This is a genomic window from Photobacterium sp. R1 (assembly GCF_054600795.1).
In genome coordinates, this window is record NZ_BAAHZP010000020.1 from 1 (window position 1) to 57,671 (window position 57,671).

A 57,671-nucleotide genomic window follows, 5' to 3' on the forward strand; every position below is an offset into this window, starting at 1 on the left:
GATTACTGATAAATTGACTGTGCCGAAGTTCTTAAAGAACTTTCGATTGGTCACTCAGTTCACTGATAAAATCTTTTGACTGTATCATTGTCGAGTGCCCACACAGATTGCATGGTCAAATTGTTAAAGAACTTTGCTATCCCGTTGAACCGTTTGGTTTATCGTGACAACGGAGGCGCATTATAGAGACCTCCTCAGAGAGCGCAATAGTTTTTTTGAATTTTATTTTCAAAAGGTCAACATTTAAACAAAAAGAGATAAACAAGTTCGATTTGATTATTTTGAGACCGATTTCAAGGCTATTTTCGGGGTTGATTGGATGATGTCCTGTCGCTGCCGGGGATGCGTAATCGGAATCGCAGATAATAATGTCTTGGTATATTCCGCCTGAGGTGATGAATAGATCTGTTCTGCCGAGCCAATCTCGACAATCTTTCCGTAATACATCACCGCGACCCGATCGGATACATGTTTCACCACGGATAAATCATGCGAGATGAAAATCACGGAAAGATCCATTTCCTGTTGCAAGGACAGCAGCAAATTCAGGATTTGTGCCTGCACTGAAACATCCAACGCAGAAACAGATTCATCACAGATAAGTAGTTTGGGTTTTAATGCGATGGCCCGGGCAATCCCAATCCGCTGACGCTGGCCGCCGGAGAACTCATGCGGATAGCGATTGACAGCCGAAGCCGGTAAGTCCACTTTCTGTAGTAACTCCAGGACCCACTTTTTACGCTCAGCCGCACGACCAATCTGATGGATGATGAAAGGCTCCTCAAGAATCATGCCGATGGTGTGTCGCTGATTCAGGGATTCCAGCGGGTCCTGAAAAACGATTTGCATGTCTTTTCGTAATGGCCGCATCTGACGCGGTGAGAAATCCGTAATATCTTGCCCTTCAAAGATGATACGGCCGTCTGTTGGCTCAAACAGTTTGAGAATGCTTCGGCCTAAAGTGCTCTTGCCGCAGCCAGACTCCCCCACCAGCCCGAGCGTTTCCCCTCTGGCTAATGAGAAAGACACACCATCAACCGCTTTGATGGTATAGCCCTTCTTAAAAATCCCCTTCCCAGAGATAAAATGCTGTTTGAGGTTATCGATACGAAGAATTTCATCCATTGAACTGCACCTGATGTTGGCAACAATGACGGTCTGTCATGACTTCCTGAACTCCGGAAACAATGTCGGGTCTATCGGTTCAAACGGGATCATCTGCTTGCCGGGTCTGTTTAAATCAGGCATCAATCCCAACAAACGCTTGGTATATGGATGCTGCGGATGATCAAACAACTCAAAAACGTCGGCGGTTTCCAGCACTTTGCCCCCATACATAACGGCAACATCGTCGCAAATCTCAGCGACGACACCTAAATCATGGGTAATGAAGATCATGGCCATGCCCGTTTCTTCCTGAAGTGCTTTCATCAGTCTCAGGATTTCAGCCTGAATGGTGACATCCAGCGCAGTGGTTGGCTCATCACAGATCAGAATATCCGGCTGACAGGCCAGCGCCATTGCAATCATCACCCTTTGCCGCATCCCTCCGGACAAATGATGCGGATACTCATAGAGCCGCTTTTCGGCCATCGGGATACGTACCTTTTTCAGCATTTCCAGCGAGTAAAGGCTGCGTTCCTTTTTCTTCAGCTCCGGCCGGTGCAGTTCCAGCACTTCGTTCAACTGCTTTCCAATGGTATGGACCGGATTGAGCGCGGTCATGGGATCCTGAAAAATCATCGAAATGCGATCCCCCCGCATCGCGTACATTTCTCTGGCCGACAGCCGGAGTAAGTCTGTATTCCGGTAAAGTACCTTTCCCCGGGTCACCCGCCCATAGGGCTGCGGAAGCAGCCCCATAATTGACATCGCCGTCACACTCTTTCCTGAACCCGATTCCCCGACCAAACCCAGGGTACGGCCCTTTTTGACATCAAACGAGACACCGTGCAGCACTTTCACAATACCGTCATCGGTACTGAATTCCGTCTCCAGATCCCGGACTTGCAGAATCAGTTCTTCATTCGCCATACAACACGCCACTCCGCTCAGAGCTTGTATTCCTCTTCAACTATGGTCACCGGCTCAAAATGCCGGCCTGATTTCATGGCCGCTTTGGTTTCCTTTTTACGCGATTCATCAATCCAGAAGGTACCAAAATCCTGGAAAGTGCCGGACGGAAAAAGAAATTCGGTTAATTTGGTCATGGCAGGTTTGGGGATCTGCAACCAGCGCCAGTAAGCCTCCCGGGCATAAGGACGCATGTAACCCGGAACAATCACGCTGGCATCAGCAATAATCGACTGAATCTGCCTGGCTTCAGCTTTCTTCTTCTCCAGATCAAACTCAGAGCGGTACGCCAAGATCAGCCGGTCAAGCTCCGGCGTGCTGTAGTTGGTGAAGTTGTTGTTTTGCGGTTTATTGGCATTGGCTGAATAAAAATACTCCCAGTACTGGGGAATTTCGCTGGTTCCCATATTATGGAATGACAATTCATGCTTCTTCTCAAGGACATACTTGAACGCAGATGAGCCATCGACCAAATTCAGGGTAAACTCCAGACCGGCCAGTTTTGCCTGTTCTTTCAGGTAAGCAATCTGAGGAGTGAGGTAGCCATAACTGTAAGTGATCGCAAAAGACAGCCGCTGTCCTTGCTGATTCACCCGAATCCCATCCGGGCCAATCTGGCTGAATCCCGCTTTTTCAAAATGCTGGATTGCAAGCTCGGGATTAAACGGCGGCGCCTTGATATCGGTATTGGTGTAATCACCATGTCCGACCCCCATAGGATTCGGTTTCCGGATCACATCACCGCGCAGCACTTTGTCAATCAGGCCGTCAAAGTCACTGGCCAGCGCAATCCCCTGACGGACGTCTAGGTTATCCAGCAGCGGCTTGGCCGTGTTGATCCAAAGTCCTCCGGCTCCCATTGGGGTCTGGTTGTATCCCCAGAACTTGTGAATATAGCCATTTTCAAAGTTCGGTGTTTGCGCTTTCTCTCGCCAGAGCTCCGGCGTGTCCAGCCAGAAAGAATCCAGATCCCCTTTTTCAAAATGCTGACGGGCAATGTCTTTGTCGCGAATAACTTTGATACGGATTTTTTCCACATTATAGCGATGCTGGTAATAAGGATTGGTATACCCCCACCAGTCTTTCCCGACATGTTTGAAGGAAATAGATTTTCCTTTTTTGATCTCATCAACGTAATAAGGTCCGGCAGACGGCTCCGGCTTGAAGTTGTAATAGCGGACAAAATTGTCCTGAATGCCGTCGTTATTTTTATCGGTTTTGGGCTGATAGAAATGTGCCGGGATAGGTCTCAGATTGGCATAAAGCATCAGTTCTTCAGCATTACGCTTTTCAGCCGACACCACGGCAAATGTCAGGTCATCGTACTTAATCACGTCCTCTATCTGCTGGTTGTAAAAGGTATTGTACCAGGGGGCAACAATATCTTTGGAACGCATGAAGGTCAGCACAAAGGTAAAGTCGTCGGCAGTAATCGGTTTCCCATCGGACCATTTCGCATTGGGATTGATCCGGAAATACACGGTCTTATCATCATCGCCATACGCCCATTCGGAGGCAATATCCGGGATCCACGCATAGGTATTGGGGTGACGGGTGACCGCAGCCGGGCGACTGTCTAGCAGCCATGACCTGAATCGTCCGTTGGAATCCGGACCGACCGTACGGAACGTTTGCGGGAAACTCTCGATGTAGGTATGAAATGTCCCGCCAAACTTTGCTTGCGGAGAAGCAAACAGCGGTTCATGCAGATTCGATTGCCATTTCAGCCCCGCAGGTAACTCAGCAGCGGTCAGCAACGGGCAGCCCAGAGTCATGGCGAGAAATGCGGATATGCTCAGCGTCTTTTTCATCATACGTCCTTGTTGTATGGCTACTCTGTTAACTATAACGGGTAAATTTCTTAGGATCGAAAGCAGCCCTGACACTTTCACCGATGAACGTCACCATCACCAGGACAGCCACTATAGCCGTGACGACCGTCGTCACTATCCAGGGTGCATCCAGGTTCGATTTTCCCTGCTGCAATAAATCTCCCCAGCTCGGTGTCGGCGGCATCAGGCCCAGACCGAGATAATCCAACGCCGTCAGAGCCGTAATATTGGCCGCAATAGTAAAAGGCGCCAGTGTCACAATCATCACCATCACATTCGGCAAAATATGCGCATAAAGGATGCGCCAGTTCGATGCGCCTATCGCCCTGGCTGCCATCACGTAATCTCTGGCAACTTCCTTGTAAGTCATTGTTCGCATATACCAGGTCATTCCCATCCAGCCAAACAGCACATTGATAGCAACGAATAAGGTAAAAGACGGCTGGGTAATCGACACCAGAATCATGATGACGTAAAGGAAAGGTACCATCGACCAGACTTCGATAAAGCGTTGCACCAGCAAATCAAACTTGCCGCCCCAAAACCCCATCGCACAGCCGACCATGGTTCCGATAGCGTAGGAAATCGCCATCGTCAGCAAGGCAAACCCCATGGTAATGCGAAAGCCGTATACAAGCCGGGCCAGAATATCCCGCCCGATGGTATCAGTTCCCAGATAATGCCGAGATTCTGCATCCGGTGCCGTCGGAGGAAAATCGCCACTGAAATCCTGCTCCAGCGGATTCCAGGGCACCAGCGGCATGATGACGTAGTCGCCTTGTCCTGCTTCTGTAAATCGTTGCTTTAAGTCCCGGTACTGGGCTTCGCTCTGATAGTCTTCACCAAAGATTGTCCCGGGCAGCACATCACTCATGACAGGGAAAAAATAGGCCCCCTGATACTTCACAACCAAGGCCTTGCTGTTAATCAGAAACTCAGCAAATAATGAAAGCACCAACAAAGTCGAGAGGATCACCAAAGACCAGTAGCCACGCCGGATCTCTTTAAATCGTTTGATTTTTTTCTGGGTTAATGGGCTCAGCGACAACATATCAGGCTCCGAATCTCACACGAGGATCCACCAGCGCAACACAAATATCCGAAATAATATTGCCCAGCATTAATAAAACGGCATTGATCGCAACGATCCCCATCACAACCGGATAGTCCCGTTCCATAATTGATTCATATCCTAATAAGCCAACGCCATCGATATTAAAAATAACTTCGATCAGAAACGATCCGGTCATGAAAAAGAGCAGCGAGTTCCCGAAATGACTGGCAATGGGGATCAGACTGTTTCGCAACGCATGCCGACGGACCGCCTGAGAAAATGGCAGCCCTTTTGCGATGGCTGTCCGGATATAGTCAGCCGATAACGTCTCCATCATATTATTTTTCATAGTCATCGTGAGGGTGGCAAAATCACCAATGAGGTAACAAATTAAAGGTAAACACGCATGCCAGAAAATATCTTTGATTTGCAGCCAGACGCTTTCGTAGTCCTCAAATTCGTCACTGACAAAACCGCCCATGGGGAACCATTCCAGCTGATAACTGAAAAACGTGATCAACAGGACACCAATCACATACCCCGGAAGCGCGTAACCGATAAAGATAAGAATCGAAGATGCCGAGTCAAAATGACTACCGTGTTTCAGCGCTTTGTAGTAACCCAATGGGATGGAGATAAAGTAACTGAGGAAGAACGTTACTCCGCCGTAAAACAAAGAAATCGGCAGGCGTTCCATAATCATGTCCCAGACCGGTTCGTAGTAACGGGTTGATAAACCGAAGTCCAGTTGCACCAGTTTTGTCAGCCACTCACTGTAGGCTTCAAAAACCGGTTTATCCAGCCCGTAGAAAGCATTCAGTTCTGCCAGTTGCTCTTCAGAAAGCGCATTACTCTCCCCGGCCATGGACGGTGACGATGACATCCCTTGCTGGGCCTGAATATTCGCCAGCATCCGCTCGACGGGTCCGCCCGGCACAAACCGGGTCAGCGTAAAGATCAGTACAGTTATCCCGATAAAAGTAGGGACCACTAACGCCAAGCGGCGCAAAAAATACGACAACATCCGCTTCCATGACTCCCTGTCATTGCCACAATTCCTTTCAATCGCAGTATAGCACCAGTCCAAATTTGCTATCCGTCAGACGAGAGCAATCCAATCGCCTCTTTCACCAAACGGAATGTTCAACTTAATCTCATTAATGTTATGAATCAACAATCAAAATCAGCACCTCCCCGGATCATTCAGGTTGAGACAGATGAATAACGTCGGTTCAGTAGAACCGACAATACAAAACATGAAAGCTCAGACTGAATGGTTCTGTTCAAATACTCTGAAGCTATTTCACTGGTTCGATTGCCGCCGATTCCGAGACATAAAAAAAGCAGGCCGTTGGCCTGCTCAGAAAAATGCATCACGAACTTGTTTATTTCACAGACGCCAGCCATTTCGGCACATCAGCAACACTATCCAGCACCACAGTGGCCAGCGCTTCTCCGGCTTCAGTCACCGGCTTACCGGTACGGACCAGAATCTTCGTGCCGACCTCTGCCGCTTCAGCCGCTTTCATGTCATCGGTTTTATCACCGATCATGACTGAACGCGCCATATCAATCTTCAGAAAATCGCGGGCAGAGATAAACATTCCCGGTTTCGGTTTGCGGCAATTACAGTCCTGCAGGTAATCACCCTGCCCCTCACTCGGATGATGCGGGCAATAATAAATTCCGTCAAACTCCACACCATTATCGACAAAGTTCCAGTCCATCCACTCTGTCAGACTCAGAAATTCATCTTCCGTGTACATCCCTTTGGCAATACCAGCCTGATTGGTCACCAGTACCAGAAGATATCCCATTTCTTTGAGCTGCTTACAGGCGTCAAACACACCTTCAATATATTCAAAGTCATCCACGGTATGAACATAACCATGATCAACATTAATCACGCCATCACGATCGATAAACACAGCAGGCTTAGCCAAGCGACCACCTAAATCTCGAAACCAAAATTGACTAAATTATGGCATGGCTGCCAGCCGGATTCATCTCTTAATCCGCATCAGGACACAAACCGGTTTCGCGAACAGATTTCAGCTCAACGTCTGAAAAACCTCATTTGGACGTCTAGACGTAAAAATATCTATTGACTTAGCCATCTAGACACCCTAGCATCAGGCAACAGAAGGCACGGAAAAAATCCGCGAACACAAACAAATAACAAGGTCATGCGCCAATTCAGCATACAAAATCACTAAAACAGGCGAAGTAATGACCGCAACGCTATGCTGGATACACATTTTCTGGCACGTCAAAAGTAGTAGCAGGACACAGAATGATAGAAATCAACAGGGTCAATAAAGTCTTCAAGGTCGGGGATAAAGACATCCACGCCCTGCGCGATATCAATCTCAGTATCGGGGAAGGAACCATTTTCGGCGTGATCGGTGCGTCCGGTGCCGGTAAAAGTACTCTGATCCGTTGCGTCAATTTGCTGGAAAAGCCAACTTCCGGCCATGTGATTGTCGACGGAGTCGACCTGACACAACTCTCCAGCCAGGAACTGACGCTGGCCCGCCGTAAAATCGGCATGATTTTCCAGCATTTCAATCTATTGTCTTCGCGGACTGTTTTTGACAACGTGGCTCTGCCACTGGAGCTGTCCGGCACAGATAAAACCGAAATCCAACGAAAAGTCTCCGAACTGCTGCAACTGGTTGGCCTGGCCGACAAACACCATGCTTATCCGTCGAATCTGAGCGGCGGTCAGAAACAGCGTGTGGCGATTGCGCGGGCACTGGCTTCAGACCCGAAAGTCCTGCTGTGTGATGAAGCCACCAGCGCATTGGACCCGGCCACCACCCAATCAATTCTGGAACTGCTGAAAGAAATCAACAGCAAACTGAACCTGACCATTTTGCTGATCACCCATGAAATGGATGTGGTGAAAAGCATCTGCTCTGAAGTGGCCATTATTGGTCAGGGCGAATTGGTTGAAAAAGGCCCGGTCGGCGATATTTTCGCTCATCCGAAAACAGAACTGGCACGTGAGTTCATTCGCGCAACCCTGGATCTTTCCATTCCGGAAGACTATCAAGCACGACTGGAGAGCACCCGCACGGAAAGCAACTATCCGCTGATTCGCCTTGAATTTACCGGCGCCTCCGTGGATGCCCCCCTGCTCAGCCAGGTGTCACGCCAGTTTGGTATTGATGCCAACATTCTGAGTGCCGACATGGACTACGCCGGCGGCGTGAAGTTTGGCTTGATGCTGGCAGAATTTTTCGGAACAGAGGAAGCGACACAACAAGCCATCGCTTTCCTTCGCGAACATAAAGTTAATGTAGAGGTGCTGGGTTATGTTGCTTGATTCTATCGCCGCCTGGTGGCAAACCAACGAACGTCTGGTCGGTCTTTTAACGGAAGCTCTGGGTGAAACCCTGATGATGGTGTTTGCCTCCGGTGTGATTGGCTTCGCGATTGGTATTCCGCTGGGTGTTGCCCTGCATCTGACCAAACCCAAAGGTCTGATGGCAAATCCAGGCCTGAACAAAGCCTTGGGCACGGTCGTCAATATTGGCCGCTCGATCCCGTTTATTATCCTGCTGGTTGCTATTATCCCCTTTACCCGCTTTGTGGTGGGCAGCTCAATCGGCACCGCTGCGGCAATCGTCCCGTTGACCGTCGGCGCAATTCCTTTCATTGCCCGCCTGGTTGAAGGCGCGCTGCTGGAGGTACCGAGCGGGCTGGTTGAAGCTGCGCAAGCCATGGGCGCCACCCCGACCCAGATTATCCGCAAGGTGCTGCTGCCGGAAGCCCTGCCGGGCATTATCAACGCAGTCACCATTACGCTGGTCACGCTGGTGAGTTATTCGGCCATGGCCGGTACCGTCGGCGGCGGCGGTCTGGGCGATGTCGGTATCCGTTACGGTTATCAGCGCTTTGACGGCACCGTCATGATGATTACCGTGGTCATGCTGGTGATTCTGGTCCAGTTGATTCAGTCTGCAGGTGACCATCTGGTCCGCCGCGTCGACCACAGATAAGTTAACGAGAACAAGACAGAAAACTCACATTCGCCGGACATCATATTCAGGCGATACCGATAAGTTAGTGAAATACAACGACAACAAAGTACAGGGATACCCTGAACATAGGAGATGTACAATGGCACTGAATATTAAACACTTCTTCGCAGTGGCGGGACTTGCTTCAGCTCTGGCTCTGACGGGCTGCGGAGAAAAAGAAGCCGCAGTAGACAACAGCAAAATCAAAGTCGGTGTGATGGCCGGTTCTGAAGCACAGGTTGCTGAAGTTGCCGCTAAAGAAGCCAAAGACAAATATGGTCTGGATGTTGAGCTGATCACTTTCACTGACTACGTATCGCCAAACGCAGCACTGGAAGAAGGTTCCATTGATGTGAATGCATTCCAGCATAAACCTTATCTGGATCAGCAGGTCAAAGACCGCGGTTACAAGTTCGCCGTTGCCGGTAACACCTTTGTTTACCCAATCGCAGCCTATTCAAGCAAAATCGCATCAATTGATGAGCTGCAGGACGGTGACCAGATTGCCGTGCCAAACGATCCGACAAACCTCGGCCGTTCCCTGCTGCTGCTGCAACAACAAGGTCTGATCAAACTGAAAGAAGGTGCTGGCCTGACCGCAACCGTACTGGATATTGTTGAGAATCCGAAGAATCTGGAAATTGTGGAACTGGAAGCGCCTCAGCTGCCGCGTTCTCTGGACGACGTCAAACTGGCGATTATCAATAACACCTATGCCAGCACAATTGATCTGACGCCGGAGCATGACGGCATCTTCGTGGAAGATAAAGAGTCACCATATGTAAACCTGATTGTGGCGCGTGAAAACAACGTGAATGCAGAAAACGTGAAAACGTTCGTGAAAGCATACCAGTCAGATGCGGTGAACGATGCAGCCATGAAAATCTTCAAAGGCGGTGTGGTGAAAGGCTGGTAATCCACCTGACACTATATTCCCTTTCAACATCAGAAAGCCCCTTCCAGGGGCTTTCTTTTTATCGCTTACTTTGTATCAATTACTTTTTCTTTTTCACCTTTCCCTGCACCGCTTTCAGGCGCGGATTCGATTTACAAATCACATAGATCCGGCCTCGGCGTTTCACCACCTGACAATCCCGATGACGTTGCTTGGCACTCTTTAATGAACTTAATACCTGCATGAGTTTTCCTTATTTGCTGAATGCCGCAAAGCGACGCTGATAGTTCGCCATCCGGCCTTCCGATTGAATAATACGCTGCTTCCCGGTGTAAAACGGATGTGATTCAGAAGAGATGTCCAGTAAAAAGTACGGGTACTCTTTCCCATCTTTCCACCGGATCGTCTTGTCTGTTTTCAGGGTGGATCCAATCACGAAATACTGATCCACGCTGGTGTCGTGAAATACCACTTTCCGGTATTCAGGATGAATGTCTGGTTTCATAAAGCCCCCTCAATCAAATGTTACATTATAACATAACATTTGATATTCGTTCTCAACAAGCATTTTTTCTTCGGGCTTTGCGGCAGGCTCTTATGTTATGGTCTGCGGGATCTTTTACTCAGCCTGAAAACACCATGACAGAGACATTCCAGCTACAGCCCGTTGGCATCATTCATTCTCCCTACAAAGAAAAATTTGCCGTTCCGCGCCAGCCCGGACTGGTTCCCAGTGCCAGAGCGACATTGGCCCTGTGTGGCGATGCAAACAGTCCTGAATCAGTCCGGGGTATAGAACAGTTCAGTCACCTGTGGTTATTGTTTTTGTTTGATCAGAACCTGTCGGCAGGATGGCGGCCGACGGTGAGACCTCCCCGGCTGGGCGGAAACGAACGCATTGGCGTATTTGCGAGCCGGTCGACTTTTCGTCCGAACGGGATTGGGATGTCCGCCATTCAGCTGTTGGGAGTCCGTCAGGAAAACGGGCAGGTTTTACTGGATCTGACCGGCGTCGATTTAGTCGATGGTACGCCCGTGATTGATATCAAACCTTATATTCCATATTCAGACAGCCTGCCTGATGCTCTCGGCGGTTTTGCTGCGGAAACGCCCGCTTTGCTGCCCGTTGAGTTCTCCGCGGCAGCCTTGTCAAAGCTCAGCGGCAACGATGCGGCATATCACCGGGCCGTAATTGAAGAAGTGCTAGCACAGGATCCCCGTCCGGCATACAAAAAAGGCAAACAAGACGACAGACTGTATGGCGTCCTGCTGTTCAGCTACAACGTTCAGTTCCGGTTTGAAGGAAATCAAGTCCGGGTCGAAGATTTGGCATCGCCCGAATAATCACACCATACTTACCCTATTTTCCGGTGACTGACGTCACCGGAAAGCCAATAAGCGTCGGGTTCCCTTTGGCGAAAGGCCGATACGCTGCTAATATACTGCTTCCAAATCAATCCTCATAATTACCAACGGATACCATCAATGCGTACCAGTAAATATCTTCTTTCTACTTTGAAGGAGACTCCAAACGACGCAGAAGTGATCAGCCACCAGCTGATGCTGCGTGCAGGTATGATCCGTAAGCTGGCCTCAGGTTTGTACACCTGGCTGCCTACTGGTCTGCGCGTTCTGCGTAAGGTCGAAAATATTGTTCGGGAAGAAATGAACAAAGCCGGTGCAGTCGAAACGCTGATGCCTGTCGTTCAGCCATCTGAACTGTGGCAGGAAACAGGCCGCTGGGACAAATTTGGTCCTGAGCTGCTGCGTATCGCTGACCGTCACGACCGACCGTTTGTACTGGGCCCGACCCATGAAGAAGTCATCACTGATATGGTGCGCAACGAGGTCAAATCTTACAAACAGCTGCCGCTGAACCTGTATCAGATTCAGACCAAATTCCGTGATGAAGTTCGTCCGCGCTTTGGTGTCATGCGCTCCCGTGAGTTCATCATGAAAGATGCTTACTCTTTCCATCTGGATAAAGAGAGTCTGCAGGAAACCTACCAGGACATGTACCAGGCGTACAGCAATGTCTTCAGCCGTATGGGTCTGGACTTCCGCGCAGTACTGGCAGACACCGGTTCAATCGGTGGCAGCGGCTCGCACGAATTCCACGTTCTGGCGGAAAGCGGTGAAGACCTGATTGCCTTCTCGACCGAGTCAGAATACGCAGCGAACATCGAGAAAGCCGAAGCGCTGGCACCAACCACTGAGCGTGCTGAGCCAACGGAAGAGATGAAGCTGGTTGAGACGCCAAACGCGAAAACCATCGCTGAGCTGGTCGAACAATTTGGCCTGCCAATCGAAAAAACAGTGAAGACATTATTTGTGAAAGCTTCTGAGGAAGCTGATGCTGAGCTGATCGCCCTGATCGTCCGCGGCGACCACGAGCTGAACGAAGTCAAAGCTGAGAACCTGGACTGTGTGGCCAAGCCACTGGAATTCGCGAGCGAAGAAGAAATCCGTGCGGTTGTAAACGCAGGTCCTGGCTCTCTGGGCCCTGTCGGCCTGAGCATTCCGTTCATCGTTGATCGCAGCGTTGCAGTGATGAGCGATTTCGGTGCCGGTGCGAACGTAGATGACAAGCACTACTTTGGGATCAACTGGGGCCGTGACGTCGAACTGGGCCGTGTCGAAGATCTGCGTAATGTGATTGAAGGCGACCCAAGCCCATGTGGTCAAGGTACCATCATGCTCAAGCGTGGTATTGAAGTCGGCCACATCTTCCAGCTGGGCACCAACTATTCTGCCTCAATGGGTGCAACAGTTCTGGATGCCAACGGCAAACAAGCCGTGATGGAAATGGGATGCTACGGTATCGGCTGTACGCGTGTTGTCGCAGCAGCTATCGAGCAGAACAACGATGAAAACGGCATCATCTGGCCAGACGCTATTGCACCGTTCCAGGTTGCGATTGTACCAATGAACATGCATAAGTCTGAAGAAGTTCAGCAGGCAGCAGAGAAGCTGTACGCCGATCTGACGGCTGCCGGTATTGAAGTCCTGTTCGACGATCGTAAAGAACGTCCGGGTGTCATGTTCGCGGATATGGAACTGATCGGTGTCCCGCACACCGTGGTGATTGGTGACCGCAGCCTGAAAAACGGTGAGGTGGAATACAAAGACCGCCTTACCGGTAACAAAGAACCTGTTGCAGCAGACAGCATTGCGGATTTCATTAAGCAAAAGCTGGCATAATTGCCGAAACAATTCTTTCAAGCCTCCTTCGGGAGGCTTTTTCGTATCTGTGCCACAGAAATTCAGTCTAAGATAGGCATAAACTGAGTCTTATCATCAGACTAGACGCCACCAAAGTCTGCGATTTCTGTTTTTACCATTGGAGTGGAAGTGCAAGTATGGGCAAGGAAAAGCCAAAAATCAGTCTCCTGCTTTCCGGCGGCGGTGCCCGGGCTGCCTATCAGGTAGGTGTGCTGAAAGCGATTTCCGAATGGTATCCGAGGAACCACCACAGCCCATTTGACATTTATTGCGGCACATCAGCAGGAGCGATCAATGCGACAGCAATCGCCTGCTATGCGTCCTGTTTTCGCCTGGGTGTCAAAAAGCTCGAATGGATATGGGCAAGACTCCACAGCCGTCGTGTATTCCGCTCCAGCACTGTCGGGATAACACAACACTTATTCCACCAGCTGCTTGCCCGACTGCAGGCGCCTTATCATCCCAGACCGCCGTTTGGGCTGCTGGATAACCGGCCTTTGCGTCAGCTGCTGAATCAGGCAAACAATTATGCCCGCCTGGAGCAACAGATCCTGGCGGGTAACCTTCACGGTATTTCCGTGACGACGTCCAGTTACAAAAGCGGAAAAACAATCAGCTTTTTTCAGGGCCAGCAAAGTATCGAGCCCTGGACGCATTCGACATCGAAAGGACGCCGGTCACTGATCACGACTGAGCACCTGCTGGCATCATCGGCGATCCCTTTTGTCTTTCCGGCCAGCCGGATTGGTCAGGCTTATTATGGTGACGGCTCGATCCATCAGCTGACACCGCTGCGCCCGTCGATGAAAATGGGGGCAGATAAAATCCTGATCATTGATTTGATCAACCAGCGGCTCAAACCCAGAGATCCCACTCAGGCTCCCGGTTTAGGCATGCTGACCGGCCACCTGATGGACACCATCTTCAGCGATACCATGGCCGCCGAACTGGAGCATTTGGAAAATACCAATCTTCTGCTCCACAAACTGCCTGAGGAGGAACGCAAAAACATGGCCACCAAGGCAGTCGAAACCCTGCACCTGTTCCCCAGCCAGTCTTTTGAACCGCTGGCTCAGGCGTTCTATCATCATATGCCACTGGCGGCGAGAAGCCTGATGAGGCTGTTAGGGATCAGTCCAAAAGACGATTCCGCACTGACCAGTTACATCCTTTTTGAGCCGAATTATATTCACGCGCTGATTCATTTGGGCTATGTGGATGCGCAGGAACGGGAAGGTGAGCTACGTTCGTTTTTAGAATAAAAACAATGAGAGATTTTCATTTTGTTCCATTTTCTATTGATCTGGTTCTAAAATCTCCTATATTAAAACCCTTACTAATCAACAACATTAACCATGGATCCGATTATCTGGCAAAAATCGCTGGCTGATTCTTCACCAACCCGAGCCAAACCACTGGGGGCTGATCAGCGCTTGCTGATCCTGCAAAAATTGCAGGGGAAACCAGAATTGTCAGTCTTGCTGGAAGTCTTTGCCATGGAAGTGGAAAAGCAAATTGACGTCAGCCGGATGCTCTGGCGTCAGGACACCACGACCACCCTCGTTCGCCATGGTCCCTCAACCGACAACCGCCAGTGCTTTATCCTTCGCTATGCGGATCAGCCGCTGGGAGAGCTCCAGTATGATACGCCTTATGCGCTGGATCAGGATGAAGTCAATTTGCTTCACACCTATCACAGACTGCTGGCCGGTCCGCTGTTCAGCGCAATGGAATATCGCCGGGTCAAAGAAATGGCGATGCGGGATCATTTGTCCGGCCTGCGAAACCGCAGTTGTCTGGATCAGGACATCCTCCATGCCATTGCCATGAGTGAACGCCGTCAGGTGGGTCTGGTTTTGCTGTTGTTTGATCTGGATAACTTCAAGCAAGTGAATGACAAATACGGTCATCTCGATGGTGATAATGTGATTCGCCGTTTTGCTTCTATTCTGAAACATTCCGTTCGTACTTCCGATCGCTGTTACCGGATGGGGGGAGATGAGTTTGTTCTGCTGCTGCAACCCGCTTCGGAGCAGTCTGCCCATAAAGTCATTCAGCGGGTGATGACCCGGATGACACGCGACCATACACTTCGCAGTCTGGAGATCGGTACCTCCATTGGTGCCAGCCAGTATCACCAGGGTGACTCTCCGACCAGCCTGCTGGAACGTGCAGACAAAGCCCTGTATCAGCACAAACGCTCGAAATAGCCTCTCGATCTCCCCTATCGTTCGCGGTAAGCTCAAAACTCTTTTTCTTTTGTCGTCAATCAGGAGACACCATGAAAGTCGCCGACTGTTGCGAGCTTGTTCGTCAAAGTTACAGCCAAATCGGCAGCGGAGATCAGGGCTATATCCCCGCTGCAATCGCCTGTGCCGTTCGTGCTTTAAATGACATCGCCGCCAATCCGGAATTGCCAGTCCAGGTTCGAGAGCAAGCAGCCTTTGCTGCGGCCAACCTGCTGATCAGTGACCACGAGGACAACTGATGGATTTGAAAAAATTTGAAACCATGGATCCAGTGATGCTGATGAGCATTGTGAATATGAAGATTCGTGATGAATTCGGGGATTTAGAAGCATTAACGCGATTCTATGAAATTGACCAGGCTGTACTGGTCGCCAGACTGGCAGCGGCCGGTTTCGATTATCTGCCGGAAGCCAAGCAATTCCGCTAAGGCTTATCGGGCATAAAAAACGGAAAGCACCCGCTTTCCGTTTTTTTGATGATTCATGACGATGTATCGCTTAACTGAAGGAAGAGACCAGCACCGTTGCCACCAGCACCGGACAGACAAACTTCACATACAGCGGCCAGATTTTCCAGAACAGTGACTGCTCCAGTTCCGGATTACCGGCACTCAGTTCTTTCAGCTTACTGTGCCGTGACCATACCCAACCGCCAAACAATGTGAACAACAGTGCCGCAAACGGCTGGAAGTATTGTGTGGCGACCGTTGCGACCAGGCCAAACAGCTCACCGAAGTTAAAAATAATTACTGCACTGAAGATCGCGATTACACCACCCAGCACCCAACTGGTCGATTTACGGCCGGTGTCGAAGCGCTCACTCACCAACGCAACCGGACATTCCAGCATAGAAATCGATGAGGTCAGGGCCGCAATGGTCATCAGCACAAAGAACACCAGCGCAATCAGCTGACCGGCAAAGCCCAGGCTGTCAAACAGCATTGGCAACACAGTAAAGACCAGGGTATCTGAGCTCAGCAGTGAGCCGTCATCTGCATAGATGGCCACACCTTTTTGCATGGCTACAAACATGGCAGGCAGCACCACCAGACCGGCGATAAATGCCACCGCAGTATCAACCAGCGTCACACTCAGCGCCATTTTCGGCAGGCTTTCTTTCTTGCTCAGGTAAGAGCCGTAAATCAGCATTGAGCAGCCACCAATGGTCAGGGAGAAAAAGCCCTGTCCCATCGCGGCAAGCAACAACTTGGGTTCCAGTACTTTACTGAAATCCGGGATCAGATAATGCTTCAGACCTTCCATCGCGCCGTCTTGGGTCATGATATAAGCAAACAGCAGCAAGAAGAGCACAAACAGCGCCGGCATCAGTCGGGTCGACCACTTCTCGATCCCCTCTTTGACCCCGCTCTGTACGATCAGAATGGTCAGCAGATAAAAGATTGCCGCACCGAACAGGTTACGAGAAACCGAAAAGCCTTTTAACCAGGCCGTCAGATCCGTCAGACCAAAAATATCCGTCACTGCAGCCATCATGAACGTCACCAGCCAGCCGGCCACGATGCTGTAGAACGCCAGTACCAGACAAGGCACCATCAGGCCAATCCAGCCGACCAATGCACCGGTGCGTTTCGCTACCGGGTTATCACTCAGATGGCGCATACTGTCGACCGGGTTTGCCTGCCCGTGGCGACCAATGGCCATTTCCACAATCAGCATCGGGAAGGCAACCACCAGGATCATCAGCAAATAGACCAGCAGGAAAGCGCCACCACCATTGCTGGCAGCCTGGGTCGGAAACCCCCAGATATTCCCTAGTCCAACCGCAGCACCTGCCGCAGCCAGAATAAAGCCCATCCGTGAGCCAAAATGTTCTCGCGTTCCTGCCATGATTCACAACCTCAATGTATCAGCGGACTAGTACAATATATTTAATCAAGGTCATTATCAATGCCAGCGTAACCAACTGGATAAATATTAATCAGGCAGAGAAATGTTCATACAATATATCGACAGATAAAAAAATATCCGCCCTCAGGCGGATATCCGTACGGCTTATTTCATCTGGGAGAAATATGCAGCGACATTCTCCATATCCGTGTCGCTCAGCATTGCCGCCTGGGGCTGCATCACCATGGCATTCCCGCCGTTACGATCTTTGTTCTTATACGCTTTCAGTGCATTGACAATATACTGTGCATTCTGGCCTTTCAGATTCGGATAGCCGGGAATCACCGCGATACCATTCGCGCCATGACAAGCGGCACAAATTGCAGCTTTGGCTTTTCCGGCCTCGGCATCACCCGCTGCCATTGCCGGCAGGGAAAAGAACGTCGCGATGAGTGTCAGCGTCAGTGCTTTTTTCATAGGATCCTCATTTTTCTAGTTTTATCGACATTTAAACACTGACTGACTATCTACATTCCTGCCCCCGATGTCAGTGTAGGGGATCACACTTCCAGACCAACCGGCATGCATCGCCTTCAAACCCTTTCACCACGAACAAACCAGCCACAGCTGCCAGCTGCTCACCGTAGAACAGCAATGGGGTCTGTCGCCGCCGCCAGCTCGGAACGCCATACTCCTGAAACAGTTTTTTCAGTTTGCGGCGACCAGCCCGGTCGACAGGGTGCGCGCTCAGACCGCCGGGATCAAACCCCACCCAAATGTGTTCATCCGGTTTGGGTAACCGCATGGCCTCACCCGATTGCTGCCCGGTTTCCGGACCATCCGCGGAAAGTGTCAGGCTTCCCAAGGACGACGGCAACAGACAGGACTGATTCAGCACCATGTCCGCTCGCCACTGGCTGATATCCGGCAGCGGCCGAATCGCACACAGCTGCTGCTGGTAACGGCGGAGATCATAACCATTCAGGGATACACAAGGATTCGCGTCTTCACGGGCAAGACAGACACTTTGCCAGACCTGCACCAGTTGTGCCTTTGTCGGCAACGGCAACCCTTGCTGCTGCAACCACAGACGGATCAGAGCCCTCCCCTGAACCTCATCCTGCAATCCCGCCAGATTCAGACTGCCGTCCGGTAAACGGTGCTGGCTGAGCTTATCCGCCAGCAGTCCTTCCAGCAGCGCCTGCTGCTCTCCGCACAGCGCCGCACTGCGGGTCGCTGACTGCCGCAGTCCCGGCCAGCGCGAAGTCAGCAGTGGGAGAATATCCTGACGCAGGAAATTACGGTCAAAACGGGTGTCTTGATTACTTTCATCCTCGACCCAGCACAGATTGTTCGCCCGCGCATACGCTTCCAGCGTCGCCCGACTGGTATCCAGCAATGGCCGCAAATGAATCCCCCCGGCAAACGCCTTACGTACCGGCATTGCAGCTAGCCCGGCCGGCCCGCTGCCACGCTTCAGCGCCAGTAAAATGGTTTCCAGTTGATCGTCAGCATGCTGGGCCGTCAGTAAATACGTCCCCTGCGCCATGTATTGAGCCAGCGCCTGATAGCGGGCATCTCTGGCCGCCTGTTCAAGACTGATCCGGCTCCCGGTCTGTACGCTCACGCTTTCAGCCTGAAAAGGAATACCATCCTGCTTCGCCCATGCCTCACACTGTGCCATCCAGTGGTCTGCATTCGGACTGAGGCCATGATGGACATGCACCGCTGTCACCGGATATTCAGGAAAATCACGGACAAACCGGCTTAACAGATGCAACAGCACCCGGGAGTCAAGGCCGCCGCTGAACGCCAGGACGAGTGGCGCAGGTTCAGGACATAAACGTCGTAATGTGTCGGCAAATTGATTCAACAGCATGGGATTCCGTGGGACTGTACAGGATGGATAATTCAACACTCTTATCTTATCGCAGGGTAACCCGAGATGGTAACCGCGCGACATGCAGAGAAGCCCGAAAACAAAACGGGCCGCACTTGGCGACCCGTTTTCCTGGTATTCAATTGAATCGATAATCAGCAGTAACCGTAGCCCAGCAGACGCTGATAACGACGCTCCAGCAGGCTCTCTTCGTCCATTGCTTCCAGTTCGTCCAGCGTCTTCAGCAACTGCTGCTTGATGCTGGCAGCCATCGCCGTAACATCGCGGTGTGCACCACCCAGTGGCTCACCAATAATGTTATCGATCAGACCCAGTTCTTTCAGACGCTCTGCTGTCATACCCATCGCTTCAGCTGCCTGAGGGGCTTTGTCAGAATCACGCCACAGAATGGATGCACAGCCTTCCGGAGAAATAACAGAATAAGTTGAGTACTGCAGCATGTTGACACAGTCACCCACGCCAATGGCCAGCGCGCCACCGGAACCGCCTTCACCGACCACATTACAAATCACAGGAACCGTCAGGCCCGCCATAACTTTCAGGTTCATCGCGATGGCTTCAGACTGGCCGCGTTCTTCAGCACCAACACCCGGGTACGCACCCGCAGTATCAATGAAGGTAATGATTGGCATACGGAAACGCTCGGCCATACGCATCAGGCGCAGGGCTTTACGGTAACCTTCTGGCTTTGGCATCCCAAAGTTACGCAGTACTTTTTCGCGGGTTTCACGGCCTTTCTGATGACCGATTACCATCACCGGGCGGCCATCCAGACGAGCAATACCACCAACCAGCGCTTTATCGTCCGCAAAAGCACGGTCACCTGCCAGCGGGTCGAACTCAGTAAAAATATGCTCGACATAATCCAGCGTGTAAGGGCGCTGCGGGTGACGGGCCAGTTGGGCAACTTGCCATGCACCCAGATCACCAAAAATTTTCTTGGTCAGTTCCAGGCTTTTTTGCTCAAGCTGAGAAATTTCTTTGTCCAGATCCACCGAGGCCGATTTGTCACGGTGTGACACATCGCGCAATGCTTCAATTTTGGCTTCTAGTTCGGCAATCGGTTGTTCAAAATCCAGGAAGTTCAGGCTCATACGACTTGTAATCCTTTGTCCATGTTAAGCGACCTGCCATTACAGGTGCCGGACGCATTAATTAAACTCAAATTCGACTTGCTGCTCGCCCAATAGCACTTTGAGATCAGTGATGAGATCATCATTCGGCGTAATCCGCCACTCCGTGCCCAGGGTAATTTTAGCGCGCGCATTCGAACGCTGATAATAAATATTCACCGGGACAGTACCTGCCCGGTGCGGTTCCAGCGCTTTGCTGAAACGCTCAAAAAATGTGTGATCAATTTGCCTTTCAGTCAGCGAGATGGCAAGACCCCGCAGATGCTTTTCTCGAGCTTCAGAGATATCAAGGACTTCACGTGCGGACATTTTAAGGCCGCCATTAAAATCATCAAAGCTGACCTGTCCGGAAACAACCAGAATCCGGTCTTTTTCAATCAAATCGAGATATCGATCCAAAGCCTCGGAGAACAGCATCACCTCCATCCGGCCCGATCGGTCATCCAGTGTCAGCACGCCAATACGTGTGCCACGTTTGGTTGTCATCACCCGGGCCGCAATGACCAGCCCGGCAACCGTCACCACTTTATCCCGCCCCGTCGGATGAGCATCTTTCAGCCGCCAGGTGACATAATGCTTCAGTTCACGAACATAACTGTTAATCGGGTGGCCGGTCAGATAGAGTCCCAGCGTATCCCGCTCCCCTTCCAGCCAGATTTTCTCCGGCCATTCAGGAATATTGGCATAAGCTTTTTCGACCTCTTCCGGTGCAGCGGTCAGTACACCAAACATGTCGGCCTGACCAAAAGCTTCGGCCTGATGGTGCTGACCTGCCGCTTTCAGCGCATCATCCAGCGTTGCCATCATGGCAGCACGGTTCGGTCCCAAACGGTCCATCGCCCCGGCCTTAATCAGCCGTTCCAAGACCCGCTTGTTCACTTTCTTGGTGTCTATTCTGGCACAGAAATCAAACAGATCTTTAAAATGTCCGTCTTTTTCACGCGCCGCAATAATATTTTCAATCGGGCCTTCACCCACGCCCTTAATGGCGCCGATGCCATAAACAATCGCACCCTCTTCATCAACCGTAAAACGGTACAGCCCCTTATTCACATCCGGCGGCAACATTTTGAGGTTCATGCGCTGGCATTCTTCCACCAGCCCGACCACTTTGTCGGTATTATCCATATCCGCGGTCATGACCGCCGCCATGAACTCTGCCGGAAAGTGGGCTTTCAGCCACAGGGTCTGATACGAAACCAACGCATAAGCTGCTGAGTGCGATTTGTTGAAGCCGTAACCGGCGAATTTCTCCACCAGGTCGAAGATCTTCATTGCCAGTTCGCCGTCAACGCCGTTGTTGACCGAGCCCTCTTCAAACGTGGCCCGCTGTTTGGCCATCTCTTCCGGTTTTTTCTTACCCATCGCCCGGCGCAACAGGTCCGCGCCACCCAGGCTGTAACCCGCCAGAACCTGGGCAATCTGCATGACCTGCTCCTGATACAGGATGATGCCGTAGGTCGGTTCCAGAATTTCTTTCAGCGATTCGTGCTGATAGGTCGCATCCGGGTATGAAATCTCTTCACGACCGTGCTTCCGGTCGATGAAGTTATCTACCATGCCTGATTGCAGCGGTCCCGGACGGAACAGCGCCACCAGTGCGATCATGTCTTCGAAACAGTCCGGCTGCAGCCGCTTGATCAGATCTTTCATCCCGCGGGATTCGAGCTGGAATACCGCTGTAGATTCTGAGCGCTGAAGCATGGCAAAGGACTTGGCATCGTCCATCGGAATCGCGGCGATATTGACCGGCGGTTTGCCCAGCTTTTCGAGACGCGGGTTAATCATCCCCAGCGCCCAGTCAATGATGGTCAGTGTCCGCAGACCCAGGAAGTCGAACTTCACCAGACCCGCAGTTTCCACATCATTCTTATCAAACTGAGTCACCGGATGGTGACCTTCCGAATCACAGTACAGCGGAGCGAAATCGGTGATCGTCGTGGGTGAAATCACCACACCACCCGCGTGCTTACCGGCGTTCCGGGTTACCCCTTCCAGCACCCGGCACATATCAATCAGTTCTTTGACTTCTTCGTCCGATTCATAGACTTCGCCAAGCTGCGGCTCGGCATCAAAGGCCTTCGCCAGCGTCATGCCCGGCTCAGCCGGGACCAGTTTGGAGATCCGGTCGACAAAGCCATACGGATGCCCCAGGACCCGGCCCACGTCCCGAATCACCGCTTTCGCAGCCATGGTACCGAACGTGATGATCTGGGACACGGCATCCCGGCCATACATCTCGGCTACGTGATCAATCACCTGATCCCGCTTGTCCATACAGAAGTCGATATCGAAATCGGGCATGGAAACCCGTTCCGGGTTCAGGAATCGTTCGAACAGCAGGTCAAATTCCAGCGGGTCCAAATCAGTGATATCCAGTGCATAAGCCACCAGAGAACCGGCACCAGACCCCCGCCCGGGACCCACCGGCACGCCGTTCTCTTTTGACCACTGAATAAATTCCATCACGATCAGGAAGTAACCGGGGAATCCCATCTGGTTGATCACTTCCAGTTCGATGTCCAGACGCTCGTCGTACTCAGGGCGGCGCTGCTTGCGGACTTCTTCATCCGGAAACAGAAATTCAAGACGTCGCTCCAAACCTTCCTTGGATTTCAGGACCAGGAAGTCTTCCGTCGTCATATCACCGGTCGGGAAGTTCGGCAGGAAGTATTCGCCCAGACGGACCGTCACATTACAGCGCTTGGCAATCTCAACGGAGTTTTCGAGTGCTTCCGGGATGTCAGCAAAGAGCGCGCACATCTCGTCCTCACTGCGCAGATATTGCTGAGCACTGTAGTTTTTCGGGCGGCGGGGATCGACCAGCGTATAGCCGTCATGGATACACACCCGGATTTCATGAGCATCAAACTGTTCCGGACTGATAAAACGCACATCGTTGGTCGCCACCACAGGCAGCTCAGCCTCTGCGGCCAGCTCAACCGCGAAGTGCAGGTAAGCTTCCTCATCCGGACGGCCGGTTCGGACCAGCTCCAGATAATAACAATCCGGGAAATACGTTTTGTAGAAGGTGACACAGCGTTCAACAGCCGCCTTGTTGCCTTTGAGCAACGCCTGACCGAGATCACCACCCTTCCCGCCAGACAACAGGATCAGCCCTTGCTTGTGCTCAATCAGCCAGTCCCGGTCAATCACCGGCATATGCTGAACATGACCACGCTGATAAGCTTTCGAGATCAGCAGAGTCAGATTTTTATAGCCATCATTATCGGTCGCCAGAATGGTCAAATCCGTCAGATCATCGCCATTCTCATCACTGCGCACTTTAAAATCAGCACCAATGATCGGTTTGATTCCGGCACCATGCGCCGCAAAGTAGAATTTCACCAGACCACAAAGGTTCGTGAAATCCGTCAGGGCCATTGCCGGCATACCCAGCTCTGCTACTTTTTTGACCAGTGGCGGGACCTTACTCAGGCCATCGACCATCGAAAAGTCACTGTGGATGCGCAGGTGTATAAAGCGTGGTTCTGCCATGATGATGTCGTCAATTCAGCCGTTAAGACACAAACAGAGGTTGAGTCTAAAATGATTTCCCGGCAACGCAAGTACCGGGAAACTGTTACTTCAAATTTTGTGCAATTCGCTCTCGAACTGGCTTAAAACTTTTCCGGTGCTCATCAATCGCACCGAACGCCTCCAGCGCAGCAAAGTGCGCTTTCGTCGGATAGCCTTTGTGCTGAGCGAAGCCATAAACCGGGTAGCGGGCATCCAGTTCGACCATTTCCTGATCGCGGGTCACTTTAGCCAGAATCGACGCAGCGCTGATTTCAGCCACCCGCAAGTCACCTTTCACCACCGCCTGAGCTGGCATTGGCAGCTGCGGGACCTTGTTCCCGTCAATCAGGACAAAGCCAGGCTCAACAGACAGTCCGGCGACCGCACGCTGCATGGCAACCATCGTCGCCTGCAGAATATTGAGCTCATCGATCTCTGACGGCTCGCAGCGGCCCAGTGACCAGCTCAGTGCTTTTTCTTTGATTTCATCAAACAAAGCCAGGCGTTTTTTCTCGCTGAGCTTTTTGGAGTCCGTCAGCCCTTCAATGGGATTGGCCGGATCGAGAATCACCGCGGCGGTAACAACCGCACCGACCAGAGGGCCGCGACCGACTTCATCGACACCGGCAATCAATGGAGCATCAGGGTAAATAAAAGGTTCGTATTGCATGATTGGTTCACTCTGGCCGGTCTACAGAACCGGCCATGGTTTAACTTATTTGCCGATCAGCGTCAGCACCGCATTGGCGGCCTGCTTATCGGCGTCACAACGGATCAACTGATGCAGACGGGTAAATTCAGCCATCAGTGCTGAATTCTCAGATGCCAGGCTTTGCTCAACCGCAGCGGCCAGTTTTTCTGGCACGCAGTCTTCCTGCAGCAGTTCAGGCACCAGCTCACGATCCGCAAGAATATTCGGTAAGGAAACATACTTGGTTTTCAGCATCCGCTTGGCAAGCCAGGCCGTCAGAGGCTTCACTTTATAGCCAACCACCATCGGACGCTTCACCAGCATACATTCCAGCGCGACCGTGCCCGACGCCAGCAGGACCGCATCCGAAGCTGTCATCACATCCCGGGCCGTATCATCCACCAGCACAAAATCCAGTTCAGGCGCTGTGGCTTTCCAGGCCTGCTCAAACTGTTCTCTGCGTTTCTGATTCACCAGAGCCACAACAAATTCCAGCTCAGGATACTTTGCTTTCAGGATCTGACAGGTCTGAATGAAAGGCTCAGCCAATAAGCTCATCTCGCCGCCACGGCTGCCAGGCAGCACGGACAACCAGCGCTTCTCCGGATCCAGTCCCAGTTTTTGCCGGGCGGCGACTTTGTCCGTTTCCAGCGGAATCGCATCGGCCATGGTATGGCCGACAAACTCACAGGGCACGTTATATTGGTCGTAAAACGCTTTTTCAAACGGCAGGAAGGCAAGGACCAGATGAGTTGCCGCTTCAATCTTAAAGATACGCTTTTGGCGCCAAGCCCAGACAGAAGGACTGACGTAGTGGACGGTTTTGATGCCCTGCTGCTTGAGATCTTTTTCAAGTCGCAGGTTAAAATCAGGGGCATCGATCCCCACGAAAACATCCGGCGGATTGTCGGTGAAGTATTTCACCAGCTCAGCTTTGATATGAAACAGGCGAGGCAGTCGGCCGATCACTTCGACGATGCCCATAACCGCCAGTTCTTCCATATCAAACAAGGCTTTACAGCCTAAAGCCTGCATACGCGGCCCCGCGACGCCGACAAACTCAGCATCAGGATAGCGCGCTCTGACCGCCTCGATAAAACCGGCCCCTAAAATATCGCCGGAGATCTCTCCGGCGACTATTCCTATACGAAGTGGTTTCGTCATATCAGCGAATTATTCCACGCGTGGTGTTATTCAGCATGTCGAGGAACAGGCCGACAGAAGGCCAGTCTTTCACCATTTCTTCCAGCACTGGCTTCACTTCGGCCTGCGTTTTACCTGAACGGTAAATCTCTTTATAAGCACGACGAAGCGCATGCAGTTCAGGCTTTTCAAAACCATTTCGCTGCAAGCCGACAATATTCAGACCAAATGGCGTCGCGTGGTTTCCCTGAGCCAGAACGTATGGCGGAACATCCTGCACCACTGCAGAACAGCCACCGACATAACTGTAAGCGCCCACAGTACAAAACGGATGAATCGCCGACAGTGCCATCACGCCAGCATAATCGCCGACGGTCACGTGACCACCCAAAATTGAGTTGTTGCCAATGTGGGTGTGGTCACCAATCACAACATCATGCGCAACGTGAGCATTCACACACAGCAGGTTATCATTGCCGACAATGGTCACGCCTTTGTCCTGCACTGTCCCACGGTGAATTTGCACACTTTCGCGAATCACATTGCGGTCGCCGATTTCTACACGGGTCGGTTCACCGTTGTATTTCTTGTCCTGACACTCTTCACCAATAATGGCATAAGGAAAAATTCGGTTATCCTTGCCGATGGTCGTCGGGCCTTTAATCACTACATGCGACATGATTTCGTTGCCGTCGCCGATTTCTACATCTTTCGCGATGTAGGTAAATGGGCCTACGGTAACGTTGGCACCGATTTTCACACCATCTTCGATCACCGCCGATGGATGGATCTGTGCTGTTTCGTGAATCATGAAAACTCTCGTCTTGCGCATTTCAGCTCAGCAGAACAAACGACATCGCCGTCTACTTTCGCCACACCATTAAACATAGCGATGCCACGGCGTTCTTTCAGAAATTCCACTTCGATCACCAGCTGATCACCAGGGCCAACCGGCTTACGGAATTTGGCATTGTCGATGCTGGCAAAGTAATACAGTTCGTTTTCAGCAGGTGCGCCGAAGGTTTTAAACGCCAGCAGACCTGTTGCCTGCGCCATCGCTTCCAGGATCAGTACACCCGGAAATACCGGCATTTTCGGGAAGTGGCCGGTAAACTGCGGCTCATTGACGGACACATTTTTAATCGCCGTCAGGGTCTTGCCTTCTTCGTAGTTCACCACTTTGTCAACCATCAGGAATGGGTAACGGTGTGGTAGAAGTTCTTGGATTTCGGTGATATTCAGCGTTTTGTTCTCGCTAGTCAAAACTGCATTCCTGTCTAAAAAGTTAATCAAGCGCCGGATAAAATATAAAACGGCCTACGTAATTCAATAACGCAGGCCAGCTCGCGGCGCAGAAAGAAAAATTGGGTTACTGAGCGTCTTCTTCGAGTTTTTTCTCAACAGATTTCAGGCGCTTATTCATTTCTTCAATTTTCAGAACCCGTGCCGCAGTCTTGCGCCATTCCCGGTTCGTCTGAAGCGGAATTCCCGATGAATAAACCCCTGGTTCAGTAATCGGTCGCATCACCATGGCCATGCCCGTCACGGTCACACCATCAGTAATTTCCATATGGCCGTTGAACACACTGGCGCCGCCGATAAAGCAGTGTTTACCCACTTTCAGGCTGCCTGCCATCACAGTTGCACCAGCAACAGCGGTATTCTCGCCAATAGAGACGTTATGGGCAATCTGGCACTGGTTATCAATAATGACACCGTCCGCAATAATGGTATCTTCCAGCGCACCACGATCAATCGTAGTACATGCACCGATCTCGACCCGGTCGCCAATACGGACAGAGCCCAACTGAGGAATTTTTTCCCAACGTCCCTTATCGTTGGCATAGCCAAAGCCATCCGAGCCAATCACTGCACCCGACTGCACCAGACAATGGTCACCCATCACCACATTGTGGTAGATGCTGACGTTCGCCCACAGCTTCGTCCCCTGACCAATGCGGGCATTTTTGCCAACGAAGCTTCCCGGACCAATCTGGACGTTATCACCGAGCACCACGCCGGATTCAATGACAGCATTGTGGCCAACCGCAACGCCCTCTCCCAGAACAGCATCCGGTGCGATATAAGCAGATGGCGCAATTTCAGTCGCGCTGGCCGGTGTGCTGTCCAGCATTTGCGCGACTTTGGCATACGCCAGATAAGGATCTTTGACAATCAGGGCGTTGCCGTTGAAAAATTCAGCGTCAACGTCTTTTAAAATCACCGCAGTCGCCTGGCATTCGTTCAGATGCTGGCGATATTTACTGCTGGAAAGGAAAGTGATCTGGCCGGGACCGGCCTGACCCAGTCCTGCGATTGCTGTGACTTCGGCAGCTGCGTCACCACGCAGCTCCGCACCTAATTTCTCTGCTAATGCAGCAAGCGTCAATGCAGCCATTTGTTACCTTAATATTTCATCGTTTTTATCGCACTGCGCATTATTATCTGTGGTCGGCGAGACAATGCAAAGGATATGCGCAGGAACGTCTACAATTTGAACAATGTTCACATAATACTGTCATTTTTCATTACGGCAGACCCTACCAGCTGACACGCCAGCAAGCCCCTCATGCCTGCTGACGTTGCGATACATGGCCGCCGGTTTTCAGACGGTTACTTCACCGCTGACAATACTTTTGCAGACAGATCATCTTTCGGGTTCGCAAACAGGACGGCCTGACCGTCGACAACCATGTCATAACCTTCACGTTTGGCCACATCCTGAATGGCTGTACGCAGCTTCATCGCCAGCTTCTGCTGTTCTTCAGCGCCGCGACGCGCCTGATCTTCCTGCAGTGCCCGTGCTTTTTGCTTAAACTGTCCGTCCAGCGTTTGCAGCTCTGACTGCAACTTAGACTTGTCACTGGCACTCATCAACTGACCATCACGTTTCAGTTTTTCCAGCTTGGTTTTGATGTTGGTTTCCAGTGTGCGCAACTCAGTCACCCGACCCTGAAATTCGTTACGCAGTTTGTCTTTCACATTGTAACGCTGTACCAGTTGTGCCATAGCCTGATTCGTGGCGACATAGCCCACCTTCTCTGCGGCAACCGCAGCTTGGGCATACATTGAAGATGACAAGACGGCCAGGCTGAGGCTGGCTGCTTTAATCCACTGTTTCAAAGGCTCTCTCCTTAAAGGGTTAGAATGTGCGTCCAATGGTGAAGGTGAAGAATTCCTCATCATCGCCATCGTATTTCTTAATTGGTTTCGCGACAGAGAAGACCAGAGGTCCCATCGGCGACATCCACTGCAGAGCAGCACCATATGAGGCACGGATCAGGAATGGATCGGAATAATCGTACAGATATGCGCCGTCCTCATCGGTCAGATCATATTCGGTGTCCCACACGTTACCGGCATCAATGAATAAACTGGTCCGGATCTGATTCCTGACTTCATCGGATGCAAATGGTGTCGGAACAATCAGCTCCATACTCGCCAGCGCCACAGCGTTACCACCGGCGGCATCATCCGAGCCCGTCGCACAGCTGTTGTTTCCGCCAATTCCACTCCCGGTATCACAGCCGCCGACATACACCGCTTTCGGACCCACGGTATTTGAACGGAAACCACGCAGGGTTGAGAAACCACCCGCGTAGAAGTTTTCATAGAATGGCAACAACTGATCGCTGCCATTTTCTGTGGTGCCGTAACCATTACCATAGCCCAGTCGGCCGCGAAGCAACAAGGTAAAGTCCTGCTTCTCAGTCAGAGGATAGTATTGACGAACATCATACTGCGCCTTGAAATACTGGGCATCAGAACCCGGTACTGTCATCCGGAAAGTCGCGCGCTGATGGTTACCAGCTGTCGGGAAGAAACCACGGTTAAGGTTGTTTCGTGTCCAGGAGACAGACCAGTCAAAATCATCCAGCTCGATCGAAGTATTGGCCTGATCGAAGTCGTGAATACGCTTGAATTTTTCGATCTGATAATACTCTTCAGTATTTGAGATCTTGTTGTGATCGTAGCCGACGCCGAATTCAAAGAAATTCAATTCATCATATGGGAAACCCCAGGTCAGGCTGGCGCCATAACTTTGGTTGGTATAGTCCGAGATGTTGGCATCAGAGGCTTCAAACTCGTTGTAATAGATCTTTCCGCCCAGACTGATCCCATCCAGCGTGAAGTACGGATCCCGGTACTCCATGCTGACGTTTTTCTGGTAATCGTTCATCATCGCGCTGATGCCGAAACGATTCCCGGTTCCCAGAAAGTTATCCTGCTGGATCCCGGCCTGGAAAGACACACCAGACTCGGTACCATAGCCCACACCAAAGTTGATATTACCGGCATTGGCTTCCTTAACCTTGTAATTCACATCAACCTGATCATCCGTACCAGGCACGCGCACCGTCTGAACATCCACGGTTTCAAAGAAACCCGTCCGGCTCAGACGCTCTTTCCCGCGTTCGACAGACTTGGAATTCAGCCAGCTGCCTTCCATCTGACGCATTTCACGACGAAGAACTTCATCTTTGGTTGAGGTATTTCCAGAGAAAGCAATATTACGTACGTAGATACGTTTGCCCGGTTCTACATTGACTAAGAGCGACACCTGCTGATTTTCATCATCAAATTCAGGAATCGTCTTCACCTGAGGATAGGCGTAGCCCAGCTCACCCAAACGGCGTTTAATTGACTCTTCAAGAGCCGTCACCTGGGCGCCGTTATAAATATCACCGTCTTTGAAAGTGATCAGACCGGCCAGCTCGCCGGGTTCCCCGACCAGGTTTCCGCGGAACTTCACACCTTTCACTTTATATTGCTGGCCTTCGTCAATATTCAGTGTGATATAGACGCCTTTCTTATCTGGCGAAATGGAAACATGGGTCGATTGCAGCTTGTATTTCAGATAACCATTGTTCAGGTACTGAGAGCGCAATGTCTCCAAGTCACCGGCCAGAACCTGCTTCTGATATTTTTCATCTGCCAGGAAGTTCCACCAGGGCACATCCGCCTGAAGGTTAAATTTGTCACGCAGCTCTTCATCCGAAAAAACACGGTTTCCGATAAAGTTGATTTGCTGAATTTTGGCAGAAACGCCTTCAGTAAACACAAATTTCAGATCAGCACGGTTCCGCGGCAAAGGCGTCACAACCGCCTTCACGCTGGCATTGTATTTACCCACGCTGTAATAGAAATCTTCCAGGCCTTTTTCGATCTTGCTCAGGGTTGTCCGGTCCAGCGCTTCACCGACCCGGATTTTCGAAGCATTCAGATTTTCCTGAAGCTGTTCATCCTTGATCGCCTTATTGCCCGAGAAAGTAATACTGGCAATGGTTGGACGTTCGACAACCTTCACGACCAGAGCATTGTTATCCCGGTAGACCTGAATGTCCTCGAAGTTACCGGATGCAAAAAGCGCCTGAATCATATCCGCGACATCACGCTCGTCTACCGTGTCGCCGACTCTGACCGGCGTCTTCAGTAACGCCGCACCCAGAGCCACGCGCTGCAGCCCCTCAAAGCGGATATCGTCCACCACAAATTCTTCCGCATGTACCACACTGCTTCCAAGCAAGAGGGACGCGACTAACAGTTTCTTCATCGCCATTACTGTTCTGATTATTCCTTGCTAAAAACGCACTTATTAAAGGCGTGTAAAGTCATTTATGAGCGCCACAGCCATCAAAACGACCAAAATCGCTGAGCCAAGCCGGTAACCAATCTCCTGAATTCGCTCTGAGACCGGACGTCGCGTCACTGCTTCAATGGCAAAAAAGAGCAGATGACCACCATCCAGTACCGGCAGAGGCAACAGGTTCACAATACCCAGGTTGACACTGATTAAGGCCAGAAACCCTAGAAAGTACACAATGCCATAGTCGGCGGTTGTTCCGGCGCCTTTGGCGATGGAAATCGGACCGCTTAAGTTTTTCAGTGCTACGTCACCGGTCAGGAGTTTCGCCACCATATCAAAGGTAAGCGTCACCAGTTGCCAGGTTTTCTCCGTTGCCGCACCGATCGCATCCAGTGGCCCATACTTTAACTGAAAACGTTGCTCAGCCGGCCATGCTTCAACGACCGGGGCAAAACCAGCATAACCAACCAGCTCTCCGCTGGACAGCTCTTTGGTCCGGGGGGTCAGTGGTGCATGAATCAGCTCTCCGTTACGACGCAGCTGAATATCCAGCACTGTCTCCGGGTTCGATCGGATAGCATCGACAACCTGATTCCAGTTTGTTATTGGCTGGTTATTGATCGCGACAATCACGTCACCGACCTGAAAACCGGCTTGCTGTGCCGCGCCCTGATCCACCAGCTGACCAATTTCCAGCGTAATCGGTGGTGAAAAAGGCGTGATCCCAAGCGTTGTCAGTATGAGTTCCTTCTCCGGATCAAAAGACCACTCACGCAAATCCAAGCGAAGCGTTTCTTCATAATTTTCATCCGGCGGAACGACGGTCAGGGTCATCTCGTCATCACCAATATGGCTGATCATTGCCATATTGACCGATTCCCAATCCGGAGTTTTGATACCGGAAACAGACTTAAGTTCCATCCCGCTTTCAATCCCCGCCTGCGCAGCGATGGACTGAGGCGCAACGTCACCAATGACAGGTTTGACGGCTGGCACACCTATCAGATACACCACCCAGTAGGCAAAAATGGCAAACACAAAGTTTGCAAGCGGACCTGCAGCCACAATGGCACTACGTTGCCAGAGCGCTTTATTATTGAAGGCCTGATGACGACGCTCTTCAGAAACGGCTTCAACCCGCTCGTCGAGCATCTTGACGTAGCCCCCCAGCGGGATCATCGCCAGAGTGTATTCAGTGCCCTGCTTATCGACCCGGCGCCACAATGGCTTACCGAATCCGATCGAGAAGCGTTCGACATACACCCCGCAACGACGTGCAACCCAGAAGTGTCCGTACTCGTGTACGGCAATCAGAATGCCTAACGCAACGAGAAAGGCTCCCAAGTTCCACAAAATACCAATCATTTAGTCACCTTATGAATCACTTGCTGCGCAAGCTGTCGGGCTGTTGCATCCAAAGCTAAGACACAATCCAGACTACGAGGCTCACTGAAATCAGCCCGTTCCAGTACCTGCTGATTGACACGCGCGATATCGGTAAACCGTATCGAACCGGCAAGAAAAGCAGCCACGGCTACTTCATTGGCGGCGTTCAGTGTCGTTGTCGCAGCCTGTCCACTGTAACACGCGTCAATCGCCAGTTGCAGACACGGATAACGCGACATGTCCGGTGCCATAAACGTAAACTCGCCAATCTTTGTAAAGTCGAGCGGTTTCACCCCGGCTTCAACCCTTTCCGGATAAGCCATCGCAAATGCAATCGGAGTCTGCATATCCGGCAGTCCCAGCTGCGCCAGTACCGAGCCGTCTCTGTACTGTACCATCGAATGAATCACCGACTGAGGATGAATCAGGACTTCAAGCTGTTCTCTTGAAGCATTAAACAGCCAGTGTGCTTCAATGTACTCCAGCCCCTTATTCATCATAGTGGCCGAATCCACAGAAATCTTTGGCCCCATCGACCAGTTCGGGTGGGCAATTGCCATTTCTGGTGTCACCGCATCCAGCTCACGCACATCCGTATAACGGAAGGGGCCGCCGGAACCTGTCAGTAAAATCTTGCTGATCCCGGCCTCAGCGAGATCGCATCGTCCCGGGTTTTGCTGCACTTGTACAGGTAGACACTGAAAAATAGCATTATGTTCACTATCAATGGGTAATAATTCTGCCCCGTATTTCGTCACGGCATCGATGAACATCTGTCCGGACATCACCAGTGCTTCTTTATTTGCAAGCAGAATTCGTTTTCCGGCTTTCACCGCTGCCATGGTCGGCAACAGACCGGCAGCACCAACAATCGCCGCCATGACCGTATCGACTTCATCCAGTGCCGCCACTTCACACATCCCGGCTTCACCGGAGAGGACCCGGGTATTGATCCCCTGCGCTGACAGTTGCTGCGCCAGGTCTCTGGCAGCCTGCTCACACGCCATGGCTGCATATTTCGGTTTCCACTGGCAGCAGAGTTCAAACATTTTTCGGCTGTCCGTTCCGGCAGCCAGTGCAACCACTTCAAAACGGTCCGGGTTCGCAGCCGCGACTCCCAGTGTACTGGTACCAATCGAACCGGTTGCGCCAAGGATGGTTAATTTACGCATATCTTCACTACTTAATATATACAGACGACTTATAGCCGATATGCCACCGACCAGCTCACACGCCGCTCTCCGGCCTTAAAATCAAAACGGGGGAAGTGGTTACCCGCTTCCCCCGAATCAGGCATTAAATCAGCCAGAGATAGAGCAATGCAAATACAGGCAGTGCCGCAGTCAGACTATCTATTCGGTCAAGGATACCACCATGTCCCGGTAAGATCTGTCCGCTGTCTTTAATTCCCGACACTCGTTTGAGCATACTTTCGACCAGGTCGCCAAAAACCGAGGCAATGACGGTCAGCACCACGGTCGCCAGCAGCGCTCCGCTGTGGCTGAATGGAATACCAAACACCGCAGCTGCGCCCCAGGCCACAACAACAGCCAGGACCACACCACCCGCCAAGCCTTCCAGTGTTTTATTCGGGCTGACCTTCGGCGCCATTTTATGGCGTCCAAAACGTTTACCGGCAAAATAAGCCCCGCTGTCAGCGGCCCAGACCAGCAGACAGACCAGCATCACCAACTTGGCGCCATAAAACGGAGACTCTGCATAATTGACGGCACGAAGCATCACGACGCCCCAAAAGAAAGGAATCAGCGTCAGCAGACCAAAACAGTAACGAAGCAAAGTCGAGCGGGTCCAGAAGCCGGATTTATCCGGATAAGTGACCACCAGCAGGCAGGCAAACAACCACCAGGCGCCACCCAGACCCAGCATTGTGTGGTGAGCGGTGTGCAACTCGCCCAAAGCGATCGCATCCGTCGGCAACGCCAGAAAAGATGCCAGAAGAACCAGTACAGGCGGCACCATGGCTAACAGGCGGGAGCGGGTATTTACAAACTGGGTCCATTCCCAGAATCCAGCCAGGGTAATTCCGGCCAGTGCAAACATAAATCCCGAAAAAGGGAGCAGGAAGATCCCGGCAATCACAACAGGGGCCAGAACCAATGCAGTCAAAATTCGTTGCTTAAGCAAGCTTGTTCCTCTCGTTATAATTTATCTTTGTCGCTTCTCAGCAATATCTTGCTCGGTCGCAATTCAACAAGCTACGTGCTTGTTACCAGAATGGCAGCGGGATTCCAGTTTCCACTGCCTCTGGTGCTGCTACTGGCTATTTAGTAGCATTTTTATTTGTTCACCCGTACAGCCAAAACGACGTTCCCTGTTCATAAACCAGGCAATGGCATCAGAGAATGTATCTTCATCAAAATCCGGCCAGAACTGTGGGGTGAAATACAGTTCCGCATAGGCGGTCTGCCAGAGCATGAAATTACTGATCCGGCATTCGCCACTGGTGCGAATGAGCAGATCAACATCAGGAAGCCCGTGGGTCGTCAAACGTTCGGCCAGCATCGCTTCGGTAATATCTTCCGGGGCTAACCCCTGTTCAGCAACTTCACGCGCAAGTGCCTGCGTTGCCTGAATGATATCCCATTGTCCACCATAATTGGCAGCCACGTTCAAAACCATTCCGGTATTGTTAGCCGTCAGTGTTTCTGCCGCCGCAATTTTATCTTGCAGGCGCTGACTGAAACGGCTGATATCGCCGATAATTTTCAGGCGAATGTTATTTTTGTGCAGGCGCTTTACTTCCCGACCTAAGACAGTCAGAAATAGCTCCATCAACAGAGACACTTCGTCTTCCGGGCGACGCCAGTTCTCACTGCTGAATGCAAACAGTGTGATTACCTGAATCCCAAGGCGGCTCGCAACAGAGACAGTTTTTCGTACGGCTTCCACACCGGCTTTATGGCCAAACACTCGCGCTTTGCCCTTCGCTTTTGCCCAGCGGCCGTTCCCATCCATGATGATGGCTACGTGCTTGGGCAGCTTCTGAGCATACCATTCAGTGTTGGTTGTAGGCTCTGCCATACATTTCCCTCAACAAAAAAGCGCCGTGCTGCACGCACAGCGCTTCAGAGCTTATCAAGCTAAAGTCGAACCGAAGTCAGGAAATCCTTATACTTCCATCAACTCTTTTTCTTTCGCTTCCAGAATGGCATCGATTTTCTTAACAGCAGCATCGGTCAGCTTCTGGATATCGTCCTGAGCACGACGATCGTCGTCTTCAGAGATTTCTTTATCTTTCAGCAGCGCTTTCACATCTGCATTCGCATCACGGCGGATATTACGTACTGCAACACGGCCTTGTTCTGCTTCCGCACGAACGATCTTCACCAGATCTTTACGACGTTCTTCCGTCAGTGGCGGCAGTGGTACGCGAATCACGGTGCCAGCAGATGAAGGGTTCAGACCCAAATCAGACATCATGATGGCTTTTTCAATTTTAGGCGTCAGCTCTTTGTCAAAAACAGTAATCGCCAGGGTACGCGCATCTTCAGCGATGACGTTTGCAACTTGACGCAACGGCGTATTGGAGCCGTAGTATTCAACCTGGATGCCGTCCAGCAAACTTGGGTGTGCACGACCAGTACGCACTTTTGCCAGTTGAGTTTTCAGTGCTTCAACACTTTTTTCCATGCGCGTTTGCGCATCAGTTTTAATTTCGTTAATCACGTTTGTACCCTTGAATAGTCGGTCTCAGTGAGGGAGGCAGTCCCCCACCCTATCAATATCTTGCGTCCTTAGTCGCCATTGGCGATCAAGGTACCTTCAGCTTCACCCATGACCACTTTGCGCAGTGCTCCCGGCTTATTCATGTTAAACACACGAATTGGCATGCCGTGATCACGTGCCAGCGTGAATGCTGCGAGATCCATGACTTTCAGTTCTTTTTCCAGAACGTCCTGATAACCTAGCTTATCATATAGAACTGCTTCTGGGTTTTTAACTGGATCTTCGCTGTAAACACCGTCTACTTTTGTGGCTTTCAGCACAACATCGGCTTCAATTTCAATACCACGCAGACACGCAGCAGAGTCTGTTGTAAAGAAAGGATTCCCTGTACCGGCAGAGAAAATAACCACACGGCCCTGACGAAGCTGACTGATGGCTTCCGCCCAATTATAACTGTCACACACACCATTCAGCGGAATGGCTGACATTACTTTCGCGTTCACATAGGCACGGTGCAGTGCGTCACGCATGGCCAGGCCATTCATCACGGTTGCCAGCATACCCATGTGATCGCCCACAACTCGGTTCATACCCGCAGCAGCCAGACCTGCACCACGGAACAGATTACCACCACCGATAACCAGACCCACTTGTACGCCCAGCTCTACCAGTTCTTTGATTTCCTGAGCCATGCGGTCCAGAACATGTGCATCAATACCAAAACCTTCGTCGCCCTGCAGCGCTTCACCGCTCAGTTTCAGCAGGATCCGTTGATAAGTCGGTTTAGGATTTGTGGTCATTTATTGTACCTTCCAGGCTTACTATAGAGATATGGAGTTGTAAAAAGACCGTAGCCTTGGCCACGGTCTTCGAATGAGCAATTCGCGAAGGATTAACCTTTCTGCGCCAGAGCTACTTCTTCTGCAAAGCTCAGGCCTTCGGCTTTCTCGATACCTTCACCAACTTCCAGGCGGATGAAGTTAGAAACAGAAGCACCGCTTTCTTTCAGAACATCACCAACAGATTTCTTAGGTTCCATGATGAAAGGCTGGCCAGTCAGAGACACTTCGCCAGTGAACTTCTTCATGCGGCCTTCAACCATCTTCTCAGCGATTTCTTGAGGCTTGCCTTCGTTCATTGCGATTTCAACCTGAACTTCACGCTCTTTCGCAACAACTTCAGCTGGTACGTCTTCTGGGTTCACGTACTCTGGACGTGAAGCAGCAACGTGCATTGCAATGTGCTTCAGGGTTTCGTCTTCGCCGTTACCAGCAACAACAACACCGATGCGGTCGCCGTGACGGTAAGAAGCAACTTTCTCGCCTTCGATGTAAGCAACGCGACGGATAGAGATGTTCTCACCGATTTTCGCAACCAGTGCAACACGCTTCTCTTCGAACTGTGCTTGCAGAGCTTCAACGTCAGCTTTGCTTGCCAGTGCAGCATCAGCAACTTCGTTTGCAAAAGCCAGGAAGTTACCGTCTTTAGCAACGAAGTCAGTCTGGCAGTTTACTTCGACCAGAGCAGCTACGCTGTCATTGTTCTTGATGATGATAGAACCTTCAGCAGCGATGTTACCTGCTTTCTTAGCCGCTTTAGCAGCACCGCTCTTACGCATGTTCTCGATGGCCAGCTCGATGTCTGCATTGGCTTCAACCAGAGCTTTTTTACATTCCATCATGCCTGCGCCAGTACGCTCACGCAGTTCTTTAACCAGGGCAGCTGTAACTGTTGCCATTGTTATATCCTCAGTTTTTAAATCTTGGTGTAAAAATCAGGGGCCTGAGAGCGGCCCCTGTTAACCATACTTAGTTTACACAAGGTAACTTAAGATGCTCAAAGGAGCGACTGATTACTCAGCTTCTACGAAACCGTCTTGCTCAGCCTGGGCAACGATGTCCTGGTTACGAGCTTCAGTAACGGTTGTCGCTACAGCGCCTGTGTACAGCTGGATAGCACGGATTGCGTCATCGTTACCTGGGATAACGTAATCAACGCCGTCTGGGTTAGAGTTAGTATCTACGATAGAGAATACTGGGATACCCAGGTTGTTCGCTTCTTTGATAGCGATGTGCTCGTGATCAGCATCGATAACGAACATAGCGTCTGGCAGACCGCCCATGTTCTTGATACCGCCCAGAGATTTCTCCAGTTTTTCCATTTCACGAGTACGCATCAGCGCTTCTTTCTTAGTCAGCTTGTCGAAAGTACCGTCAGTAGACTGAGTCTCCAGGTCTTTCAGACGCTTGATTGACTGGCGAACAGTTTTCCAGTTAGTCAGCATACCGCCCAACCAGCGGTTGTTCACATAGTACTGGTCACAGCTGATAGCAGCTTCTTTGATAGATTCGCTGGCTGCACGCTTAGTACCAACGAACAGGATTTTACCCTTGCGAGCAGCGATCTTGTTGATCTCAGCCAGCGCTTCGTTGAACATTGGTACAGTTTTCTCAAGGTTGATGATGTGCACACGGTTACGAGCACCGAAGATGAACGGCTTCATCTTAGGGTTCCAGTAACGGGTTTGGTGACCAAAGTGAACACCAGCCTTCAGCATGTCGCGCATTGATACAGTTGCCATTGAATATTCCTCAATTGGGGTTAGGCGTCCACATATCCCATGCTACCGACCCTTGACTGCATAACAGCCGACTTAACATTAAGCCTTGGGCACCCCGGAGCACGTGTCGATATGTGTGAGTGATTAATAAAATAACGTTTTTTGTAATCTGACCCGCCGGGTTAATTTTCATCAACGCACAATCTGGCAAATTACGGCGCGCTTTATACCATATTTTTGCCGTCAAAATCCAGCCTAATCTCCCCCGCATCGGCAAAGCCAGTTTCCATCTGGTGCATGCGCTGATACCATATTAAGTATAGAGACTGATAGGGTAGAGAAGTTCGCATGAGCATTAAGATCAAGACGGCAGAAGAAATCGAAAAGATGCGCGTCGCTGGCCAGCTGGCCGCAGAAGTGCTGGAAATGATTGAGCCGTATGTCAAACCTGGCGTATCCACTGAAGAGCTGGACCGGATTTGCCATCAATACATCACGGAAACCCAGGATGCTATCCCGGCTCCGTTGAACTACCACGGTTTCCCGAAATCCATCTGTACCTCCATCAACCACGTGGTTTGCCACGGCATTCCGAGTGAGCAGGATGTACTGAAAGACGGTGATATCATCAACATCGATATCACGGTGATCAAAGATGGTTACCACGGCGATACGTCGAAAATGTTTGAAGTCGGCGAAGTCTCACTGGAAGATAAACGCCTGTGCCGTGTGGCTCAGGAAAGCCTGTACCAGGCCATCAAGAAAGTGAAACCTGGGACGAAACTGGGTGAGATTGGCACAACGATTCAGAAATTCGTGAAAAACGGTAACAGCCGTTTCACGATTGTCCGCGACTACTGTGGTCACGGCATCGGGGATGAGTTCCACGAAGAACCGCAAGTCGTTCACTATAAAAATGCAGACCGCACCGTGCTGAAAGCCGGGATGTGTTTTACCATTGAGCCGATGATCAACGCGGGTAAATTCGGTTGCATCCTCGATGACGATGATGGCTGGACAGTTTATACTGTGGACGGCAAGAAATCAGCACAGTGGGAGCACACCCTGCTGGTCACCGAGACCGGTTGTGAAATCCTGACTCTGCGGAAAGAAGAATCACTGCCACGCGTGATGAAAAACGCCTGACAATCTGCAGTAGTCCGCTACTGATAAAGACATCTAAGCCAGCATTCTGCTGGCTTTTTTGTTCCCCCGTTTCAGGCTAGAGTAAAGGAAAGTACAACTGGGCATGGACTGCAATGACACAGACTCAATCTGATACCACGATGAACGGTGACCACATTCATCCGTTACGTGCTGCGCTGAAGCAGGAACTGGAACAATTCAACGCACAGCAGCAACTCCTGTTTACTCAGCACGTGCCGGTGACCGAACTGGTTGAAGCCCGGGCAACATGCATTGATGGTTTACTCCGCCATCTCTGGCCTGTTTTCGAGCTGGACCAACGCGATGATCTGTCTCTGGTTGCGGTGGGCGGCTACGGCCGGGGAGAACTGCATCCGTTATCCGATGTCGATATTCTCCTGCTGAGCAGTACGCCGCTGGATGCTCATACCGGGAAGCAAATCAGTGAATTCCTGACGCTTTTATGGGATCTCAAACTGGAAGTCGGTCACAGCGTCCGCACCATTGAAGAGTGCATCAATATTGGTCTGGAAGATCTGACCGTCGCGACTAACCTGCAGGAAGCCCGCCTGCTTTGCGGCAGTGAAGACAGCTTTCTGCAGCTGCAGGAGCAGGTCAACTCCGGTAAATTCTGGCCCAGTGAAGCGTTCTACCGTGCCAAAGTAGAAGAGCAGCGGGTTCGGCACGCCCGCTACCACGACACCACCTATAATCTCGAACCGGACATCAAATCCAGCCCCGGCGGCCTGCGCGATATTCATACGCTGAGCTGGGTTGCTCGCCGTCATTTCGGTGCCACCAATCTGCTGGAAATGAGCCGGTTCGGCTTTCTGACCGACGCCGAATACCGCGAGCTCTATGAATGCCAGGCATCCCTCTGGCGGATCCGGTTTGCCCTGCACAGTGAGCTGAAACGTTACGACAACCGGCTCACCTTCGAACATCAGGCTTCAGTCGCTCAGAAACTGGGCTATACCGGTGACGGCAACAAGCCGGTCGAAATGATGATGAAAGAGTTCTACCGTACGCTGCGCCGGGTGGCAGAACTCAACAAAATGCTGCTGCAGCTGTTTGACCAGGCCATTCTGAAAAATGGCAATGCACAAACCACAGTCGATCTGGATGAAGATTTCCGTTTGGTCGGTCCGTTAATTGAAGCACGCAAACCCGCCCTGTTTCAGGCCCGGCCGGAAACGATTCTCGATATGTTCCTGCATGTGGCACGTAACTCAGAGATTGACGGAATTTCCGCACCCACCCTGCGTCAGCTGCGAACTGCCCGTCGCCGGCTCAACCGTTTTCTGGTCGATATCCCGGCCGCGCGCGAGAAATTCATGGAACTGGTCCGCCAGCCCAATGCGCTTAACAAGGCTTTTCGCCTGATGCACCGTCATGGAGTACTGGCCGCTTATCTGCCTCAGTGGAGTCAGATCGTCGGTCAGATGCAGTTCGACCTCTTCCACGTCTACACCGTGGATGAACACAGCGTGCGCCTGCTGAAACACATGAACAAGTTCAGCGATCCGGCCAACCGCGAACTGCATCCGATCTGCTGTGAAGTCTATCCGCGAATCATCAAAAAAGAACTGCTGATTCTGGCTGCGATTTTCCACGATATTGCCAAAGGGCGCGGCGGCGATCACTCCGAACTGGGTGCCGACGATGCCTATAATTTCTGTATCAACCATGGCCTGTCGCGACCTGAAGCCAATCTGGTGACCTGGCTGGTGAAAAATCACCTGCTGATGTCTGTCACAGCCCAGCGCCGCGACATCTATGATCCGGATGTGATTACCGAGTTTGCCAAAGTCGTCCGCGACGAAGAACGACTCGATTACCTGATCTGTCTGACCGTGGCCGACATCTGCGCGACCAACCAGGAACTCTGGAACAGCTGGAAACGGACCCTGCTGGCAGAACTCTACTATTCCACCCAGAAAGCGTTACGACGGGGTCTGGAAAATCCGCCAGATGTCCGGGAACGGATCCGTCACAATCAGCAGATGGCTTCGGCCCTGCTCCGCAGCCAGGGGTTCGCACAGCGTGAAGTCGACGTACTCTGGCAACGCTTTAAAGCCGACTATTTCCTGCGCCATACTCACCAGCAGATCGCCTGGCATGCCGAAGCCCTGCTCAGGCACGACGACCCGAATGCGCCGCTGATCCTGATCAGTAAAAAACCGACCCGCGGTGGTACAGAGGTCTTCGTTTACAGCCCGGATAAGGCAAAGCTTTTTGCCATCGTGGTTGCTGAACTGGATAAAAAGAACCTCAGTGTTCATGACGCCCAGATCATGACCAGCAGAGACGGCTATACGCTGGATACCTTTATGGTGTTGGATCCGAACGGTGATCCGCTGACGGAGAATCGTCATGCCATGGTGCGGGAAGCCCTGATCCACGCGCTGGAAACCATGAGCACAACGCGCCGTCACAAACGGCCTCCCCGGAAACTGCGCCATTTTCACGTGAAAACCCAGGTCGACTTCCTGCCGACAAAAACCGGCAAGAAGACCATGATGGAGCTGGTTGCGCTGGACATGCCCGGCCTGCTGGCACGAATTGGTTCCGTCTTTGCCGATCAGAACGTCAGTCTGCAGGCCGCGAAAATCACCACGATCGGTGAGCGGGCGGAAGACTTTTTCATTCTGGTGAATGAAGCCGGTCAGCAACTGTCCGCCGAACAGGAACAGGCGCTGAAAGCAGCGCTGATTGAACGCATCGACGACGCTGCCTGAGCCCCGCCCGTCAGCTCAGGCGGGCGGGTTTGGCCATGAACCCTTCGCGCAGATTCTGCGCTGGGTTCAAGATTTACCCCGGATTAATTGCTAGAGTAATCCCATCCTGCATCAATCAATACTGCTGATTACGCCACCTGCCGCATATTGTTGTATTGGATGCGAAGCTTGACTGAATCACACGAGGCCGCCATGTATCCGAACCTTACCAGCCTGGGCATTGAACACCCTGAACGCATTGAGAGCTACAGCCTGCGTCAGGAAGCCGCAAACGACATTCTGAAGATCTATTTTGCTAAAGAGAAGGGAGAGCTTTTTGCCAAAAGCATGAAGTTCAAATTTCCTCGTCAAACCCGCTCTGTCGTCGTCAACAGCGGCAACCGGGAAGCAAAAGAGTTTTCGGAAATCAACCGAAAACTGACATTTGTGACCGATGAGCTGGACCGAATCACCAACAAACGCCACAACGATGTAGATATCAAGAAAAAGATTCTGGCGGACTTACGTCACCTTGAGCAGGTGGTCACGCATAAGATTGCCGAGATCGAAGCCGATCTGGAAAAACTGAAATAAACAAGCAACTGATGCCGCCGTAAAACAGCGGCATCGTGTCATTATTTGACTTTATTCATGAAGTTTTTCAGCCAGGGAAGCGCAGCTTCGGTCGCATCAAAATTCACACAGGCATCAATATCCAGCCGTTCTGTCACAGATTTGGCCTGCAGTTCCTGCAGCAGCGCATCAAACTGACGGCCACCGCCACAGTATCGGTCTTCACCATAACTGGAATCCCCCATGGCGATCACACCGTAATTCAGAGCAGGCATCAGCGGAAACTGATCATTCAGCGCGGTAAACAGCGGCAACAGATTTTCCGGAAGTTCGCCCTGCCCTGTGGTCGAGGTAATCACCAGTGCCACCTGATCGCGATAAGCCAGAAAATCTTCCAGACTCGGTTCAATAAACATTTCGGCCTGGTGACCATTGGCTTTCAGCTCACTGACAACTTCTTCAGCGACTTCTTCAGCCCCACCAAACACCGAACCCACAAAAACACCAATATTTGCCATCAAAGTCACGCCTCACTCCCTGTCTGAAAATCAATGACCTGCGTTTACTCTGGCGCGGCTTCCGGCCAGATGCAAGTCTCAGTTGCAATTGCGCGATCCCGTTGTCAAAAATGCTTTAAGCATCCAGATGGGACACCGGCCAGTCAAACGCCTGCATCACCCGTTGCCAGGCTTCATCAACTGTCGCACATATCTTCAGAGAATGACCGGTCACCGGGTGGAATAATTCCAGTGCTGACGCATGCAGCATCAGGCGATGGCAGTCGAATTGCTCCCGGAACATGCGGTTATGCCGTCCATCACCGTGATTCACGTCACCGATAATATGGTGACTGAGGTGGTGCATATGACGGCGCAGCTGGTGTTTACGCCCGGTCTCCGGTTTCATTTCCACCAGGGTGTAACGGCTGCTCGCATAACGGCCGACAGGGATCGGCATTTCGACTCTGGCGACCGGCCGATAAGCTGTGACTGCTTCCTGTGGTGCTTTATCCTGACGGGCTCGTTTATCATCCAGCTTATCCAGCTCTTCTTTGAGCGGATAATCCAGCACCGCCGCTTCTTTCACCCAGCCCCGCACCACCGCATGATAAGTTTTCTTCACTTCACGCCCGGCAAATTTCGGCATCATCTGTGCCGCCATTTCACTCGAGAGCGCGAACAGCAACACGCCGGATGTCGGCCTGTCGAGCCGGTGCAGCGGGAATACATGCTGCCCCCCCAGCTGATCACGCAGGGTCTGCATCACAAAACGAGTTTCATGACGGTCCAGCCAGGAACGGTGTACCAGCATGCCCGATGGCTTATTCACAGCCACCAGATATTCATCCTGATACAGGATTTCCAGCTCAATTGGCGGTTCTGTGACTGACTCAGTGGCGGGCTCACTCATTGAATCGCACCTCCCAACCAGTGATCCAATTCATTGATTACCGGCAGCACACCGGCCAGTGCCGGAGTCAGCTTGGCGGCTTCTTCGGCATAAGGGTAAATACTGAACTGGGTCGGCAACGGCAGGCGCTCTTCCACCAGATGATGCATCCGCGGCAGAAAAACCCACTGCAGCCATTCAGCACAACTCAGGGTATCCACAGCAAATGGCAGTGTGCTGGCCAGCGCATCTTCATCGGGGGACTCATCCTGCCACAGGTCATGCGCACGCAACTGCTGCTCCAGTGCCGTCATTAAACGGGCGGTTTTCTCATAAGGGTCCAAAACGGTACTCCTGAAACAATACGGGCACAGGGCTTGACCTCTGCCGGACAACTGGCGCGCAAGGATACCATCTTCCGCTGCAACTCCCTATAATGCGCCACCATATGCGTTAAAAACCGAGGAGCTCGATTGCATGTCCATGGATAAATTTCACACCCTGACCCAGTTGCTGGATAACGCTGGCTGCCAGTATAAGATTTATGATCTTGGCCGCCGGGTCAGCGAGATCGAGCGGGAGACATTCAAAGCAGTCGAGGATAACCGCCAGCCGTATCCATGGCCGCTGCAACAGCACGCCCACCTGTCGATTTCCTTCTGGCAACAGAATAACCCGCCGTGGATCTGGTTTCTGAAACTGCCGCTTGATGAGCGCGGGCTTTTGAAACAAGCCGCTGTCGGCGACTTCATTAAATACGTCATCGAAGCGATGGGTGCGACCCTGAACGCGGTGCCGACAGAAGAAGAGCAGGAAAAACTGGCGGCAAACCCTTATACCTTCAAACCGAAAGACGACAAGATGGCGATTTTCCATGCCCATCTGCGACAACAACTGTCTCTGCCGGCCAGCCAGTACTACGAGCACGCGCAGCTCTACCTGAGCGGCAAGCTGGCCTGGGATCAATGGCAGGGTGTGGGTTTGCAGGGGCTGGCTGATGTCTGCGCCCGGATGAAACAGGAAAACAACGCAACCTGGTTACGCAAAGCCATTCATCATCTGCCGATGACGCCGCTGTACGCGCTGCTGGGCTGTCTGGAACACTGTGATTTGCCACCCGCACTGACTGAACGGCTGATTGAGCGGATGACGCTGGAGCTTTCGTCTGAAGAAGCCGATATTTTTCTGCTGACGGCACTGGTTCGCGCCCTGTCCGGTGCCGAATCCGGAAGGCTGCATGAAACGGTCAGGAAGCTGCTGAACCAGCCTGAACTGTGCCACCCGGAGATGATGGTCGCTATTTCGGGCCGGTGCTGGAAAGGACTGGCTGATACAGAGACTGCCGGATTGTACCTGCTGCGTCTGGCACAGACGCAGGACCAAACGTTGTTTAACCAGCTGTTTGCCGATCTGGTGATGCTGCCGGCTCTGCGGGGAATCATGCTGCAGGTCCTGCACAGCGAGGCTAATCCTGAACTGACTGAAGCGATCACCCGCTTACAGCAAGCCGCACGCGGCCAGTAAGCCGTCACTTACAAAAAAAGGAATAGAACCAAGGATGGAGAATTTACTCATTATACTGGCGCTGGCCTTCGCGGGTTACCTGTTCTGGCAGCAACGCCGGCAAAGTGAACTGGCGCAGCAGTTTATTCACCAGCGCTGCCAGCAGCTCGGTTTACAGCTGCTGAGTGTTGCCCGGGGAGCACACCGCCTGAAAGACGATGCCGGCAACTGGACCTGGCAGACGCTTTACCTGTTCGAGTTTTCCGCGGATGGTGCCGATGCCTATCAGGGTTGTGCAACCTTCCGGGGAATGAGACCTGTACAGTTTTACGTCCCGCCGCATCATATGCCGGGTTGAAGTGCGAATTCTGACTGGCGACCAAATAAAACGGGCGCAACTTTCGTTGCGCCCTTAGGTCTTACTTGCAGCATTCCCGCTACTGAGTGGCTCCCTGCCTCAATCCATCGATGCGCCGGAATCCGTCGGCGATATTCCATTTGGCGTTCTTCCTGAACGTGTCCGTTGATCTCCTGATCCGTTACTTCATCCTGAAATAACTCTCTTCGACCGTCCTGGCGGTGTCCTTGCTTTCGTTCTGAAAGTGTCCTGTCTCATCCTGAGCAGCCCCATCCTGGTGACTGCAACCGGCATCCTGCCATGTCCTGAACTGTCCTTAGCGCAAGAGCTGTCCTCGCCCTCACTATCTTCCCTAACCGACCCTGCTCCCTGGCCGTTATCCTGTTCCAAAATGTCAAATCCTTCGACACTTCTAAGACTACGACAAATCGAAGGCGAACACAGTATGGCGAAACGACGAAAAAAAGGCACCATCATCATCGAATTAAAAGCAACGACTTAAGCAATTGTATTAAAGGACAATTTATATAGAGTGTGCGTAGATTGACTGCCCCTTAAACTCAGATTTCTCACGCTTTTGTGAGAGATCTCTTACAGAGAGACGAGCAAAAACAGAAGAAACATAAGGCACCGGCTTTCATACTCAAAGATGAGAATACCATTTTCCTGAGAAACAGATTCTCACTGCAAGACAATGAGGCTATATGGATGGAGCTCTATGGTTTGGTTCAGACAATAGAAAGGCTGGTTTTCATGCGGTTGGACGCGGCTGGCGGGGCACCAATAAAAGAATGGGCGCAACTTGCGCTGCGCCCTTAGGTCTTACCTGTAGCATCCTACTACAACGGTGCTCCCTGCATCATTCCTTTGTATGCTGAATCCTTCAGCGCTTCCCTTATTGAACTTCGTCCTGAAGTGTTCCTTGGTCTCCTGACCCGTTAATCCGTCCTGAATTAACTCTCAACAGCCTTCCTGGCGGTGTCCATCGCTTCTGCCCTGAAGCATCATCCTTGTGTCATCCTGACGGCAAACATCCCGTTTGCACTGATTGCGTCCTGCAACCTCCGAATCTTCCCTGTCAGTTTTCTTCCTGAAAACCTGTCTCATCCTGAGACCGCCGATTCCGTGGCGCCATTTCCTGTTCCGTGTCAGTTCCTTCCGACAGGGTTAAGATTACGCGATATCCGATTCAGAACAAGCAACTGTCTGATGGCAATCTTTACAATGACACAAATATCAAAAACGAAAAATAAATATAACCACTTGAAAATAAACAACTTCAATACAGAGTTAAAGTCATCGTCTGTCAACTGATTTCAATTTCTCCTACACATTTGTAAGCGATCTCTCACAAAGGGCTCAGACGAAATGCCGATTATTCCCCACTATACTTAAGGCAAACACGACTAGGGGAATGTCACCATGGAAACTTTCAGCCACGATTTACCCAGCCTCTTCAACCAGTTAGGCTTAAATTCATCCAAAGAGTCCATCGAAAGCTTTATCCGGGATCATCATTTGCAGCAGAACGAAACCATCACCCAGGCTGATTTCTGGCAGCCCTCCCAGCGCCGGTTTCTGAACGAATCGATCGCAGAAGATGCCGATTGGTGCGAAGTGATTGATCAGTTGGATACATTGCTACGAAAATAAGCCAACGATCCCTCAATTTCAGGAAGAAATGATGTCCTCAGCAGTCACTGAAGCATTAGAAAGCGCCATTCAATCTCTGATGGCCGAAGGTAAAGAACCAAGCGTTGCACTGGTGAAGGCACGCCTGCGCGAACCGCTGCCAATGCCCGTCATCATTCAGGCAATCAAAAGCTGGAAACAGCACGCCAAAGTACCGAAGATTACCGAAACACCAGCAGCAACAGCCAGCGACAGCGAACGCATTGCTCAGCTTGAAGCACAGGTGGCCAGCCTGACCTCACGCCTCGCCGCGCTGGAAACGGCGATTCAGGCCAAATAAATCAGTCTTACCTGACCCGGCTGAAAAAACGCCCGCTCTTCTTCGGAGCGGGCGTCTCTTTGTTACTGGTAATCCCAGGAAAGGTTTGAGACCAGACGGCAAGGGTCGCATTTAAAATGGAAAATCCCGTGAATCGGTTCCTCTAGGCGCCAAGGCTGTCCGCATTTCGGACAAGGCCGGTTTGCTTCTTCTGCCAGACTGACACCCCCGACTCTGTACTGGTAATAATACGTCGGCACCTTGGTCAGGTGTTCAATCCGACCCCGCAAATCCCAGCCGCGCCGGAATAAATCACTGTCCGCATCGCGAATTTCATGCAAGGCTGCATGTTCGGCCTGACAGCCACCGGCCATCTGAATTTCATCACAGGCCTGCCATTCGGTCTGCCATTTCACCACTGCCTTGTGATCGCCGTTAAAGGTTGCCGGGATCCGGTATAAGGGAATCGGCAGTAAAGAATCTCCGCTGCGCAAGGGCGAACAGGTGTGCACATAAGTGGTATACAGCACCTGCCAGCCGGGCGAATCTTCGGCGGTTGCTTCAGAGTTGATATCCCGGCCCAGAACTTTGATTTTCGGGGCCAGCAGACCGGCCTGAGAGAGCCGGTTCATTGAGGCCTTCACCTGAGGACTGTGGAACTGACTGTGCAGGCTTTGTTTTTCCGGACAGACAGCCCGTACTTTAAAGACCGCTTCATCCATGACCACAGGAAACTCACGGCCCAGGACCTGACCGTTGTACCTCAGCGCATCCATCAAACCATTGATCGCCTGCTCAACGGCAGAAATCGTCGTGTTATCAAAGCATTCAAACTGCAATTCGATGACATACATGGTTTAACTTACCCTGACCACAGGTTCCAGCTGGCGAAGAAAACTGGCCACATCTTCCGCCAGAACCTCACGCTCCGACTGACCCAGAGTTTCCAGAATGACATTCCCCGTCAGATTGCAGATGGCAATGACCTGATGCTCAGAGGCCATCACCCCGATAAAAACGGTCGGTTTCAGTTTCAGACGACGCTGGGTCACCAGATGGCCCAGAATATTTTCCTGTAACCGCTGATGGTCCGATTCGCTGAACGCCTGCAGCAAATCCAGTTCCAGGTCCCGAAAGCGGGCCGCCATGTCACCACTGAAATAGCTGCCGTAAAACGCCTGAATGTCGGCGTGCAGACGGAGTTCAATCCCCTGTTCAACTGCGGCCAAATCACCTGCCGGCTCTCGGACCACCGGCTGCCAGAACACCGTATCGCCACTGTCACGAACCACACAGGGCGATGCCAGGCCAATCAGATCGCTGCTGCATGGCTGGCTGGCCTGATCATCAGACCAGGCTTTCATAAAACGGGAAGAAAAATCGGCCAATGCGGCCGTAACCGGATGATTCATTCGCAACCTCAAGCAAGATTCAGTAAACTTTGCCTATTGTAATCCAAGTGTGTGTGTCCAGGACAATATGAGCAAATACAAAGACGCGAAAGAACTAGCCGGTTTAACTCTTGGCCAAAAAAGTGAATACAAAGATCAGTATGATCCTTCCCTGCTGCAGGCAGTGCCACGCAAACTGAACCGCGATGACTTGGCGCTTGGTGATGAATTGCCCTTTACCGGGTATGACATCTGGACCCTGTACGAACTGTCCTGGCTGAACAGTAAAGGACTGCCGCAGGTTGCAATCGGTGAAGTGCGTCTGCCCGCCGGCAGCCCGAACCTGATTGAATCCAAATCTTTCAAGCTGTATCTGAACAGCCTGAACAACACGCGTATCGAAAGCTGGCAGGAAGTTGCTGATATGCTGCAGAAAGATTTGTCTGCCTGTGCCGGTTCTGACGTCGATGTGACGATCCAGCCACTGAGTGATTTCACCGCGCAGCCGATTGTCGATTTCAGCGGCACCTGCATTGATGATCAGGACATTGAAATTGATAGTTTCGACTTTAACCCGGGCCTGCTGGCAAATGCCGCTGAAGGCGACGTTGTCGAAGAAATCCTGCACAGCCATCTGCTGAAATCCAACTGTCTGATCACCAGCCAGCCGGACTGGGGCAGCGTACGGATTTCGTACAAAGGGAAACAGATCAACCGGGAAAAGCTGCTGCGTTATCTGGTGTCTTTCCGCAACCACAATGAGTTCCATGAACAATGTGTCGAGCGTATCTTCACGGACCTGCTTCACTTCTGCCAGCCTGAGTTACTGACGGTTTACGCACGATATACCCGTCGTGGAGGTCTGGATATCAACCCTTACCGAACCAATCAGGGCAAAACACCAAGCGACAATGATCGCCTGGCCCGACAGTAGTTCTGAGTTCAACTTGTCTTGCAAGTCCGGCAAATCACTCTAGTTTGCTGGACTTGAGGACCTGAGCCAGTAATATGAGGGCCGTGTTTCCTGATGGATAAGTGCTCTATGAACTGTCGTGACTGGCTCTTCAGCATTCTGTTCTGCTTTCTGACTGCCCTGCCCGTGCAGGCAAAAATCTATGCCACCCCGATTCTGGCCGATGCAGACCTGCTGCTGGAAACCAGCCCAGAAAAAGCGCTGGAAATTACCAACCGCTACCTGAGCCAGCGTCAGATGAGCATCCCTGTCGACAGTTCGCGCGTACATGTAAGCGAAGAAACCGACCATTCTATCCGCACCCCTCTCAGTACTATTAATGCGCTCCAGATTAAAGCCAGAGCATTGTCCCTGCTGAACCGGCAACCCGAAGCCATTCAGATCATCCGGGAAGCTGAGGCACTGGCTATCAGCAACGAATTCAGCTACACCCTGCTGGAAACTCAGCTGATCCATGCCGACATTCTCTGGCAGGGACTCGGCGATGCCACCTCTACGAGCGACCTGCTGAACAAAACGGACCAGGCGATTGCTGGTGATGAAAAGCTCCAGCGCAGTGAGCAGGTGAAAGTCCTGCAGTACCATCTGCTGATGCTTCGCGCAGATATTGAATCCACGCTGGGCGATGAACGCAAAGCCGAAAAAATGTTTACCCGCGCCAAGCGTGATCTGTCTGAACTGAATGAGCCCAAAGAAGAAATCAACTTCCTGCTGAGCCACGGCCGTCATTATCTGAGGCATCAGCATTATGATCTGGCGCTGGACCGTCTGCTCAGTGGTTACTGGCTGGCTCAGGAACAGGAAGACCACGGCAAAGTGGCCGTGGCCAACCTGGAACTGGGAACGCTCTATGAAGAGCGGAAAGTCTTCGACAAAGCGCTGGAACACGCTACTCAGGCGGGAGAATTTTTTGAGCACTTTAACCGAACGATTCCGCTGGCCAGAACTCTGGCACTGATCGCCAGTATCTATGAGCAGCAAAGCCGCTACAATTTGGCGCTGGTGCACTATTTCAATGCACTGGATCAGGAAAATCAGCTGCGCCTGCAGCCTCGTTCAGCCCGTCTGCGCCTGAGTATCGCCCGGGTCTATCTGAAACTGTATAACTACCCCAAAACCGAACAATACCTCCATCATGCCCGGCAACTGGCTCAGGAAAGCGATGATGAGATCACCCTGATTCAGTCTCAGTTACTCCAGGGGCAGCTTGAACTGGCTGAGGAAAGAACGCCGCAGGCAATTTCGACCATCCAGTCGGCTCTGCTTGCTGCCAGCCGCCTGCAGAAACCTCAGCCCGCACTGCAAATGATGGGGGAAGCCAGCCTGTCTGCAGCCTTTGAAAAACAAAAAGACTATTACAATGCTCTGCTCAGCCAGCGCCGCTATGAGCAGCTGCAAGCCTCCATGCAGGAAAATCAGGTCAAAAGTAATGTCGAAGTGTTTCGTCAGCAGCAGCGGATTATGGCGCGCTCGCTGAAACTCGAAGAACTCGAGCGGCAACAGTTTGAACAGGAAAAGGCGCTGTATCAGCAGAAAAACCTGACTACCGTCTTACTGATCGGCTTATTGCTTTCCCTGCTGCTGCTCTGGTATCGCAATCGTTCCGCACATCAGTGGCGTCGCCGCCTCAAGCTGTTACGTGATGAATTCTACACGCACCCGCGCAGCGGTCTGCGCAATCTGCGAATGCTCAATGCAAGACTGTCGAACTCATTGCAGCAAAGCAGCGCCCATTTTGAACAATGGCATCTGGGCGAAATCATCAATGAGCCCCTGAGTGACCGGCTCCGCTTTGCGCTGTTTGAAGTACCGCTACTCAAACATGTCTATTTGCAGCATGGCTATCAGCAGGGACTGGCACTGGAACGCGAGTTCGGTGACTACCTGAATGCCCAGATTTGCGAACCCGCACGCCTGTACCATTTCTCTGATGCCATGTTTTTATATATTGAGCCGAATTCGCGACTGGAAAGTGCGCCCAAACAGCTGGCCGATTCCATTCAGCAACTGGTCGATCATTTCATGGCTGAAAAACAGCTCGACAGCCGGGTTCGCATCGGCATGGCGGAATATCCGTTTCTGCCCCGCGCCTATACGGCCATCAATGACCAGGAGCTGATTGATATTCTGCTGATGGCCACCCAGGCCGCCCGTCAAATCAGTAAAGCCGAGTCGGGCAGCCAGTGGGTGCATCTGAGTGCCATCGATGCCGCACCTGCCGCCAGCTTTGCCGGAGACAATATTCGTCATGCCTGCATTCAGGGAATGGATAAGGGACTGGTCAAAGTTCAGACATCTTCCCAGCAGGAATATGACTGGAGCAAACACCTCTGAAGAAAAAACACTCGGTATTACTGCTATTTAGGTCTACTAAGATCACGAAAATGTATAAAAAACACGCGAGCGTTTGTGTCCGGGAAAACAAGCCGTTAATAATGTTCAACCCGGCAGGAATTTTTTGCTAACATCCGGTATCGCTCTGTGAGTTGTACTGAGCGAAGGAAGTTCAGATAAGGTAATCATTAGTCAACGTGGCAACGAATGTTGACGCAGCTTCTGAAGTGAGTAAGTTGAAGCTGCGCTTGGATCAGGCTCAATTGTCATATCGCGATGCGTCGTTAAAGTCACGTCGTGAGATCGTCATTTTAAAGCGTCTGATTGCCCGTATGGCTGTCGCCTGCCGAGGACTGGATGTCGACCTGGACAAGCGTCTGGAAACATTGCGCCGGGATCTGGAGCAGAACAAAGACATCAGTAAAATTGTGCCGCATCTGGCACAGGTGGAACGCCTTTTGCTGCGGCAAACGCCAACCCATACAACCATGGAACGGCTGGCGGGCCTGATACAGCAAAGTTCCGAGAGTCTGAAACGCATTCCTGCCCTGCCGGTTCAGCTCAAACGCGACCTTCATGATTTACTCTCCCAGTCACCCGCTTCACTGAACCACAGCCACCAGCAAATTACTCAACTGTTCGGCCTGTACGACCGTGCTCTGAAGCTCCTGACCGTTCCGGTCAGTGTCGAGCGGGAGTCGCTCACCAAAGACAGTGACCTGCACCGGAAGCTCTGTCATGAGCTGCAGCAAATCATTACTGAGCTGGATGCGGAAGGGGAATCTGGTGAGCAGCTCCTGACCATCCGTCATCAGTTGCTCAAAGGCGTGACCACCCTTTCCCTGGTTGAACTCTGCCTGGAAGTACTCCGCCTGGCACTGGATGCATTTGTCAGTGAAAGACGCCATGCGCAGAAGTTTCTGGATGTGATCAGCGGCGATCTGGCTGCGCTGGAACAGACCACCCGCCAGGCTGTTGAACAAGGGTTAGCACTGTACAATCACCGCTCGGAACTGACTTCTGAGCTGGGACAACTGTCCGATCGCTTCCATCAGGCTCTGGCCCAGCACAGCAATCTGGAAAACTGGCGCAGTGCCGCGCAGGATTTGGATCAGTCTTTCAGACATCTGGTTGAGCGCCAGCGTGCCCTGGAAAACCGCGAACAATCCTTACTGGAGCAGCTGCACTATCATCAGAGCCGTGCAGAACAACTCTATCAGCAGACACAGGATCAGCACCGACAGATTGAAGATCTGCAGCGACGGATATTTCAGGACCCGCTGACCCGGGTCTACAACCGGGCCGCCTTCCAGGATCGTCTGGAACATGAATACCGTCGGTGGATTCGCTATCAGCATCCGCTCTGCCTGGCCGTGGTCAATCTGGACCACTTCAGCGAACTGAATGACAACTATGGTTTCCAGGCCGGTGATAAAGTCCTCAGAATCATTGCCCGGACACTGCGCCAGCAGTTAAGGGACACCGACTTTATCGCCCGGGTCAGCAACGATGAATTCATGCTGATCCTGCCGGAAATGACAGAAACGGAAAGGCATCGCCGCTTATCGAACATTCGCGAAAGCATCTTCCAGTTACCCTTCCGTTTTCGCGAAAAAAATGTTTCGGTCACGGCATCTATGGGGGCCACCCTGTTTGATGACAACGACACGCCGAGCAGCGTGATCGAACGCAGCCAGAAAGCGCTGAGCAGTGCCAAAAATGCTGGCCGGAATCACCTGATCTGGATTGCTTAACAGCTGATTTTAAACTCAATAACGCAGCATTTCGCATCTAACCCACTGCTGTACAAACGCTTTTTTTTTCAGACTTCCTCTAGTCAAACTCTGGATGCCTGTGTATGTTGAATAATACGGGCAGGGAAAAATGTCCGATATTTCTCTCCGTGAAGCGACCATTGTCCGCACGCGGAAAGACAAATACCAGGTGAGAGCTGCTGCCCGACGTAGTTTGCTCTGACTGGTATGAGGTACAGGCGCTCAAATGGCCTGTATTTATCTCCAGGGAGGTAAACATGATTACACATATCAGTCCGGTTGGGGCAATGACACTGCTATCGCAACTGGAAGTCGAAAGGCTGAAAGCGACCGCAGCCAGCGATCTCTATCGCCTGTACCGCAACTGTTCGCTGGCTGTCCTGAACTCAGGGAGCCACAGCGATGATTCCAGTGCCCTGCTGGAAAGACACAAATCCTTTGACATTAACGTCCTCCGAAGAGAGCGCGGCATCAAACTCGAACTGAAAGATCCGCCAGAGCATGCTTTCGTCGATGGCAAGATCATTCGCGGTATTCAGGAACACCTGTTTGCCGTCTTGAGGGATATCATTTACGTCAACGTACACGTTCAACAACGCAATGATCTGAATCTGACCAGTGCGCCGCATATTACGAATTTTATCTTCAGTATCCTGCGTAACGCCCAGACGGTCCGGTCACGTGAAGATCCCAGTATTATCGTTTGCTGGGGCGGCCACTCCATTAATCCTGAAGAGTACCAGTACACCCGGGATGTCGGCCATCAGCTAGGGCTGCGTGAAATGAATATCTGCACCGGCTGCGGCCCCGGCGCCATGGAGGGTCCGATGAAAGGTGCCGCGATCGGCCATGCCCAGCAACGTTACGGCAAAAGCCGTTTTATCGGCCTGACGGAACCTTCAATCATTGCAGCCGAACCGCCAAACCCGATTGTGAACGAACTGGTCATTATGCCGGATATCGAAAAACGTCTGGAAGCTTTTGTCCGGGTTGGCCATGGGATTGTCATCTTTCCTGGTGGTGCCGGGACCGCCGAAGAGCTTCTCTATATCATCGGGATCCTGATGCACCCCGATAATCAGGATCAACCATTGCCAGTGGTGCTGACCGGGCCGAAGAGCAGCGAACTCTATTTCAGAACGCTCGACAACTTTATCCGCGATACGCTGGGAGAAGAAGCAGCCAAACTATATCAAATCGTGATTGATGATCCGGCGCAGGTGGCCCGTATCATGAAAGCAGCAATGCCGCTGACCAAGGAACACCGCCAGGAAACCGGCGATGCGTACTGTTATAACTGGTCACTGAAAATTCCGCCGGAATTTCAGCTACCGTTTGAGCCGACACATGAAGCCATGGGAAGTCTGGATCTGCAACTTAACCAGCGTCCGGAACAACTGGCAGCGAATCTGCGCCGAGCCTTTTCCGGGATTGTGGCGGGAAATGTCAAAGAAGAAGGGATCCGGGAAATCGAGCGCAAAGGACCCTTTTTAATCAACGGCGACCCGTCGCTGATGAAACGTATGGACAAACTGCTGAAAAGTTTCGTCGCCCAGCAACGTATGAAACTGCCCGGCAGCGAGTACATTCCCTGTTATCGCATCCTCACCCACCCCGACATGGTGAAATAATTTGCCATGCAACGTAGAATACAGGGCCAGTTGGCCCTGTTTTTTATTGAATATTATGTCTATACATCTTGTCGTCATTGATGCCCTCAACCTGATCCGCCGTGTTCACGCCGCCCAACCCGGCGAGCCGGACATCGCAAGCACCAGTAAAGTCTGCTGCCAGGCACTGAGTAAAATTATTGCTGTCAGTCAGCCGACCCACATTGTGGCGGTATTTGACCACCATGGTGACGACAGAGGCTGGCGTGCCGAATTGCTGCCCGGCTACAAAGAAGGCCGCAAACCGATGCCGGCTGAGCTTCAGACGGGTATGGCGCAGATTCAGGATGATTTTATGGCACTTGGCGTCGACTCATTGCTGTCCGACGGCGATGAAGCCGACGATCTGATTGCGACGCTGGCGCTGAAAGTCGCCGATCACGGCGGCCAGGTGACGATCGTATCCACCGATAAGGGCTACTGCCAGCTGTTGCGCCCAACCGTAATGATCCGGGATTACTTCCAGCAACGCTGGCTCGACAGCCCGTTCATTGAAAAAGAATTTGGCGTGCGTCCGGAGCAACTGCCGGATTACTGGGGACTGGCCGGGATCAGCTCCAGTAAAATCCCGGGCGTTCCGGGCATCGGGCCGAAAGCAGCCTGTGAACTGCTACAACAGTATCCGGATCTGGAAAGCATTCTAACGGCAGCGGATCTGCCGGAGAAATGGCGTAAGAAAATTGAACCTGCTCAGGACAGTGCCAGAGCAAGCAAAGCCGTTGCACGGCTGAAAACCGACTTGCAGCTGGGCTTTAATTTACAGGATATCCGATATCAGACGGCGGGCTGAGTGCCCGCCATCCGTAACGCAGGTTTTAGTGCGGACTGCGGTTGTCCAGCGCCTGAATATGGACCGTAATTTCTTCGCGGTCGTGATACAGATGCTTCGCCTGCAGGCGGAATTTCAAACCATTCTGAATCAGAAAGACCTTCAGGTTTTCAATATCCTGCAGCACCTCATCATAACGACCTTTCATCGGCAGCTTCAGGTTGAAGATCGTTTCTTTGGCCCAGCCTTTGATCAGCCACTGCCCCATCAGGTGCGCCACCCGGGCAGGTTTCTCAACCATATCGCACACCAGCCAGGT

Annotated in this window: 55 protein-coding genes (1 of these 55 running past the window's edge); 21 read left to right on the forward strand and 34 right to left on the reverse strand. The window is 51.7% G+C overall.

What is annotated here, in order from left to right; all coding sequences use genetic code 11:
- Positions 1-276 precede the first annotated feature (276 nt).
- From ACYP03_RS21945 to gmhB, 6 genes are all read right to left on the reverse strand, one after another.
- A complete protein-coding gene (locus ACYP03_RS21945) occupies positions 277-1,125 on the reverse strand; it encodes an ABC transporter ATP-binding protein (RefSeq protein ID WP_459782108.1) in 849 nt (282 codons plus the stop codon).
- A gap of 36 nt (positions 1,126-1,161) precedes the next feature.
- Positions 1,162-2,034 carry an ABC transporter ATP-binding protein gene (locus tag ACYP03_RS21950; protein WP_330961757.1) on the reverse strand — a complete coding sequence of 291 codons (873 nt, stop codon included), beginning with the start codon at positions 2,032-2,034 and terminating at the stop codon, positions 1,162-1,164.
- Between the two features lie 17 nt (positions 2,035-2,051).
- Positions 2,052-3,884: an extracellular solute-binding protein gene (locus tag ACYP03_RS21955; protein ID WP_459782109.1), complete on the reverse strand. Its 1,833-nt coding sequence runs from the start codon at positions 3,882-3,884 to the stop codon at positions 2,052-2,054.
- A 28-nt stretch (positions 3,885-3,912) separates the two neighbouring features.
- Positions 3,913-4,956: an ABC transporter permease gene (locus ACYP03_RS21960; protein WP_459782110.1), complete on the reverse strand. Its 1,044-nt coding sequence runs from the start codon at positions 4,954-4,956 to the stop codon at positions 3,913-3,915.
- A 1-nt stretch (position 4,957) separates the two neighbouring features.
- On the reverse strand, positions 4,958-5,983 hold the full coding sequence (locus ACYP03_RS21965; protein ID WP_248144188.1) for an ABC transporter permease subunit: 1,026 nt from the start codon (positions 5,981-5,983) through the stop codon (positions 4,958-4,960).
- Positions 5,984-6,344: 361 nt separating this feature from the next.
- Entirely contained in the window at positions 6,345-6,902 is a 558-nt protein-coding gene (gene gmhB, locus ACYP03_RS21970) for a D-glycero-beta-D-manno-heptose 1,7-bisphosphate 7-phosphatase (protein WP_330961759.1), read from the reverse strand.
- Positions 6,903-7,252: 350 nt separating this feature from the next.
- Between gmhB and metN the strand changes: the two genes are divergently transcribed.
- From metN to ACYP03_RS21985, 3 genes are all read left to right on the forward strand, one after another.
- On the forward strand, positions 7,253-8,287 hold the full coding sequence (gene metN, locus ACYP03_RS21975; RefSeq protein ID WP_459782111.1) for a methionine ABC transporter ATP-binding protein MetN: 1,035 nt from the start codon (positions 7,253-7,255) through the stop codon (positions 8,285-8,287).
- Positions 8,277-8,963, forward strand: coding sequence for a methionine ABC transporter permease (locus ACYP03_RS21980; protein WP_248144183.1), 687 nt, complete (start codon positions 8,277-8,279; stop codon positions 8,961-8,963). The genes metN and ACYP03_RS21980 overlap by 11 nt, the downstream gene beginning before the upstream one ends.
- A 121-nt stretch (positions 8,964-9,084) precedes the next feature.
- Positions 9,085-9,900, forward strand: a complete 816-nt coding sequence (locus tag ACYP03_RS21985) for a MetQ/NlpA family lipoprotein (protein ID WP_248144181.1) — start codon at positions 9,085-9,087, stop codon at positions 9,898-9,900.
- A 79-nt stretch (positions 9,901-9,979) separates the two neighbouring features.
- Here the strand turns inward: ACYP03_RS21985 and ykgO are convergent, their stop codons facing one another.
- Together ykgO and ACYP03_RS21995 are read right to left on the reverse strand one after the other, a co-directional pair.
- Entirely contained in the window at positions 9,980-10,123 is a 144-nt protein-coding gene (gene ykgO / locus ACYP03_RS21990) for a type B 50S ribosomal protein L36 (RefSeq protein ID WP_036755872.1), read from the reverse strand.
- Positions 10,124-10,132: 9 nt separating this feature from the next.
- Complete coding sequence (locus tag ACYP03_RS21995) at positions 10,133-10,384, reverse strand: type B 50S ribosomal protein L31 (protein WP_459782112.1); 252 nt, start codon at positions 10,382-10,384, stop codon at positions 10,133-10,135.
- Positions 10,385-10,518: 134 nt separating this feature from the next.
- Here ACYP03_RS21995 and tsaA point away from each other — a divergent pair, with 134 nt between their 5' ends.
- The 6 genes from tsaA to ACYP03_RS22025 all read left to right on the forward strand — a co-directional run bounded on the left by tsaA (position 10,519) and on the right by ACYP03_RS22025 (position 15,777).
- Positions 10,519-11,223 carry a tRNA (N6-threonylcarbamoyladenosine(37)-N6)-methyltransferase TrmO gene (gene tsaA, locus ACYP03_RS22000; RefSeq protein ID WP_459782113.1) on the forward strand — a complete coding sequence of 235 codons (705 nt, stop codon included), beginning with the start codon at positions 10,519-10,521 and terminating at the stop codon, positions 11,221-11,223.
- Between the two features lie 141 nt (positions 11,224-11,364).
- Positions 11,365-13,080 (forward strand): proline--tRNA ligase, encoded by a 1,716-nt coding sequence (locus tag ACYP03_RS22005; RefSeq protein ID WP_459782114.1) that lies wholly within the window; start codon positions 11,365-11,367, stop codon positions 13,078-13,080.
- A gap of 158 nt (positions 13,081-13,238) precedes the next feature.
- Complete coding sequence (locus ACYP03_RS22010) at positions 13,239-14,363, forward strand: patatin-like phospholipase family protein (protein ID WP_248144172.1); 1,125 nt, start codon at positions 13,239-13,241, stop codon at positions 14,361-14,363.
- Positions 14,364-14,456: 93 nt separating this feature from the next.
- Positions 14,457-15,311, forward strand: a complete 855-nt coding sequence (locus ACYP03_RS22015) for a GGDEF domain-containing protein (RefSeq protein ID WP_459782115.1) — start codon at positions 14,457-14,459, stop codon at positions 15,309-15,311.
- Positions 15,312-15,382: 71 nt separating this feature from the next.
- Positions 15,383-15,589 (forward strand): YaeP family protein, encoded by a 207-nt coding sequence (locus ACYP03_RS22020; protein WP_248144168.1) that lies wholly within the window; start codon positions 15,383-15,385, stop codon positions 15,587-15,589.
- Complete coding sequence (locus tag ACYP03_RS22025; RefSeq protein ID WP_248144166.1) at positions 15,589-15,777, forward strand: DUF4250 domain-containing protein; 189 nt, start codon at positions 15,589-15,591, stop codon at positions 15,775-15,777. Before ACYP03_RS22020 ends, ACYP03_RS22025 begins: the two co-directional genes overlap by 1 nt.
- Before the next feature lie 70 nt (positions 15,778-15,847).
- Here ACYP03_RS22025 and ACYP03_RS22030 read toward each other — a convergent pair whose 3' ends face one another.
- The 20 genes from ACYP03_RS22030 to rpsB all read right to left on the reverse strand — a co-directional run bounded on the left by ACYP03_RS22030 (position 15,848) and on the right by rpsB (position 38,824).
- Positions 15,848-17,197 carry a sodium-dependent transporter gene (locus tag ACYP03_RS22030; RefSeq protein ID WP_248144164.1) on the reverse strand — a complete coding sequence of 450 codons (1,350 nt, stop codon included), beginning with the start codon at positions 17,195-17,197 and terminating at the stop codon, positions 15,848-15,850.
- 165 nt (positions 17,198-17,362) lie between these two features.
- A complete protein-coding gene (locus tag ACYP03_RS22035; RefSeq protein ID WP_248144162.1) occupies positions 17,363-17,674 on the reverse strand; it encodes a c-type cytochrome in 312 nt (103 codons plus the stop codon).
- Positions 17,675-17,744: 70 nt separating this feature from the next.
- Positions 17,745-19,076 (reverse strand): tRNA lysidine(34) synthetase TilS, encoded by a 1,332-nt coding sequence (gene tilS, locus ACYP03_RS22040; RefSeq protein WP_459782118.1) that lies wholly within the window; start codon positions 19,074-19,076, stop codon positions 17,745-17,747.
- Positions 19,077-19,231: 155 nt separating this feature from the next.
- Positions 19,232-20,191: an acetyl-CoA carboxylase carboxyl transferase subunit alpha gene (gene accA / locus ACYP03_RS22045; protein WP_248144158.1), complete on the reverse strand. Its 960-nt coding sequence runs from the start codon at positions 20,189-20,191 to the stop codon at positions 19,232-19,234.
- 57 nt (positions 20,192-20,248) lie between these two features.
- Positions 20,249-23,728, reverse strand: coding sequence for a DNA polymerase III subunit alpha (dnaE, locus tag ACYP03_RS22050; protein WP_459782119.1), 3,480 nt, complete (start codon positions 23,726-23,728; stop codon positions 20,249-20,251).
- Between the two features lie 85 nt (positions 23,729-23,813).
- Positions 23,814-24,419 carry a ribonuclease HII gene (gene rnhB / locus ACYP03_RS22055; protein ID WP_459782120.1) on the reverse strand — a complete coding sequence of 202 codons (606 nt, stop codon included), beginning with the start codon at positions 24,417-24,419 and terminating at the stop codon, positions 23,814-23,816.
- 45 nt (positions 24,420-24,464) lie between these two features.
- On the reverse strand, positions 24,465-25,604 hold the full coding sequence (gene lpxB / locus ACYP03_RS22060) for a lipid-A-disaccharide synthase (protein WP_459782121.1): 1,140 nt from the start codon (positions 25,602-25,604) through the stop codon (positions 24,465-24,467).
- A 1-nt stretch (position 25,605) separates the two neighbouring features.
- Positions 25,606-26,394, reverse strand: a complete 789-nt coding sequence (gene lpxA / locus ACYP03_RS22065; protein ID WP_459782122.1) for an acyl-ACP--UDP-N-acetylglucosamine O-acyltransferase — start codon at positions 26,392-26,394, stop codon at positions 25,606-25,608.
- A complete protein-coding gene (gene fabZ / locus ACYP03_RS22070) occupies positions 26,391-26,846 on the reverse strand; it encodes a 3-hydroxyacyl-ACP dehydratase FabZ (protein WP_248144151.1) in 456 nt (151 codons plus the stop codon). Before fabZ ends, lpxA begins: the two co-directional genes overlap by 4 nt.
- Positions 26,847-26,952: 106 nt before the next feature.
- Positions 26,953-27,981, reverse strand: coding sequence for a UDP-3-O-(3-hydroxymyristoyl)glucosamine N-acyltransferase (lpxD, locus tag ACYP03_RS22075; protein WP_248144149.1), 1,029 nt, complete (start codon positions 27,979-27,981; stop codon positions 26,953-26,955).
- Positions 27,982-28,196: 215 nt separating this feature from the next.
- Positions 28,197-28,706, reverse strand: coding sequence for an OmpH family outer membrane protein (locus tag ACYP03_RS22080; protein ID WP_248144148.1), 510 nt, complete (start codon positions 28,704-28,706; stop codon positions 28,197-28,199).
- A gap of 19 nt (positions 28,707-28,725) precedes the next feature.
- Positions 28,726-31,143, reverse strand: a complete 2,418-nt coding sequence (gene bamA / locus ACYP03_RS22085) for an outer membrane protein assembly factor BamA (RefSeq protein WP_248144146.1) — start codon at positions 31,141-31,143, stop codon at positions 28,726-28,728.
- A 36-nt stretch (positions 31,144-31,179) separates the two neighbouring features.
- Positions 31,180-32,535 carry a sigma E protease regulator RseP gene (rseP, locus tag ACYP03_RS22090; RefSeq protein ID WP_330961770.1) on the reverse strand — a complete coding sequence of 452 codons (1,356 nt, stop codon included), beginning with the start codon at positions 32,533-32,535 and terminating at the stop codon, positions 31,180-31,182.
- Positions 32,532-33,728: a 1-deoxy-D-xylulose-5-phosphate reductoisomerase gene (ispC, locus tag ACYP03_RS22095; RefSeq protein WP_459782123.1), complete on the reverse strand. Its 1,197-nt coding sequence runs from the start codon at positions 33,726-33,728 to the stop codon at positions 32,532-32,534. Before ispC ends, rseP begins: the two co-directional genes overlap by 4 nt.
- A gap of 124 nt (positions 33,729-33,852) precedes the next feature.
- Positions 33,853-34,701 carry a phosphatidate cytidylyltransferase gene (locus ACYP03_RS22100; protein ID WP_248144142.1) on the reverse strand — a complete coding sequence of 283 codons (849 nt, stop codon included), beginning with the start codon at positions 34,699-34,701 and terminating at the stop codon, positions 33,853-33,855.
- A 129-nt stretch (positions 34,702-34,830) separates the two neighbouring features.
- Positions 34,831-35,598 carry an isoprenyl transferase gene (locus ACYP03_RS22105; RefSeq protein ID WP_248144141.1) on the reverse strand — a complete coding sequence of 256 codons (768 nt, stop codon included), beginning with the start codon at positions 35,596-35,598 and terminating at the stop codon, positions 34,831-34,833.
- 87 nt (positions 35,599-35,685) lie between these two features.
- The gene (frr, locus tag ACYP03_RS22110; protein WP_248144140.1) at positions 35,686-36,243 is read right to left on the reverse strand and encodes a ribosome recycling factor; all 558 of its coding nucleotides are present in this window, start codon (positions 36,241-36,243) and stop codon (positions 35,686-35,688) included.
- 68 nt (positions 36,244-36,311) lie between these two features.
- Positions 36,312-37,043: a UMP kinase gene (pyrH, locus tag ACYP03_RS22115; RefSeq protein ID WP_036755939.1), complete on the reverse strand. Its 732-nt coding sequence runs from the start codon at positions 37,041-37,043 to the stop codon at positions 36,312-36,314.
- 92 nt (positions 37,044-37,135) lie between these two features.
- Complete coding sequence (gene tsf / locus ACYP03_RS22120; RefSeq protein WP_248144139.1) at positions 37,136-37,981, reverse strand: translation elongation factor Ts; 846 nt, start codon at positions 37,979-37,981, stop codon at positions 37,136-37,138.
- A gap of 114 nt (positions 37,982-38,095) precedes the next feature.
- Complete coding sequence (gene rpsB, locus ACYP03_RS22125; protein WP_248144138.1) at positions 38,096-38,824, reverse strand: 30S ribosomal protein S2; 729 nt, start codon at positions 38,822-38,824, stop codon at positions 38,096-38,098.
- 327 nt (positions 38,825-39,151) lie between these two features.
- On the opposite strand from rpsB, the gene map reads away from it, so the two are divergent.
- From map to ACYP03_RS22140, 3 genes are all read left to right on the forward strand, one after another.
- Positions 39,152-39,949 (forward strand): type I methionyl aminopeptidase, encoded by a 798-nt coding sequence (gene map / locus ACYP03_RS22130; RefSeq protein WP_248144137.1) that lies wholly within the window; start codon positions 39,152-39,154, stop codon positions 39,947-39,949.
- 113 nt (positions 39,950-40,062) lie between these two features.
- The gene (gene glnD, locus ACYP03_RS22135) at positions 40,063-42,687 is read left to right on the forward strand and encodes a bifunctional uridylyltransferase/uridylyl-removing protein GlnD (protein ID WP_459782124.1); all 2,625 of its coding nucleotides are present in this window, start codon (positions 40,063-40,065) and stop codon (positions 42,685-42,687) included.
- A 192-nt stretch (positions 42,688-42,879) separates the two neighbouring features.
- The gene (locus ACYP03_RS22140) at positions 42,880-43,260 is read left to right on the forward strand and encodes a DUF3461 family protein (RefSeq protein ID WP_248144136.1); all 381 of its coding nucleotides are present in this window, start codon (positions 42,880-42,882) and stop codon (positions 43,258-43,260) included.
- Between the two features lie 41 nt (positions 43,261-43,301).
- On the opposite strand, the gene ACYP03_RS22145 is transcribed toward ACYP03_RS22140, so the two are convergent.
- The 3 genes from ACYP03_RS22145 to ACYP03_RS22155 all read right to left on the reverse strand — a co-directional run bounded on the left by ACYP03_RS22145 (position 43,302) and on the right by ACYP03_RS22155 (position 44,972).
- Positions 43,302-43,757: a flavodoxin gene (locus ACYP03_RS22145; RefSeq protein WP_248144218.1), complete on the reverse strand. Its 456-nt coding sequence runs from the start codon at positions 43,755-43,757 to the stop codon at positions 43,302-43,304.
- 115 nt (positions 43,758-43,872) lie between these two features.
- Entirely contained in the window at positions 43,873-44,649 is a 777-nt protein-coding gene (truC, locus tag ACYP03_RS22150) for a tRNA pseudouridine(65) synthase TruC (RefSeq protein WP_459782125.1), read from the reverse strand.
- Complete coding sequence (locus tag ACYP03_RS22155) at positions 44,646-44,972, reverse strand: YqcC family protein (protein WP_330961774.1); 327 nt, start codon at positions 44,970-44,972, stop codon at positions 44,646-44,648. Before ACYP03_RS22155 ends, truC begins: the two co-directional genes overlap by 4 nt.
- Before the next feature lie 133 nt (positions 44,973-45,105).
- On the opposite strand from ACYP03_RS22155, the gene ACYP03_RS22160 reads away from it, so the two are divergent.
- From ACYP03_RS22160 to ACYP03_RS22175, 4 genes are all read left to right on the forward strand, one after another.
- The gene (locus ACYP03_RS22160) at positions 45,106-46,152 is read left to right on the forward strand and encodes a DUF3549 family protein (RefSeq protein ID WP_459782126.1); all 1,047 of its coding nucleotides are present in this window, start codon (positions 45,106-45,108) and stop codon (positions 46,150-46,152) included.
- 34 nt (positions 46,153-46,186) lie between these two features.
- Positions 46,187-46,489 carry a DUF3301 domain-containing protein gene (locus ACYP03_RS22165; protein ID WP_248144131.1) on the forward strand — a complete coding sequence of 101 codons (303 nt, stop codon included), beginning with the start codon at positions 46,187-46,189 and terminating at the stop codon, positions 46,487-46,489.
- A gap of 1,422 nt (positions 46,490-47,911) precedes the next feature.
- Complete coding sequence (locus ACYP03_RS22170) at positions 47,912-48,142, forward strand: DUF2789 domain-containing protein (protein ID WP_248144130.1); 231 nt, start codon at positions 47,912-47,914, stop codon at positions 48,140-48,142.
- A gap of 28 nt (positions 48,143-48,170) precedes the next feature.
- Positions 48,171-48,461: a hypothetical protein gene (locus ACYP03_RS22175; protein WP_459782127.1), complete on the forward strand. Its 291-nt coding sequence runs from the start codon at positions 48,171-48,173 to the stop codon at positions 48,459-48,461.
- A gap of 62 nt (positions 48,462-48,523) precedes the next feature.
- Here ACYP03_RS22175 and ACYP03_RS22180 read toward each other — a convergent pair whose 3' ends face one another.
- Together ACYP03_RS22180 and syd are read right to left on the reverse strand one after the other, a co-directional pair.
- Positions 48,524-49,294 carry a Zn-ribbon-containing protein gene (locus tag ACYP03_RS22180; protein ID WP_330961776.1) on the reverse strand — a complete coding sequence of 257 codons (771 nt, stop codon included), beginning with the start codon at positions 49,292-49,294 and terminating at the stop codon, positions 48,524-48,526.
- Positions 49,295-49,297: 3 nt separating this feature from the next.
- On the reverse strand, positions 49,298-49,852 hold the full coding sequence (gene syd / locus ACYP03_RS22185; RefSeq protein ID WP_330961777.1) for a SecY-interacting protein: 555 nt from the start codon (positions 49,850-49,852) through the stop codon (positions 49,298-49,300).
- A 67-nt stretch (positions 49,853-49,919) separates the two neighbouring features.
- Between syd and queF the strand changes: the two genes are divergently transcribed.
- The 5 genes from queF (at position 49,920) to xni (ending at position 57,373) form a co-directional block, all read left to right on the forward strand.
- A complete protein-coding gene (queF, locus tag ACYP03_RS22190) occupies positions 49,920-50,765 on the forward strand; it encodes an NADPH-dependent 7-cyano-7-deazaguanine reductase QueF (protein ID WP_459782128.1) in 846 nt (281 codons plus the stop codon).
- 108 nt (positions 50,766-50,873) lie between these two features.
- The gene (locus ACYP03_RS22195; RefSeq protein ID WP_459782129.1) at positions 50,874-53,138 is read left to right on the forward strand and encodes a tetratricopeptide repeat-containing diguanylate cyclase; all 2,265 of its coding nucleotides are present in this window, start codon (positions 50,874-50,876) and stop codon (positions 53,136-53,138) included.
- Positions 53,139-53,335: 197 nt separating this feature from the next.
- Entirely contained in the window at positions 53,336-54,892 is a 1,557-nt protein-coding gene (locus ACYP03_RS22200; protein ID WP_459782130.1) for a GGDEF domain-containing protein, read from the forward strand.
- A 278-nt stretch (positions 54,893-55,170) separates the two neighbouring features.
- Entirely contained in the window at positions 55,171-56,544 is a 1,374-nt protein-coding gene (gene ppnN, locus ACYP03_RS22205; RefSeq protein ID WP_248144120.1) for a nucleotide 5'-monophosphate nucleosidase PpnN, read from the forward strand.
- 55 nt (positions 56,545-56,599) lie between these two features.
- Positions 56,600-57,373 (forward strand): flap endonuclease Xni, encoded by a 774-nt coding sequence (gene xni, locus ACYP03_RS22210; RefSeq protein WP_459782131.1) that lies wholly within the window; start codon positions 56,600-56,602, stop codon positions 57,371-57,373.
- A gap of 25 nt (positions 57,374-57,398) precedes the next feature.
- On the opposite strand, the gene rlmM is transcribed toward xni, so the two are convergent.
- A protein-coding gene (gene rlmM, locus ACYP03_RS22215; protein ID WP_459782132.1) for a 23S rRNA (cytidine(2498)-2'-O)-methyltransferase RlmM crosses the window boundary here: on the reverse strand, positions 57,399-57,671 show its 3' end. Its footprint extends 810 nt past the window's final position; only the last 273 of its 1,083 coding nucleotides appear in the window; its start codon lies beyond the right edge, outside the window; its stop codon occupies positions 57,399-57,401.

Coding starts and splice junctions, on each gene's coding strand:
- ACYP03_RS21945 (WP_459782108.1), bottom strand. CDS start 1,125: ATGGATGAAATTCTTCGTATCGATAACCTCAAACAGCATTTTATCTCT.
- ACYP03_RS21950 (WP_330961757.1), bottom strand. CDS start 2,034: ATGGCGAATGAAGAACTGATTCTGCAAGTCCGGGATCTGGAGACGGAA.
- ACYP03_RS21955 (WP_459782109.1), bottom strand. CDS start 3,884: ATGAAAAAGACGCTGAGCATATCCGCATTTCTCGCCATGACTCTGGGC.
- ACYP03_RS21960 (WP_459782110.1), bottom strand. CDS start 4,956: ATGTTGTCGCTGAGCCCATTAACCCAGAAAAAAATCAAACGATTTAAA.
- ACYP03_RS21965 (WP_248144188.1), bottom strand. CDS start 5,983: ATGTTGTCGTATTTTTTGCGCCGCTTGGCGTTAGTGGTCCCTACTTTT.
- metN (WP_459782111.1), top strand. CDS start 7,253: ATGATAGAAATCAACAGGGTCAATAAAGTCTTCAAGGTCGGGGATAAA.
- ACYP03_RS21980 (WP_248144183.1), top strand. CDS start 8,277: ATGTTGCTTGATTCTATCGCCGCCTGGTGGCAAACCAACGAACGTCTG.
- ACYP03_RS21985 (WP_248144181.1), top strand. CDS start 9,085: ATGGCACTGAATATTAAACACTTCTTCGCAGTGGCGGGACTTGCTTCA.
- ykgO (WP_036755872.1), bottom strand. CDS start 10,123: ATGCAGGTATTAAGTTCATTAAAGAGTGCCAAGCAACGTCATCGGGAT.
- ACYP03_RS21995 (WP_459782112.1), bottom strand. CDS start 10,384: ATGAAACCAGACATTCATCCTGAATACCGGAAAGTGGTATTTCACGAC.
- tsaA (WP_459782113.1), top strand. CDS start 10,519: ATGACAGAGACATTCCAGCTACAGCCCGTTGGCATCATTCATTCTCCC.
- ACYP03_RS22005 (WP_459782114.1), top strand. CDS start 11,365: ATGCGTACCAGTAAATATCTTCTTTCTACTTTGAAGGAGACTCCAAAC.
- ACYP03_RS22010 (WP_248144172.1), top strand. CDS start 13,239: ATGGGCAAGGAAAAGCCAAAAATCAGTCTCCTGCTTTCCGGCGGCGGT.
- ACYP03_RS22015 (WP_459782115.1), top strand. CDS start 14,457: ATGGATCCGATTATCTGGCAAAAATCGCTGGCTGATTCTTCACCAACC.
- ACYP03_RS22020 (WP_248144168.1), top strand. CDS start 15,383: ATGAAAGTCGCCGACTGTTGCGAGCTTGTTCGTCAAAGTTACAGCCAA.
- ACYP03_RS22025 (WP_248144166.1), top strand. CDS start 15,589: ATGGATTTGAAAAAATTTGAAACCATGGATCCAGTGATGCTGATGAGC.
- ACYP03_RS22030 (WP_248144164.1), bottom strand. CDS start 17,197: ATGGCAGGAACGCGAGAACATTTTGGCTCACGGATGGGCTTTATTCTG.
- ACYP03_RS22035 (WP_248144162.1), bottom strand. CDS start 17,674: ATGAAAAAAGCACTGACGCTGACACTCATCGCGACGTTCTTTTCCCTG.
- tilS (WP_459782118.1), bottom strand. CDS start 19,076: ATGCTGTTGAATCAATTTGCCGACACATTACGACGTTTATGTCCTGAA.
- accA (WP_248144158.1), bottom strand. CDS start 20,191: ATGAGCCTGAACTTCCTGGATTTTGAACAACCGATTGCCGAACTAGAA.
- dnaE (WP_459782119.1), bottom strand. CDS start 23,728: ATGGCAGAACCACGCTTTATACACCTGCGCATCCACAGTGACTTTTCG.
- rnhB (WP_459782120.1), bottom strand. CDS start 24,419: ATGCAATACGAACCTTTTATTTACCCTGATGCTCCATTGATTGCCGGT.
- lpxB (WP_459782121.1), bottom strand. CDS start 25,604: ATGACGAAACCACTTCGTATAGGAATAGTCGCCGGAGAGATCTCCGGC.
- lpxA (WP_459782122.1), bottom strand. CDS start 26,394: ATGATTCACGAAACAGCACAGATCCATCCATCGGCGGTGATCGAAGAT.
- lpxD (WP_248144149.1), bottom strand. CDS start 27,981: ATGGCTGCATTGACGCTTGCTGCATTAGCAGAGAAATTAGGTGCGGAG.
- bamA (WP_248144146.1), bottom strand. CDS start 31,143: ATGGCGATGAAGAAACTGTTAGTCGCGTCCCTCTTGCTTGGAAGCAGT.
- rseP (WP_330961770.1), bottom strand. CDS start 32,535: ATGATTGGTATTTTGTGGAACTTGGGAGCCTTTCTCGTTGCGTTAGGC.
- ispC (WP_459782123.1), bottom strand. CDS start 33,728: ATGCGTAAATTAACCATCCTTGGCGCAACCGGTTCGATTGGTACCAGT.
- ACYP03_RS22105 (WP_248144141.1), bottom strand. CDS start 35,598: ATGGCAGAGCCTACAACCAACACTGAATGGTATGCTCAGAAGCTGCCC.
- pyrH (WP_036755939.1), bottom strand. CDS start 37,043: ATGACCACAAATCCTAAACCGACTTATCAACGGATCCTGCTGAAACTG.
- tsf (WP_248144139.1), bottom strand. CDS start 37,981: ATGGCAACAGTTACAGCTGCCCTGGTTAAAGAACTGCGTGAGCGTACT.
- rpsB (WP_248144138.1), bottom strand. CDS start 38,824: ATGGCAACTGTATCAATGCGCGACATGCTGAAGGCTGGTGTTCACTTT.
- map (WP_248144137.1), top strand. CDS start 39,152: ATGAGCATTAAGATCAAGACGGCAGAAGAAATCGAAAAGATGCGCGTC.
- glnD (WP_459782124.1), top strand. CDS start 40,063: ATGACACAGACTCAATCTGATACCACGATGAACGGTGACCACATTCAT.
- ACYP03_RS22140 (WP_248144136.1), top strand. CDS start 42,880: ATGTATCCGAACCTTACCAGCCTGGGCATTGAACACCCTGAACGCATT.
- ACYP03_RS22145 (WP_248144218.1), bottom strand. CDS start 43,757: ATGGCAAATATTGGTGTTTTTGTGGGTTCGGTGTTTGGTGGGGCTGAA.
- truC (WP_459782125.1), bottom strand. CDS start 44,649: ATGAGTGAGCCCGCCACTGAGTCAGTCACAGAACCGCCAATTGAGCTG.
- ACYP03_RS22160 (WP_459782126.1), top strand. CDS start 45,106: ATGTCCATGGATAAATTTCACACCCTGACCCAGTTGCTGGATAACGCT.
- ACYP03_RS22165 (WP_248144131.1), top strand. CDS start 46,187: ATGGAGAATTTACTCATTATACTGGCGCTGGCCTTCGCGGGTTACCTG.
- ACYP03_RS22170 (WP_248144130.1), top strand. CDS start 47,912: ATGGAAACTTTCAGCCACGATTTACCCAGCCTCTTCAACCAGTTAGGC.
- ACYP03_RS22175 (WP_459782127.1), top strand. CDS start 48,171: ATGATGTCCTCAGCAGTCACTGAAGCATTAGAAAGCGCCATTCAATCT.
- ACYP03_RS22180 (WP_330961776.1), bottom strand. CDS start 49,294: ATGTATGTCATCGAATTGCAGTTTGAATGCTTTGATAACACGACGATT.
- syd (WP_330961777.1), bottom strand. CDS start 49,852: ATGAATCATCCGGTTACGGCCGCATTGGCCGATTTTTCTTCCCGTTTT.
- queF (WP_459782128.1), top strand. CDS start 49,920: ATGAGCAAATACAAAGACGCGAAAGAACTAGCCGGTTTAACTCTTGGC.
- ACYP03_RS22195 (WP_459782129.1), top strand. CDS start 50,874: ATGAACTGTCGTGACTGGCTCTTCAGCATTCTGTTCTGCTTTCTGACT.
- ppnN (WP_248144120.1), top strand. CDS start 55,171: ATGATTACACATATCAGTCCGGTTGGGGCAATGACACTGCTATCGCAA.
- xni (WP_459782131.1), top strand. CDS start 56,600: ATGTCTATACATCTTGTCGTCATTGATGCCCTCAACCTGATCCGCCGT.